This is a genomic window from Knoellia terrae, from assembly GCF_048606435.1.
Taxonomy (GTDB): domain Bacteria; phylum Actinomycetota; class Actinomycetes; order Actinomycetales; family Dermatophilaceae; genus Knoellia; species Knoellia terrae.
This window is the reverse complement of sequence record NZ_JBMBWH010000003.1, coordinates 55,638-113,308: the sequence shown is the minus strand read 5'-3', so window position 1 is coordinate 113,308 and position 57,671 is coordinate 55,638. Positions and strand designations below refer to the sequence as shown.

The window sequence follows — 57,671 nt, the reverse complement described above, 5'->3', positions numbered from 1 at the left end:
AGGTGGTCATGCGCCAACCGGCGGGGGTGCCTGAGTCGGATGAGTCCTCCCTAGGAACTCGCTGACCTTTGTGTCAAGTACCCATGTCCGTCCCGGAGATGTGGGACAGCCCCCCACGACTTCCGCCGGGGCGCGGTCCTTGAGGCCGAGGTGCGATCTAAGTCAGAGCTCGCAGCCGATGCCATCGAAGTTTCCGTCGAAGCCGTGCGGGTCCGGTTGGAAGACAACGAAGTTCCGGTATGGGATGTCGCCGCAGTCAAGGTCCGGCGGGGGCGGTGGAAGGCACACTCCGGGATAGGAGGAGTCGCAGCCACTCGAGGGAGGCGGCGGCGGTGGTGGCGTAGGCGTAGTCGTCGGTACCTCGTACCGCAGATACCAAGTGCCGTTTGAGGGGCGCCAGACGACACGGTCGGCCTTGGCGTTCCCCAGAAAGTCGCCCGCCTGAGGAACGTCACCGTTGCGGCCCCAGGTGACAGTGTCACCGCCACGGACGAACCAAACCCCCGAGCCGGGGCGCCACACGGCGATGCTAGAGGCAGCGCCCCCGGTGTAGGTCGACGGCACCGGGCGGTCACCCGACTGACCCCACGAGTAGGTGCTTCCACCGCGGACGTACCAGGTCCCCATCGAGGGCCGGAACACCGCCAGCTCGACCTTCTTGTCAGCCGTGAGGTAGTTGGCCGGCGTGGGGACGTCACCGGACTGGCCCCAGCGGATGTTGCCCAGGCCGCGGATGTACCAGGTGCCAGTCGAGGGCCGGAACACCGCGATGTCGGCCTTGCCGTCGCCGGTGTAGTCGGCGGCGACCGGGACGTCGCCGGCCTGCCCCCACTTGATGGCGGAGCCGCCACGCAGGTACCAGGTGCCGTTGGAGGGGCGGAAGACGGCGATGTCGGCCTTGCCGTCACCGGTGAAGTCGGCCGCTGCGGGGAGGTCGGTGCTCACACCCCACTGGTAGTTGCCGACGTTGCGCACGTACCAGGTTCCGTTGCCGGGGCGCCAGACGGCCAGCTCGCGCCGGGCGTCACCGCCGTAGTTGGCCGCCACCGGCACATCACCAGACTGCCCCCAAGCGACCGTGCTGGTTTGAATGGCGGTGCCAGCGGTTGCCGGACTCGACGCCGCAACTACTCCGCCCCCTGCCAGAACCGCCGCGCACAGCGCCGCCCACATCGACTTCCGCTTCATCAACGCCCACACCCCAAGTCGTCATCACTACTGCCAAGCCGAATCGAACCATACGGGTCGGCGCGAGGGAGGCGGATGCCAAATCTTCGCCCCAAGTTCTTGGGCCGGCACGGGCAGGAGGAAAATCGAAGCGGCTCCACCCTCCTTCGTGATCGTGGGCTGGCGATATCGGCAATCTGCAGACCCCGCGGGTCACTGGTGGGACACTCGAAACTGCAGTTTGTTGCTCAGGGATAACGGGGTGCGCGATGCGTCGCGATGCGTGGTGGAGTCGGCTGGCACTAGGGCTCGTTGTGGCGCTCGCTTACGCAGGGGCATTGCCCGCCACGGGGATGGCGCAGGAAGGATCCGCATCAGCCGCCACTACGTCACGGATGGTGCCGCTGACCCCGAGCCGGGTGCTGGACACTCGAACCGGGTTAGGTGCCTCCAAGGCTGTGGTCCCGGCAGGGGGGTCAGTGATCCTGAAGGTCGCCGGGCGCGGCGGAGTCCCCGTCACGGGTGCCTCGGCGGTCGTGCTGAACGTAACCGTGACGCAGGCGACCCGGGCGGGATGGATGCAGGTTTACCCCACCGGTCAATCCGCTGTCGGCTCTTCCTCGAACCTGAACGTCGAGTACACAGGCCAGAGCATCGCCAACATGGTCACCGTTCCTGTCGGTGACAACGGCACCGTCACGCTGTACTCCTCCGGCGGCGGGCACTTGCTCGCCGACGCCTTCGGCTACTACACCCCCGCTTCGTCGGTCGCGTCGGGCCGGTTCGAGGCACTCACCCCGGTCCGGGTGCTCGACACCAGGGAGGGACTCGGGAACCACCCGATGTCGCCCGATGACAGCATGAATTGCGGGGATTTCACCAGCTGGACTGCCGCAAACGACTGGTTCTGGTATTACCACCTGTACTTCGGTGACATAGCCCAGCTCGACGGTGACAACGACGGGATTCCCTGCGAGAGCCTAGCCGGCGCTCCCAGCACAATGCAGATACCGCCCCGTCCCAAGGCCGCGTCGGGGTCAACTACGTACTTCGAGGTCGCCGGTAAGGGAGGCGTCCCGCAAGTTGGGGCATCGGCAGTGGTACTCAACGTGACCGCCACGCAGGCCAGCGGCGCCGGCTGGGTGCAGGTCATGCCTTTCACTTACAGCGCGGCAGCGGGCGCGTACTCGAATATCAACCTGACCCGCGTAGGGCAGACCGCCGCCGGCTTGGTTACCGTGCCCCTAAGCGAGACCGGCACCGTGAAGATCTACACGAGCACCGCAACTCACCTCATCGCCGACATTGCCGGTTACTACACTGGCGCCTCTGACGAGACAAGCAGCCGTGGCTTGTTTGTCCCGATCGTCCCCACGCGGATCAGGGACACCCGCTCGGGCGTCAAGCCATCCTCTGGGTCCACGGTGAGCCTGGCCCCCGCTGGCAAGGGCGGCATACCGAGCACCGGTGCCGCCGCGATCGCGATGAACCTCACCGCCACGCAGGCCAGCGGCGTCGGATATCTGCAGGTCTACCCAACGGGGGAGGGCACCCCGGGCTCGTCGTCCAGCGTCAACACAGAGCGTGCTGGCCAGACCATTGCGAACGCTGCCATGGCAAAGCTCGGCACTGATGGCACGGCTAGCGTGTACATCTCCCGCTCCACCCATGTTCTTGGCGACGTCGCTGGATACTTCACCGATGACTCCGGTGCTATTGACCCGAGGTTGAATGGGTTGAACATCGCCCCCCACAACACCACCGTGGCCTACAACCGCGACTCATGGAACCACTGGATCGACGCTGATGGGGACTGCCAGAACACCCGGCACGAAGTGCTCATCAACCAATCCCGGAGTGAGCCAGTCCTGACGGCCGATGGCTGCGCCGTCATCTCCGGGTTCTGGGTTGACCCCTACATCCTAGAAAACTGGACCCAAGCCGCTGATGTCCAGATCGACCACCTCGTTGCCTTGGCCAACGCCCACCGCTCCGGTGGCTGGGCATGGACAGCGCAGCAAAAAGAAGACTTCGCCAACGACTTGCTCGGCCCCGAACTCGTCGCCGTCGAAGGATCCGTCAACCAGGCCAAGGCCGACAGCGGACCCGAGACCTGGAAGCCACCACTGACGTCAACTTGGTGTTCTTACGCGACGAACTGGACGACCGTCAAGCGCAAGTACGCCCTCACCGTGACTCAGGCCGAATACGACGCCTTGGCCCAGATGCTCGCTACTTGCTAGGTCCCGGGAGCAACCCCACGGTTCTCACGTCAGTTAGGACTGCCCGTGCAGCCGTTTGCAGCTTGATTCGATGTCGGAGCGGAAAGGGGCCGATCGTTATGTCTGCAAGGCCTAGGTTAGACCGCCCTATCCCGGCGGCCGAAGTTAGCAGGACGCAACCTGGCCAACGTTTAGAGGTGGGCACCTTCGTCATGGACTTCGAACAGTCGCAAGGGGGGCTACTGGCGCACGCTGCCGTAAGTGCCGGTGAGCGCGACGACGCGTACGTAGATTTCTCCATCTTCTCTGGCGCACCCATGGGATACCTGTGGCAGTCATGGGTGGAGATTCAGTCCAGTGGGCGCAGGCGAAGCGTCACCCTCATCGCAGATGTTGAGGACGACGGGATGAAGCCGTATCGAGCGTGGAGCTTTGACCAGTTGCCCGAAGAGCTGGTCGAAGCGCTCGAGGACCCAACGTCTATCGCGCCTCTGGAACTGTTCAAAGCCTTAGTCCAAGCTGTGACCCCAGTCATCACGGTGTGGCCGATAGACGACGAGTTCATGCTTACTCTCCCGGATCGGGCACCCCCTTGGCCCTCCCCGGAAGCCGAAGCAGAGATCGAAAATCTTCCCAGGTGGCAAGGCGAGAGGATCGGCTGAGCTCCCCTGATCCCAAGGGATCAGGGTCGCCGTGTCGGCGGTAAGTGCTGGCTTTGTGTCACATACACGCGGCACGACAGGTGCCGCCCAAGATCAGCGCGCTGCCTCGTATGCAGCCAACAGGTTCGCGTTGATACGGCCCCGGTCGCTGACCTGATGACCATTGTCTTTCGCCCAAGCGCGGACGGCAGCCAGGTCAGCGCGCGGCTTTCCTCGGGATACGGAGCGAGCGGTCTTGTTCCCTCGACCCTTACTCTGCTCAGTCGCCTTGGCGATGTAGGGGTTGAGCGCCTTCTCGAGTGCTGCACGGTTCTTCGCGCTGAGGTCGATCACCCATGTACGGCCGTCGAGGCTGAACGAGACCTCCGCAGCATTCTTAGATCCGTCGAGGTCATCGGTGATCGTCACTGTCGTCTGCTTGGCCATGAACAAATGATGCTGCCTTAGGACGGGCGATTGCTATAGCCACCAAGCAGCAAATGGCCAAAACATCACTGCGAAGATGAGTGCAACGAGGGTCACACCGCAAGTGGTCCCCGTTTGACGCGAGAGATACGTCGAAGATGAGCCGGACGCTGGGCTGCAGGCGCAGCACTGAACCACTGCCCGGCGAACTGCGGACGGAGCCATCTCGTCAGCATCTCCGAGAGCGAGGTGTCCAGAGAACCCGAGCGTCTCAGCATCGGCCACTACTCGCAGACGATGCCATCGCTGTCGGCGTCCCGGTACCAGTCGTACTCCGCGTCCTTGCCCGAGTAGTAGGGCCCGTATCCGGCTGCCTTGGCTGCCTTGCAGGTGTCGAACTGGAGGTCCACCTTGCTTGACGGCTTCGCCGGCTCCGGCGCCGGTGTTGGCGGGGATGCCTTCTTCGGTGGTGTCACTGTCTCGACGGTCCCGCCACCCAACGGGACGGCTTTTGAGGACGGCAACTTCTGCGTCGGGCACCCTTGCAGGATCCGCACGATCGCGTCTCGCTCACTGGGGGTGACCCACAGGGCGTACCTCGCCTTGACCGCGACCTGGCGAGCCACGTAAGCACAGCGGTAAGTCTTCGTGCGCGGAAGCCAGGTGGCAGCATCACCGGCGCCCTTGGCAGCGTTGGTCGGTCCATCCACCGCCAGCAGGTTCAACGGGTCGTTCGCGAACGCAGTACGCCTTGACGTGCTCAGTTGCTGCGCCCCCTTTTGCCATGCATCCGAGAGGGCCACGACGTGGTCGATCTGCACCGCCGAGCTCGTACTAGAACCGCGAATGAACTTGAGCGTCGCGGCGGTATACGGGTCAGTGAGGGTGCCACGGAGGACGAGGCAGCCATTCGTGCCCGCCTTCAGGGTGAAGTTCTTGAGGTCTCTCCGGAGGATGTCATTGCGCGTATCGCAGCCATTGCGGTCCGCGTCGTACCACGCTTGGCCGAACTGATCCCGTGAGTACCCGGTCTTCGGCGCCCGACCCTTGACTGTCAGGGCGCCGGCAGCGGCCAACGCGGTGCCCTTGGCAGCAGGCACCGGAGCGACCGATGGCTTGCTCGGTGACGGGGTCGGCTTCGGTGCAGGTGTCGGTGGCTGCGACGTCTCCGTGGGGGTCTTGCTGCTAGGCGACGGTGAAGGTGTGGAAGGCGACGGGGACGCGGTCGCGGACGGTTGGACCTCGGAAGGGGGCGTGTCAGATGGTCTGTGTAAGAGGTGGTCTCCGATCTGAAGGAGATTGACTGTGAGCATGACCGATGAGCAAGAGAAGGCCTCGCAGGAGAGCGGGCCGTCCGAGGCGCGGCGGTTGCGGCAGGAGATGTTCGGCGACGACATGCTCGACCGGTTGATGGCCGCCACCGACGAGCGAGGTGTGGCCCTCACGGGCGAGGGCGGGTTCCTTCCCGAAATGATCAGGGCCGTCCTCGAGCGGGGGATGTCCACCGAGCTCACCGATCATCTGGGCTACGAGCGGGGTGACCCCGCCGGTCGCGGCTCTGGGAACTCTCGCAACGGCTCGACGCCGAAGACGGTGGGCACCGAGGTCGGTGACATTCGTCTGGACAGCCCACGCGATCGGCAGGGCACGTTTGCTTCGGCGCTGGTGCCCAAGGGCGTGGGCGGTCTGGAGGACATGATCATCTCCTTGTACGCGGGTGGGATGACGATCCGCGACATCCAGCACCACCTCGCCACGACGTTGGGCACCGAGCTGTCGCACGAGACGATCAGCAACGTCACCGACGCCGTCCTCGAGGAGGTCACCGCCTGGCAGTCCCGCCCGCTCGAGGCGTTCTACCCGGTGATCTATCTCGACGCGCTCGTGGTCAAGGTCCGCGACGGCGCCCACGTCACCAACCGTTCCGCGCACATCGCCGTTGGCGTCGACATGGACGGCGTCAAGCACGTCCTGGGGATCTGGGTCCAAGCCAGCGAGGGAGCGAAGTTCTGGGCCGGCGTGTGCGCCCAGCTGGCCAACCGCGGCGTCAAGGACGTCCTGATCGTCTGCTGCGACGGCCTGACCGGCTTTCCCGAGGCGATCGAGCAGGCCTGGCCGCAGGCGATGGTCCAAACGTGCGTGGTACACCTCATCCGGGCCTCGATGCGGTTCGTGTCCTACTCCGACCGCAAGCCCGTCGCGGCGCTGCTGCGCCCGATCTACACCGCCGCCGACGAGGACGCCGCCATGACCGTGCTGAGCGTGTTCGCGAGCTCGACACTGGGCACGAAGTACCCCGCAGCCGTCGCGGCCTGGCGCAACGCCTGGGACCGGTTCGTCCCCTTCCTGGCGTTCGGGCCGGCGCTGCGCAAGGTCATCTACACCACGAACTCGATCGAGTCGCTGAACTACCAGCTCCGCAAGATCATCAAGAACCGCGGCCACTTCCCCAGCGACGACGCCGTCGTCAAGCTGCTCTGGCTCGCGATCCGCAACATCGAGGACAAACGAGCCCGCGAACGGGCCAAGCAAACCGGCAAGGGCAAGGACCGCCAATCCATCCCCCGACTGGTCGAAGGCGGCGTCGTCAACGGCTGGAAGGCAGCCCTGGGCGAGCTCGCCCTCATCTACCCCGACCGCATCAACCCCTACCTCTAACCAATGACCCTCACTTACACAGAAAAGTTGACAGGCTCGCTTGGCTTCCTTGATCTCCTTGGGCACTACCGCGCCGAACAACAAGGCGAGGAGACCAACCACTACACCGGCCCTATCCCCGTCGACGATGTCGAACGCCGCCTCTTCCACTGGACCGCCGTCTCCAGGCGCATCGCCGTGGAGACCCAGTCCGACATCGACGCGATGACCCACCTCGACCCACAGGACTCGCCCGTGCACTGGGAGACCCTGCCCGACCGGCAGGCCATCACCCGCTCCGACACCAACGCCGTCCTCGGCCTCTTCGGCACCGGCTACGTCATGCACCAATACAGAGAGTGGCTGCTGACCACCGTCGCCAACCTCCTCGACGACGACCTCGTCATCTCATCCGCAGGACTGCTGCGAGGAGGAGCCATCGCCTGGGTCGAGGTCTCCGTGCCTGCGACCATCACGAGCCCCATGGGCTTCGACTTCCGACCCAACCTGCTGGCCACCACCAGCTTCGACCGATCCATCGCCACCACGTTCAAGCGGACGGTCACCGCTACGGTCTGTGACAACACTCGTGACCTGGCTCTCAGCGAACGAGGCCAGGAGTACAAGGTCAAGCACACCCGGTACTCCGCCGCGAAGATCACCCAGGCCCGGGAGGCCCTCGCCGTCGTCCACACCCTCAGCGACGACTTTTCACGCGAACTTGAGATCCTGGCGAACACAGCCGTCACCGACGAGCAGTGGGAGGCGTTCCTTGACCGAAGCGTGCCCCTCTCCGACGGCAAGGGGCGGGCCCTCGAGGGCCGTGCCCGCACCGTCACCCTTCGGAAGCGTGGAGAGCTGGAGACCCTCTACCGAAGCGACCACCGAGCCGCCCCTTGGACCGGGACCGCACTGGGAGTTCTCCAGGCTACGAACACCTGGGCACATCACTACGCCGCCAACCGAAGCGCATCCCGACCGGAGCGGAACATGCTCCACTCCCTCACAGGAGCAACGTCGATGAGTGATCGAGCTACCACGTTCACGCTTCTTGAGCTCATCACTGCCCGATAGTCACAGCCAGGGCGTCCACCGGTTGAAGGCCGTCTGGCACCATGCAAGCCCCCTCCCACACCATGTGGGAGGGGGCTGGTCGTCCTTTTCGGCATTCAGGCTGTTGATCACCGGCAGTCAAAGACACAGGCTGTCCGGACGAACTTGTTCGCGGGCGCCCACCCGTGGCGTGGTGGTACTCGGTAAGGAGTTCGTCGAGGAGAACGCCGAGTTGATGGAGACCAGCTCGTGCCTGTGGCCGGCGAAGTGGTCAGTGGACGGTGATATTGCCCCCCTTGAGCATCTGGCTACCCGTCGAAAAGGCGGGATGGGCAGGATCCCCCGCTCGATAGATGGTGATCGTGATGGTGTCGCCTTTCTTGGCGCCCGAGGATCCGTTGTCCACGACGATGACCGTGTAGCCATAGCCGGTCAAGCCGTTCCATCGGCCGGTACCCGTCCAGCGAACTGAGTTAGCGGAAAGCACGGTCGCCGTCGCTGGCCCAGATCCGTGGAAGGTTGACTTGTCCGACGTGCGGACCTGGAACTGGCTGGTGAAGGCGCCCCCTGCCTGCGGGATGAGGTTGAACCCGAAGGATGTGCGGCCGATGCCGGTGCTGACCCAGCCGCCTCCGGTTACCTTGGCTCCTGCCTGCTCGACTGTAAACACGGTGTCGCTGGCGGTTCGGCAGGGGTTGTAGAGCTCATCTCCGGCGAAGGTGACTCCGACGGCATAGACGTTGGCCGGCAAGGCGACGGTTCGCGATGCGACCCCTTGCGCGTCTGTGACGGCGGTGTAGCGGGTGGTTGTGAGTGTCGAGTCGAGGACGATGAACTCTAGGGAGTGTCCTGCCCAGTCTCCTGGTGTGGTGTCGCTCTCCCCGAACTGGGCGCGCAGCGTCGTCGAGGTAAGCGGGGCTACGAGTAGGCCTCCGGTGTAGGTCAAGGTGCAGTCCTCGCGCAGCACTGTGACGGTGTCCGTGTCAGTCGCCTCCTTGTACGCCGTGTCTCCAGCGAAGGTCGTGATCACGCTTCGCTGGCCGGGTGCGGCGGTCACGGCGATCGGGGTGGTGATAGCGGTCCCATCGGCCGCCGTCGGGCCAGCGGTCGCGGTCGGCATCGGGCCCAGCGTGAAGGACAGGCTTTTCCCTGTGATCGGTGCCGCAGGGACGCCGGCGACCTCCAACCGTCCGCCAAGCGCGACGGGGTCTGAGTAGGTGGCCGTGGTGGGGCCGGTGTAGGTGACCACGGTATTCGCCGGCTGAATGGTCAGCATGGTGTCGGTAGAGGTGGCGCAGGGGAGGTAGTAGTCGTCACCCGCAAAGCTCACATTCACGCTGCGTGCGTCCGGCGGCAGCTGGATGGTAGTGCTGGCCAGGCCAGCGTTGCCGGTCCTCGTCGTGTGGTGCGTGGTAGTTCCGCTCGCGCTGCTGACCGCGAAGTCAAGCAGATGTCCGGACCACTCGCCAGGGTTGTCGTCGCTTTCGCCGAACTGGGCTCTGAGCGTACTTGTGCTGCCGGCTGTCGCGGACGTGTCTCCCGTGTAGGTGAGGGTGCAGCCTTCCTTCTCGACGGTCACGGGCTCGCTGTCGGTCGCGGCGTTGTAGATGTCGTCGCCGACGAACTCGGTGGTTGCCGTGGTGGGGCCGGGCTTCAGTGTGACGGTGACGGGGCCGGCACTAGCGGTTCCTGCGGCACTGGTGGGTCCGGCCGTGACCGTCGACAGGCTCCCCAACGTCAGCGAGAGGGTCCGACCCGCGATTGGGAGGGGGGGTTCTGCCACGGTCTCGAGCCGGCCGCTGAGGGTCGCCGGGTCTGAGTAGGTCACCGTGGTGGGCCCGGTGTAGGACACCTGCGCGCCAGGTGAGGAGGTACCGCACCGGGACAGCTCGGAAGTGCTTGCGTTCGCGTTCGTAGCGGTGGCGGAAAGAGTGTGTCCGACTGGCACCGGCGGTGTCACCGTGAAAGTGAAGGTAGCCATTCCTGGTGTGCTGCTGCTCGACCCAGAGGTGGCGACAGCCTGCGTGGCTACGAACTTCTCTGCCTCGCCGTAGCCGGTCTCGTCACACGTGCGGTTCTCGTAGAGGTCGATGTCGAACTGCTCACCGGGTGCGCTGCGCAGCCGTCCCGTGACCAAGGTCGACGTGGATGTCGTCGTGGCGGAGAGGATCTCCGGAGCGTTCTGGAGGTCATTGGAACCGGTGTCGGCGTCGAGGTCGTCGATGCCGTCCGGCGCACCCAGGGAGGCCCGGCTGGGCAGGTCTATCCCGAGGGCAGGAGCGTCTTGCGTGCCGTTGTCGTGCACCGAGTTGTATCGGATGGTGACACCCTGTGGCAGCGGCAGGCCGGGAATCTCTGCGCGATGCCCCACCGCGATGCCACCCTGGCCGTTGAAGGCGACTGTGTTGCCGTGTTCAGGCGTGCCCCCGACAACGTGGGCACCTCCCTCGAAGTCGTCAGACACCAAGACGCCAAAGCCACCGTTGCCCAAGGCGGTTCCGTCCGCAGCGACACCGATTCGGTTGCCCGAAATTCGATGTCCTGGCCCGGCGAAGGTGTCGATTACCAGTCCGTTGCCGGAGTTGCCGGCAATCAGGTTGTCCTCCACCACGCTGCCGGTGTCGCCCATGGATATTCCGTTGACATTCGGGATGGCGACTGTGCCTGTGCTGTCGGTGCCGACATAGTTGTGGCTCACCACGCTGGAGCCTTCCGCCCCCGTTGCCGGATTCATGCCGACGTGGATTCCGAACCCTCCCGAGACCACGTTCCCGGCACCTGTTCCACCGATCAGGACACCCTCGGACTGGACGTCGATGCCCCCATTGCCCGTGCGTACACGCCCGGATGCGTTAACACCGATCTTGTTGCCTTGAACCCTTGTCCCTGCGGCGTTGAAGAGAACGATTCCCAAGCCCGAGGCGCCGCCCGAGATCACGTTCGGCGCTGCGCTGGTGCCGAGCTGGCTGTCGCTCGCCTGCTGCAGCCTGATACCTTCTGGGGCGCTTCGCGTGGTGGCGCCGTCGGCGAGCACCCCGAGGTAGTTGCCCAGCACTTCGACCCGTGGGGTGGCGACGCCTTCGACCTCCCCCGAGGAGTGCCCGGCGATGACGTTGCCCTGCCCTTGAGCGGGATCGCCTCCCACCCGCACGCCGGCAACGTTGGTCAGGAAAACGCCGTGGTTCGTGGGTGCGAAGGAACGCTGGACGACCGCGCTTCCTTCTGCATTCGTCCCGATGAAGTTTCCCTCGACCACGAGGCCGTCTCCACGTCCGGCGACGTTCCGGATTCCGGCGAAGAACTCGTGCAGGGCCAATCCGCGGATGGTGGTGTCAGAGCCGCCCACCACCAACCCTTCACAAGGGTTTCCTGTGGAGTTGCACTGTGCGCCACTGACTTCCACCCGCCGGGGTGCCCACGCGGCCGGGAGACCGGCGTCGATGGTCACCGGGTCGCCGAGCACGGGCAGAGCGCTCGTAGGAGCTATGACGTGAGGCGCCGCGCCCTCGATGGCGAACACGACGATGTCAGGCTTCCCATCCAGGTTGGCGTGCGCGTTCGCTGCGAGGATGGCTGCCCGCAGGGTGCACTCGCCAGTTCCGGCGGCGCAGTTCTCTACAGTCAGGGCGTCGCCGGCATCTCCCGTGGTTGTCACCACGAAGACGCCATCTGCAGCCGCGCTCCAAGCGGGCGGCGTGAGCGCCAATCCCATACTGCAGCACAGGACTGCGATCGACAGGCGAGCGATGAGCGTAGTAGGAAGTGCCTTGGCCATGATTGGCTTCCATCCATCCATGCCGCAGTGGATCTCTGCTTGGCGTCGCCAAAGAACTCGTGCGCCGCAAGGAGTCAAGGCCACGGATTAGATGACCGGCTCAATGTCCGGCTCAGCTCTGTCACTCGCCCATTGCTAACCGGTTGTCGCTCAGTCTTGGGGCAGGTCAGTGCGGGGTCAATGGCTCGACAAGACCATGCATCTGGCGTGCGGCACCCCCTCCACCACCATCATCAGGCGTTCCGACCACGCCATCAATCGAGTGACGTCGGGGCCCGAGCGAAACCTGCGCCACGCCATCAGCGAAACCACGGCGATTAGCGACCGAGCCACAACGGCAGCCTTGCTCGCCTGATTGCCGCCTGAGCCCACTGTCCACACGTTGTCGGACCACCTACGAAAGTGAGCCTTGCAGTGCACTGTCGCCCCCTCCCACTCCGCGTGGGAGGGGGCAAGTCGTCCTTTTCTGCGTTCTGGCTCGTGATCGTGTATCGAGCGGCCCTCAAAAGCGACCACACCTCGGCACTCAAGCGCTTGCCCCAAGCTCCCCCGTAGCTACGGAACCGTGCCTGGCACCAGCACTGTTCTTGGCCCGGATGGACTATCGCGAGGGCAGCGTTCCGCTCGTACCTTGAACTGAGGGCCGAGCGGAACAGGGGCGTTGGTTATGAGGTTGACGTGGGTCGGAGCCGGACTAGGTGTCACGTTGCTGATCGCTGCTCCGTCGGCGGCGTCAGCCGCACCGCCTAATGAGCCGAGCGGGCGGGCAAGTTGCTTGGGGACACTGAGCGTCTTCAACCAGGCGCATCCCGAAGTGTTTGGCACCCGGTCGGACCTAGCGCATGACCTGATCGCAGGGGCCGCCGCGGAGGGCATCCCTCCGGGTCAGATCTACGCCTTCTTCGCGCACGTGCACGGCACAGTAGAGCAATGCCCTTGAATCTGCGGCTGCTCCCGTAGTCCGCAGCACTGCCATGGGCGCGAGTTCGCCTACCGAGCCTCGACGATCGCGATGGCTGCACCTGATGACGTCTGTGGTCGTTTGGGGCCTTCTCTCTGCATGCACAGGTGGGCCCGAGCCCGTCGAGGGGGCATCGTCCCCGGGATCCACCAGCGCCGTCCCACGGTCGCGGGTCGGTGCACCCGACTACGGCGCGATGAAGCGGGAGCTCCAGCAACGCCTCACGAAGGGTGACCTGAGCCTGAGGGCCGTCCGTGCGTTCTTGGTGAGCGTCGAGGGCGATGTCGTGCTGTCCCATTACCGCGACCGTGAGCCCACCGAGCATGCCCATGTCTGGTCGGTCACGAAGAGCGTGATGAGCATCCTGGTTGGAATCGCCGTTGACGAAGGCCGCCTACGCATAGACCAAACGCTTGCCGAACTCCTTCCGGCCCATGCGGAGGCGATGACGGATGAGATCGCATCAGTGACACTGCGGCAGCTGCTCACCATGACTGCAGGGATCCAAGGTGGGCCCGGCATGGTGGCCCTCTTCGACTTGGTGCGTGGGCAGGATGCCACCGATGCACTGGTCGGCGGGGCCTTAGTGGCCTCGCCGGGTGCGGGTTTTGCTACTCCGACGCAGCAGCCCACCTTGTCGGCGCGGTGCTGCGTAACGCCGTCGGTCGCTCTGTGCTGGACTACACCCGAAAGAAGCTGTTCGACCCGCTCGACATCGACACCCGGCCCGCCTGGGAGGGCTGGGATGTTGGCGTTGGCCTGCATCAGCCTGGATTCGCCTGGGCAGCGGACGGAGAGGGCACTCACACCGGCTGCTGCGCTTTAAAGCTAACCGCACCGGACATGCTCAAGATCGGTCAGCTCTACCTCGATGAGGGCCACTGGCAGGGCCAGCAGATCGTCTCCTCTGACTGGGTCAAGGCGTCCACCACCAACCAGCTCACTCCCGAGCAGGACACAGAAGGTTCGTACGGGTTCTTCTGGTGGGTGGGCACCGTCATGTCCCACCCCTTCTTCGGTGCGTACGGCATCCATGGCCAGCGCATCATTGTCGTGCCAGACCGCGGGCTCGTCGTCGCCATCGCCAGCGACGAAAGCGGACCCGGGTCACCCACCGAGGCTTTCGACACCACCGTCGTGGACGTCATCTTGGAGCCGATCCTGCAACGCTAGGTTCGGTCCGCTCGGTTGCAGTGGGAGAGGGTCGGGTTCCGAATTCTCTGCGTCCAAGGGATTTTCCAGTGAACGGACCATGCGCATCCCAGACTGCAGAAGGTCGTAAGCCCGATGCTTGTGGTCTCGCGGCAACCACACCTGACAGCGCGTTCAGGCAGCGTTCAAATGTCTAAACATCGGGCTGCGTTCAGGGCTTTAAACGCGGAAGTGGTCAGGGGCAGCCGCAGCCACACCTAGTGTCCCTTGTGAGGGGCAGCCGACCAAGTTCTGCCCAGGAAATCGGGAGAGAAACCACATGTCGTCTTCACGGGTTGCCATCGTCGGATCGGGTGTCATGGGCGGGCGCGGCCCCAAGCGCACCCTCGCCGCGCTGGTCGTCTCGGCCGCGTTTGGTGCGATGGCCTTCACCGCTCCGGCCTCGGCGAACACCACCACGGGCGGCGGGATCTGCAACGGCGTGACCAACCAGCTCTCCCACCGCGGGTTCGCGCAGCCGAACCTGCTCAAGGCCGCGGCACGGCAGAACGCCGAGCTGATCGCCAAGCTGCAGGCGGAGCGCGTCACCCTCGTTGCGACCCAGGAGAGCCTCGCGACCCGGATCGCTGCGGCCGAGAAGCAGATCTCCGACCTCGACATTGCGAACGTCAAGCTTGACGGTGAGATCGCCGCCGCCGAGGCGACGCTCTCGCAGCTCACCCAGGACCGTGCGACCGTGGCCGCCGCCATCGACGCCGACGAGAAGCTGCTCGCCACCTACCAGGGTGAGCGCACCGCCCTGCTGAACCAGATGGCGCCGCTCGAGTACCAGTTGGGCGTCGCCGAGGGCGAACTGGCAAGCCTGAAAACTCAGAAGGCCGGTGTGGTCAGCAGCCTTGCCACCAAGGAAGCTGACCTGGCCGCTGCCAACACCCTGCTCAACACCCGGACCGGGGAAGCGACCGCGGCCCAGAACGCCGTCAACGCCCAGGTTGTCGCCATCGAGAAGGCGACCGGGGAGCTCGATGACCTGGTGGCCGCAGGCGACGCGGCGCAAGCGCTCGTGGACGTCGCCACGAAGAAGCTTGCCGACGCACGCGCCGCGCTGCCGGCCCTTGAGGCAACGGCCAAGAGCGCCGACACCAAGGCCGCCGCCGCCACAGCCGCCGTGGTCACCGCCACGGAGAACCAGCGCCTCGCGAAGGAGAACGCGGACGCATTGGCGTTGCAGATCAGCACCATCGAGGCCAAGCTGCCTACCCTCACCACTGACATCGCCGCGCTCAAGGGCGACATCGCCACCAAGGAAGCCCAGATCACGGCCAAGAAGGCAGAGATCGCGGCGGCCACCGCCACCTCGAGCACGAACCCCACCATCGCCGCGCTCGAGGCTGAGATCGCCCGCCTGCGGGCTCTGCGTCAGGCGTCCGACGACAACACCGTCAAGCAGAACCTGCAGGACCAGATCCAGGAGCTGAACCGTCAGCTCAACGTGGCCAAGTCCCAGACCACCGACAACACGGCACTCATCGCCGCCCTGAACGGCGACCTGACCAAGCTCCAGGGCGAGCTGGCCACCCTGAACTCCCAGCTGTCGGCCAAGCAGCAGGAGAGCAGCAACTTGCAGCAGCAGCTCCCCGGTCTGCAGGCCAGCCTCGCAGGGGCCATCACCCAGCTCACCACCGCCACCACCGCGCTGGACGACGCCAAGACCGCGCAGACCGCCGCCAACACTGCCCTCACCGACGCCAACGCCGCGGTCACGGCCAAGCAGAGCGAGATCGCCGCCCTGGAGGCCGCCCTGCCGGGACTGACCGGTGACCTCGAAGCCGCCCAGGGCGACATCACCGCCAAGCGCGGCGAGCTCAAGGGACTGCAGGACGCCCTGCCGGGTCTGCAGGCCGCCCTCGCCGCCGCCAACACCGCCGTCATCAACCAGACCGCCGAGGTGACCAAGCTCGACGGTGAGGTCAACAAGCTCATTTCCACCCTCGGCACCCTCAACACGGCGATCACCACCACGGAGGACGCCATCCTGTCCCTGCAGGATCGCCTCAAGCCCCTGCAGGAATCGCTGAACACCCTCAACAAGCAGATCAGCGACAAGGAAGCGGCCCTGACCGCCGCGAGGGCCGAACTCAACGCGCTCGACAAGCAGATCGTCAGCCAGAACGCGACGCTGCGGACGCTCGAGAGCGCCAAAAAGGTCAACCGCGAGGCCGCTGCAGCCCAGAAGCTGCTACTGAGCGGCTTGCAGGCTCAGTACGCCGCCGTGCTTGACCGGATCAACGCTATCGACGGCCAGATCGCCCTCGGCGGCTGCCTGGCCTGATCACGAGATCTAAGCCCCAACAGTCGCAGTTGACGGGAAAGGGGCATCAGGCGATCAACCTGGGGCCCCTTTCGCGATTCACCGCCACCTCGCAGTCTGGCGTCAGCAGTAGCAATCGGACCCAGCCCTCAGGAGGACCCGATGCCCACAAGGAACCACCGCAGCGTGGCCGAAGAGCCCTCCTCGCGCACCACTGCCTGCCCTCCTTGGTGTGTCACCCGCCATGATGTGCATCTCGGCGAGGAGAACTGCGTGCACACCGGTGAACCGCTGCTGGTGGCGGACGGCATACGGGCAGTGATCGCCATGTCCGTCGATCCCGACACCGGCACCGCCGACGGGCCCTACGTCCTCATCGGCACCCACGAGTACACGCTCACCGAAGCGCGACAGCTCTGGAGCGCGCTTCTTGACGCCCTCGACTCAGCGGGTCAAGCCCAGCCCCACCTCACTGCCGTGACCACGTGGAAATGACGCCCGACCCAACTGCCCCCAATCAGATGCACCCGCTAGCACCGCATTATTTCCAGCGTCCCGCATAGGCTCACGGCATAAGCCGGAAGCCGCACAACCTCCGCTGGTTAGGTGTTGAGGAGATGGACAGCAAACTTCTTGACCTGCTCGACTCTTTCGGCGATCACGCGGGTGGGCAGCGGGCAGCGGTGTGGAGGAGCTCATGCCGGGACTATTGCTCGAACTCGATGAGCGGATCGGCTACACAACGGTCAGGATGTGCGTGCGTTCCATCGGCTACGCAGACGCGGAGCTCGAAGCGCTTGACTCCTGGCATTACCACGTCAGTCAGCGACCGCGCCACAGCGCCAGCCTTGCTCGACCTGATCGCAGCGTGACGCCACCGTCAACACGGGGCGGACTACCTACGGAAGTGGGCTCTTGCACTCCATCGCTGTCCCCTCCCACTCCGCGTGCGAGGGGACTGGTCGTCCTTTCTGCGTTCTGGACCTCTGCGTGGACTTTGACCCTCAGCCTGCGGCTTTTAGATCCGGCCATTCGGCTGAGAGCTCAGCAGTCACCATGGTGCTTCAAGCCGCACCGTGGGCAGGATTCAGTTGGATCTGGCCTACCGACGTGGTGACGCTCTTCGAGCACGCATATCTCGCAGAACCAGTCCATCCGAGGCTGTCGGCTCATGTGTCGCGCCGACTCGGTCGCCACCGCTGACTCGAGCCACTGACGGTCCCGTGTCTCGAGTAAATCAACGGTGCCCTGCATGCAACCCGTCTCTGCGTCATGCCAGAGGGGTAGCTCACCCGCTGTGTTGGCGACCACCGTTCGAACGTAACCCCTAACTCTCCAGAGCCGTTCCCCCCCGAAGCGGTGCACGGTGCTTGGTAGAGGTGACCCATGTTGTGACACGTCTCTTCTCCCTTGTCTCGCGCCCACAGTTGCGGACTCAAGGTGGTTGCACCAGCGGTGAATAGGTCACGCCGGACCGCTCTTGAGGCCGCTGGCCATCCTCATGTGCTGGCCCAAATGATCTCCTTGTGCCCAAGCTTGACGAGCGCCCTGTTGACTGGCCTGAATGTGCGGGCGCTCCGGAACGCCTTCTGTTGCTCCCCCCTAGAGGCCGGATGCGGGGCGTCGACCACCGGGTGGCGCATATCGAGGTGCTCTCTCCACTTCTGCGCCTCGCGGCCCCAGAGGACAAAGACCATGGGCTTGGTCCGCTCGGACAGTCGGAGGAGCACGGTGTCGGTGAACGGCCTCCATAACGCCAAGTGTGATTCCGGCTCTCCCTGACGCACCGTCAGGGCGGTGTTCAGCAGCAGGACGCCCTGTTTCGCCCACGAGGAGAGGTCGTCTGGTGGCGTGATGCCTTCAGCCCGCAGCGCTGCGTGAATGTTGCGGAGCGCAGCCGGGAGCCGACGGCCGGGTGGCACCGCGAACGCCAAACCAGTCGCATCACCTCGGGTTGGGTAGGGGTCTTGTCCGAGGATGACCACGCGAACCTTGTTGAAAGGCGTGTGCTGAAAAGCTGCGAACACCTTATCCAAGGTGGGGTAGACCTCGCCGCGCTCACGGGCGACCGCTCGCAGGATGTTCCGAGGTGAGTGCAGTACTCCCGGCCATGGATCACTGGCGGTGGACGGAGCCACCGGGTCTGTAGCCGCCGAGTGAGGTGTCCAGATCTCTTCACCCCTCCGCTCGGCGGGGTCGATCATCACGACACCCTTCTGAGCCAGATACCAAGGCGAAGAGCCACGCTTGCCTCGGCTCAGCCACTTGCGGATGGCCTCCGCCGGATCCTCGCTGACGTCGCCAGGTAGCCCGCGCATCATCAGATCTACGCGTCGCCCCTCGAACTTGGACCATGTCTGGAAGCGACGTCTCTCGGAGTCACTCCTCGCCTTCTTCGAGTCATGGCGCTGACGTCCAAGTTCAGACTCTCCAAAGTCAACGTGGACATGTCGGACGTCCGCGGGAAACCGTGAGTGTCCGGGTGGCAGGGCAAAGAAACTCCAGACATCGAGGTCTTTGATCCCATTCGTTCCGTTGATCCAGTGCAGTGCAGCGCCTTGCGCAAGCACCGTCGCCATGTGGAAGTCGCGGTACTCCGGCTGGGAGACCAAGAAGCCCTCGCGGTCTTCGCGAGCGAGGTCGGCGAGCTTGGCGAGGTGGTCGACCGTTAGTGGGGCATAGCTGCGAACGGCCGGACGGGCATTCATGTCATTACATCCCTTCCTTTGACGCAGCTCTATTCAGGGTGCCAGTGCGGGTCCAACGACTTCCAGTGGCCTCGGGGGCACCGGCCACTGCCGTCATGGGATCCTTCCCAATGAACGCCGCAGTACGGCACCGCACATTCGCTGCAGAACCCAGCGTCGTCATGAAGATTTGCAAGGGCCACCCGCTCCAACGTCAAGGGAAGCGCGCCGAACGCCTCAGTGAGCTGTTGCGCCTGCTCAAGTGAGACAGCATCCCCTCGATCGCGGTTGCCAGCCATGACTCCCTGATAGATCAAAGACCACGATTCTGCAGGTGCGGATGGGGCCTGTAGGACGACCCGGGAGGTCAAGCTGCCACACGCCCCGCACAGAATCTTTCTATCGAATGCCGCGGGTGCAGCCAAGTCCTTTTTGGGGGCCCCACTGTCGGTCATAGAGCCGGGACTCGCGGTCGTGTCGCCCTGCTCTCCATCGCGACTGGTCCCCGGCTCGGCCGTCGCTACACCCGCGATGTCGTCGAACATCTTCGTCAAGTCCTCGGCGACCACACCCTTGCTCAGCAGCGTGGCGACCGCAACCTCGGGATAGGCCTTCAGGCTGTGGGCTGGCTGTCCGACAGGTTCCAGCGCCGTCTGGTTGGCTTGTGCTCGGTACCGCTCACCTGCCGCCTGTGATGCGTTGGCCACCGAGCCGATGTTCAAGCTCAATGTCGCTCCAGTGGGTCGCAGAAACAACGACCACAGGGATGGGCGTTTGTCCGCGACCTCGTAGTAGAAGCCTGCGCTCGGGGCCTGACCGACGCCCCCGTTGAAGCGCGCCGCGTTGGTGTCGGCGTGTCGTAGCAGCAAGGCCACGAACTCACGCTCGTCCTGCAACGGCAACGCCGCTACCGCCGAATCGATCTCCGATCTGCCCCATCGCTTCCTGGCCGGGCCGCTGATCGGTTGCGGTGGCTCGAACGTCTGCCCGTATGTCTGAATCACCAGCAGCCTCAGTTCTCCCTCCGCGATGAGGCCGACCTCGAGCGCCATGATCTTGACGTCGCCGTCCAAGTGATCTGACAAGTACTCGATGATTGAAGTCAGCTCGTCAGTGAGCTCGTCGACAGCCACCACCAACCGGAAAGACCCCGAGGACAGCGATTCTCCCAGTCCGCTCCGGAACGCACCATCATCGAACCCCGCCGTCGCTGCGTCCGACACGTCATCGAAGAGGCCCTTGCCGCCACCTCGCCCCCGAGCCCAGAGGTCGGCGAAGTCCTCGATGGTCAAGCCGCGCAGACCTGAGGCGTACGCCAAGATCTGGCCGACCACCTCCCGCCGTATCTGCGGATTCGCCCTCAGCTTGCACTCCACGAGTGTGAGGACTCCGAGCTCATCGACAAGGGCGATGTCGAGGGATCCCACGCCCGGCACTGGGAGCTCGTCCACTGCCACCGCGCCTGCGCAGCCAGGCACCAGACCGGGATCGGCGAGGATGAGAGCCTGCAGTTCCCGCTCGTTCCCAAAGGCGGTCAACCGCCGACGCCGCCACCTCCCGTCGACCAACTCCATCACCTGCGCCATCGCCGTCCTCCAGTCACCGATCGAGCACGTCTCCATGAGCATCCCTACGCCAAAGCCCAACGTCTCATCCGAAATGCCGCCACACTGCTCGAATGGACAAATGGCAACGGCGGTTCGATGAAGTGCACGACGCCAGCCTCACCCACGAGTTGCTCGTGCTCGAAGGAGCGATACCGGACGGCCCCTCCTGGGGCGTCCGATACGCCCTGATTAAGAGCCCGGACGGTGGTGTCCGAGCCGTCCAAGGCTGGCCACCCCCTTCTGAACAGCTCAACAACCTCGAAGGCCTCTGGGACTACTGGGCCGACAAGGGAGGCGGCAACGGGTACAACCATGAGGTCGCGTGGTGCTGGACTCGCCCCGAGTACGCGGACGAGGCGGTGCAACACATCGAGCAGACACTTCGCGCCGAAGGCCACCCCTTAGGGGCAAGCACCACGTCTGAACCAACGCAGCAGCCCATCCGTGCGTCAATGGGCAGTGACGCTCCAACGGTCCTTGATCAAGCGGACCTAGACGAAGTTTCGGAGGAGACGGAACCGGGCTGGTCCGTCCCGAAGGACATCGCCGATGTCCTGATATGGCAAGTGGCCTCGCAACTCATCCGCCGCCACCCACATGACCTTTGGGCCATCAACACCTTCCCGCTTGATGGGTTCTACGACTGCCTCAGCGTCGTCGATCAGGCGACCATGGGTCAACGAGTACATGTACAACTGAATCGCCACGGAACCAGCGTGGCGGGCGCGGGGCCGACCCTGCGGCAATGGCCGTTCTACTGGCACGACCAGGACAGGCGCACCTGGCTGAGACACCTCGAACAGCAAGCAGGTCTCGAAGAGCCGCGAGGCGCGCTCCCCCCGAGTACTGCTGCCTCTCTCGCGCTGCGGTGGATCGCGCAGTTCATGGCGCTGCAACTTGCGTCTCGGGTCCCGTGGCGCTCCTTCGGTGGTCTGGGACCTATCGAGGCACGACCTCAGGCTCTTCGCGAGAGCGGCCCTGACGACGATCCACGATTTTGGCGAATCGGGCCCGTCAACACCGCGGCCTTTATCGACCCGTCAATCTGGGTCTCCGTCGCTGGCCAGTTGTTCTTCTCCGACCAACCTTCGGTCGATCTCATGTCCTCACGCCGTCCTGGGACGCCCATCAGCGCGCTCGTCGCACAGACCGTGCCTCGGTTGTTGCCGTGAGAGAAGACGCCGTCGAGGAGGCCGAAGGGATCGGATACCTAAGAGTAGCGTCCTTCGACTGTAGGGACTTAGCTGCACCGGGCCGCGTCCCGCGGCAGTATGGCACCTCCAGAAGCGTGTCGGTGATGGTCCAGACAACGGACGTCGCGGTCCGGACGTGATGGGCTACTGATGCATGATCACCCACGTTTGTCGAGGTTGCGGATGCGAAAAGCGCAACTCGGATTGCTGACTCTTGCCCTCGCCGGTTGTGCCAGCGGGACACCGGCAGGTTCTGCAGCGCCAACCAGTGCGCCGTTATCCTCGACGCGCCCAAGCACGGCAACCCCCCAGGTCGCGTCCTCGCCCCCTGAGACGGAACCTGTCGCGCCTACGTCGTCTGAGATCACGCTCTGCAGTGACTTGGCGGACGGGCTGCGCGAGCTTCGCGACGGCTTCGGGAAGGAGGACGGTCCCGGGCTCGGAGCAGTGTCTGCCGATGGGTCTGGCATCGTCTCGCTAGGCTTCAAGGTGAACATGGTCCGTTTGAGTTTCGTCGCGGCACAGGCTGCCACCGACCCGAACGCCTTGAGCGGCTCGGCGCTCCGATTCTCAAGCAGCATGCCGTCCGATGCGGCACTTGCGGGAACGCAGGCCGCAGAGGTAGGAATGGCGACCTTCGATGTCCTCGCCCGATGTGTTGCGTCTCACGTCGTACCGCCTCCTGATCCGGCTGACTTCGCCACCAACCTCGAGTGGGTGTCCAACGGGGGGGTCGGTGAACGAGCTGAATCCATCGGGATGGAGGTTTGCGCCCTGATGGGCCGGATCGGCCCTGCCGAGGTCGTCGCTCAATTGACAAACATGTCATCTGGCAAACCGGAAATGGCGGCTTCGTGGTTACAAGTAGCCGCCTTGCACAAGTGTCCCAATCAGTTGGAGTCCGCAATTGAGACGACTGATGCACTTCTGGAGTAGAGCGCTCTCTCGGCGGGCGGACAGCGCGTAGCGCGAGCTGATCGCCGCCTGACGCACAACCCGAGCGCTGCGGACTGCGGACTCCTTTCTTTGCCGCCCAGCCCCCACCCCCATCATGTGGGTGGGGGGCTTGGCGGCCTTCTTTGGGTTCTGGACCCTGATCGCACACGTTGGGCGTACCGGACCCGACATTTCTCAATCCCAAGCTGGGGCTCGCTAGAGGTGAAAGACTCTGCCTGTATTCCAGAGTTAGAAGTTGACGGGGTGCGCGATGCGTCGCGATGCGTGGTGGGGTCGGTTGGCCGTGTGCCTGGTGATTGGCTGCTTCAAGCAGGCGCGGTGCCGTCGGTTGCTACCGCTGAGCAAGCGGTCGTGTCAGCGGGGTCGCCGTCGCGGCTAGCAGCCGTTGCGCCGAGCAGGGTGCTGGACACTCGCAGCGGTGTGGGTGCGCCCAAGGCGGTAGTTGGTCCGGGGAAGAGCGTCACCTTGCAGGTCACTGGTCGTGGCGGTGTGCCAGCCAGTGGGACCTCGGCTGTGGTCCTGAACGTGACCATGACGCAAGCCTCCCGGGTCGGGTACGTGCAGGTGTACCCCACCGGTCAGGCCACTGTCGGCTCCTCATCGAACCTCAACATCGAGTACACCGGTCAGAGCATCGCCAACATGGTTACCGTTCCGGTCGGGAACAATGGCACCGTCACGCTCTACTCCTCGGGCGGCGGACACCTCCTCGCTGACGTCTTCGGGTACTACACCCCGGCCGCCGCCGTCGCGTCGGGCCGGTTCGCCGCCCTGACGCCCGCCCGTCTGCTCGACAGCAGGAACGGCACTGGCTTGAGCGCACCGGCCCACCCAGGTGACACGAAAAACTGCGGGGACTTCACCACCTGGACCGCCGCGAACAACTGGTTCTGGATCTACTACCCGCACTACGGCGACGTGGCACAGCTCGACGGTGATGACGACGGAGTCCCCTGCGAGAGCCTGAGCGGAGCCCCTGCTACCGCCCAACAGCCTGCACTAGCCAAGCCCGCGGCCGGGTCGGTGACGAAGTTCCAGGTCACCGGCCGCGGCGGTGTCCCTGCGGGTGCGTCAGCTGTGGTGCTCAATGTGACGGCCACACAGACCGCGGGTGCCGGTTACCTACAGGTGATGCCCACCGACGGCAGCGTGGCCCCGGCCGCCTACTCCAACGTCAACCTTATGCGCGTCGGGCAGACCGCCGCGGGCTTGGCCACCGTCCCCTTGGCGAGCGCAGGCACGGTCCAGATCTACACCAGCACCCCGACCCATCTCATCGCGGACGTTGCCGGGTACTACACCGGCGGCTCGGACGAAGTCACGAGCCGCAGACTGTTCGTGCCCATCACTCCCACGCGCATCAAGGACACTCGCTCTGGCACCAAGCCCGCCTCCGGGTCGACGGTGAGTCTGGCTCCCGCGGGCAAGGGCGGCATACCCACCACTGGGGCAGCCGCCATCGCGCTGAACCTCACGGCCACACAGGCCACCGGAGCAGGGTTCCTGCAGGTCTACCCCACAGAAGAGGGCACCCCAGGCTCCTCCTCCAACCTCAACACCGAGCGCGCCGGGCAGACCATCGCCAACGCCGCGATGTCCAAGCTCGGATCCGGTGGCACCGCCAGCGTGTACATCTCCCGTTCTACCCATGTCATCGGAGACGTCGCGGGCTACTTCACCGGTGACCCCAGCACCAGCGACCCAGGTTTGTCCGGACTGACTGTCGCCCCGCAGAACACCACCGTCAGTTACAACCGCGACTCCTGGAACCACTGGATCGACGTCGACTGGGACTGTCAGAACACCCGGCACGAGGTCCTTATCGCCACGTCCCAAGTCAAGCCAGTCCTGACCGCCGATGGGTGCGCCGCCGTCTTCGGGTCATGGCTCGACCCCTACACCGGCCTCACCTGGGACCAAGCCGCGGAGGTCCAGATCGACCACGTAGTCGCGCTTGCCAACGCTCACCGCTCCGGTGGCTGGGCGTGGACGGCACAGCAGAAGGAAGCCTTCGCCAACGACATGCTTGCGCCCGAACTCGTTGCCGTCGAAGGATCCGTCAACCAAGCCAAGGCCGACAGTGGACCTGAGTCTTGGAAGCCGCCCCTGACATCCGCTTGGTGCGACTACGCGACCGACTGGGCCACCGTCAAGCGCAAGTACGCCCTCACGGTCACACAAGCTGAGTACGACGCTCTCGGGCAGATGCTGGCTACCTGCTGAAGAGTTGCCCAAAGGTCATGCGGCAGAGATGTAGGTATCTCACGAGATGGCCCACCCGCCGCCTCCCTGCCGCACACAGGCGGCACGAGCCTGCCCGCCCAAGATCAACGCGCAGCCTCGTATGCAGCCAAGACCCTCGCATTGATGCGACCCCGGTCACTCACCTGATGACCATTTTCCTTCGCCCAAGCCCGGACGGCTGCCAGGTCCTTGCGGGGTTTTGATCGGGACGAGGAGCGAGCGCTCTTGCTGCGCCGACTCTGCTGGGCCTGTTCAGTCGCTTTGGCGATGTACGGCTTGAGCGCCTTCTCGAGGGCCGTGCGATTCTTCGCGCTGAGGTCGATGACCCAGGTGCGGCCATCAAGGCTGAACGAGACCTCCTTGGCATTCAAAGATCCGTCAAGGTCATCGGTCATGGTCACCGTCGTATGCTTCGCCATGAGACGAATCATGGTGCCTATGGGTTGTGATGGCTATAGCGACCCCGTGGTCCAGCGAACCTGACGCGGAGCGAACCCTTACCGGAGATGTAGCGATGACTGGGCGGTCTACACCGTCAAACGACGACTTCTCACGCGTTCGAGATGCTAAGCAACACACCCGCCCCGACGGACAGTGGTGAGCTTGCTTCGACCGCTGAGTCCCGGGGCATGACGGCAAGGGGGACACTCGTCGGGCCGCAGGTTGCGACCTCGCAAAGCGGAGTCTGGAGCGCCCTACCTAGCAAAGTCAGCGCAGCACCGTACGGCGGGAAGGCGCTAGGAGTCTCTGCAGAGCAGCCTCAACGCGTTCCGGGGCTCATGTGGGCAAGCTCGGCAAGGAGGTTTCAGCACCGACCTAGACACGCACGCTGGCACGCGACCGGGCCACCCGGCCACCCGGCCACCCGGCCACCCGGCCACCCGGCCACCGACGATGAAGCCGCGTGCTCCCCCCGTCGGCAACTCGACGCATTCCCTGACGGCCTCGTGTAGAGATGGGTGCATCACTCTCCTGAGGCAGGACGGAAGAGGCATGACTTGGACGCTCAGAGACTCTCGGAACTTGTTCTTCGACAAGTACGGTGCCCCAACGGCAAGTGGGTGGGGGCCCGAAATAGTCTCCCTGCAAGAGGCTGGGTTCCACGGTCAGGGCTACCGCACTCTCCACGACTGGGATGCCAAGGCTCATAACGCTCATTCGAACTGTCCTGCTCTACACGCCACGGTGCTCGAACTGAAGGCCCTTGTTCACCCAGCCTGGCGTGCACGGATTGATGCAATCTATGCCGGGCGCACCGCCCTGGGAGACAGCCTTGCTGAGTCGAGGCACGGTAAAAAGGGCGGCGTAGTAGCTGTTAGTTTCGTCTTTACCTACACCCTCCTTGGTGCCGCGATAACATGGGGCGACTTCTTACATAGTCTCGACGAAGCCCGCTCCCACTCAGGGAACGACCCGCTAACCGAATCCCATCGACTGGCAGTCATTTCCGCTTTCGACAAGGTTCGGGAAGTTGGGGCACCGGCTCTTAAGAAATCAAAAATATTTGTGGTCTCATCCGAGGCCGAGAGGATGAATGTCGCTCAACTGCAAAATCTTGGTGAGATGTGGGCCGTTGCGCACGAACTCTCGCACCATGTCCTTCGACATGGAACAGCTGCGATAGACCGAAAGGCCCAGCAATTGTTAGGGTCGCTACTCGCCGAATCCAACGTCAGCGCTGAGATGGCTGGCCTTACGCTGGGTCAGCGCCAAGAGATAGAGGCCGACGTGCTGGCCCAACTACTGCTGGCGGGCGAGTTTTCCGGCGACGCTGATCCGCTTACCGAGTTGCAGTCCGCCCAAGGAGCCCTTGTGGGACTGCTTGCCGTCGGCCTCACAGGCGGTGGGTGGATCAACGAGCCGACGGATACGCATCCATCAACACTTACGCGATTAGCATTTGCCGGGAAGGTGGCAGCGCAGAGGATCCTTCGAATGACGGGTCTTCCTCTGGCTCTTCGAGAGGAACAAGTCCGCATGGTTGCTACTGTTCTCGCCTTCGCCGGTTGGCTCGCCGGTGTCTCGATCTCGGCGGGCCAAGGCTCACGAGATGAGCCGTACACATCTCTAGCCGACTTCATGCTCGTGTCGGTCAACCTGCTTCTGGGCGACGACGCCCCGATCTTCTAGCGTGTCGGGTCTGGTGCTCTATTGCAAGGCAATCTGCTCCAGCGATCAAGCGACAGACCCGCGCTCTTGGAGTTGCCCAACGACTGACAGCTCACCTGCCGCACTACCTCTGGCGGTCTGCCTCAAGGCCCAAACTGCACTTATCCCATACCTATTAGTGGAGGCCCCGTTCGATTTGGTGCGTGGAAGCAGTTTTTGGCCCACGTCTATCGAAGCCTGGTAGGAGCTTTTCTTCTTAGTTGCGATAAGCGCAAAGTGGGGAGCATAGATACTAGGGTTCCAATCATGGACCCTAGGACAAGATGTGTTATTGCACTCAATTCGTTGTCCCTTTCAGATCTGCCTTCATGCTCGGTTGCAAAAATGAAGGCGCGATCAACGACATTATTGGTACATGATTGAAAGTCAGCAGCACCCGGGCCGCCTCCGGACTTCAGACTCGGAGCAAAGTGATAGAGGCACAGGTTCCCATTTCTGGGGAGCGGCGTCGCTTCATGGACGCTGAAGCCCGGAGTGAACCATGTCGTCAGCCCACCGTCATATCGCAGGAACGCCTCGGGAGGTAGGAGGCACTTGGGTGCCCCTTCGCTTGGCACTGCCGCGAAATACTGTCGTTTGTAGCCTGAATATAGGAAATCAGTCTCTGCTTTGTAGGTCCAACTCGGAACGCCCGACAGGGGTACAGGTACAAGTCCGTTTCCCGCCTTGCAGCTAACGTTCAAGTTGGGAGCGGTTAGCAGTTCGACGACGAACTCACCACTTCCCGAAAGTTCGATGCCTGTGGACGCACCCCAATTCCAGGTCGCAACTCTAGGAGTCGAGCTGCGATTGACATCGTCGAGCGACGTGACCGATATAATTACGTCACCGGAGCCGACATTACCCTCCGAGGCGTAGGGATAGGGCCGCGCCAGAGGGAAGGGCAGATATGGCAGCGCGCTTATGCATAGAAGCATCAGCCCGTATATTGCGAGCAGCGCCAAGTTCCTCCCCGTCTCGCCCTGACTGGGCACTAAATTACCCGTCGAGCGAGGCGGCGGATGTCGTGCTGCAAGGCTCCGCGGAACCCAAACGTGGGTGTGGCTCGCCCCACGTCGTCGGGGCTTTGTAGCAGCAGCACGGCGCATTCGGCACCTCCTCGGTGAAGGCTACGCAACTTGACCGACGCGAAGCAGGCATCGGGGTCCTAGCACTGAAGCAGTTCCACGGGGAATCAGATCCGGTATCCGATTCGACGCCTCTGACCTGCAGCTTCTCGGGCGATCTCACACGCATCTAACGTGCGGCCGCGAGCGCTCATCGGCTATCGAGGGAACTCCTTGTCCACTTCGACAATTTGGTCGGTGGTTCACCTGAACCCCCTTTCTTGTGGCCATGACGATGTCGAGGCAACCTGCCCGAAGAGGGCAGGAATCTTCCCACGCAACCGTCCCAGCGGCCCGGCCGCCACGCCGATCTCCTGGCGCACAGCTGGCCTCACGCCTCCACCACCTCTCTTGCCACGACGGTGTCGTACAGGCCGAGGTGCCGCAGGTCGTCATGCGAGTCGATGCCTGTGTAGGACAGAGAGGCATCCTCGTAGCGGCGGAAGGCAAAGACGGCTTGGTTCATGTGCCCAGAGTTGAACACGTTGAGCGAGACGAGCAGATTAAAGTCTTCAACTGACAAGCCCGTGACCGTGCGAAAGAGGTCGGGCTCAAGTTTAGTGATGACGTCTTGAAGCGTGTTCTCTCGGAAATCGGTGAGGTACATGAAGGCAGGGATCCGAGTAGCGAACTTGACGAGTTTCTCTTGGATCTGCTTGCGCTTTGATTTGTACTCCTTCTCCTCCTCCGTCAGTTCCTTCTTCTCCTTGGGCGTCATGTCATCGCCCTTGGCCTTCTTGGTGTCTTTTACCTTCTCGCTTTTGTTGATGACAGTTTCGAGCACGTTGTCACCAAGAGCCCGGAAGCCCTCGATGTTCATGACCGCCTTGAGCGCATCTTCGTTAGCGAGGATGCGTTTTAGGGTGTCGTTGTCCACGTTAACCAGCAGGGCCGACTCCCACTTGCGGGCAAGGAGAGTGGCGCTCGTGCCAGCCATCGCGATATCGAGGATGCCGCCAGCGTCCACCTGCGTCATATGTGAGCCGTCGTAGGCCAGCACAGGGAGGAACGAGACAAGGTCTTCCACGGCCTTCTCGGGATTGGGCTCGGTGGGGTTGAGCCCAATCCCGTAGTCAGCCAGCTGGCGAAGGGCACGGGTGGGCGCGAAGTCAAAAACAAACGCGACCGGCTTGTACACCTCTTCCTCATGCGGATTGTCGCCGTTGGGGTTCTTCTGGCTCCACGGGGACTGCACCCGGAACGCTGCTTGGAAGTAGGTCTCAGGCGACTTGAGGTTGCGAAGCATGAGTATCGACGTCCACTGCGGCACCGTGACGCCAGTAGTCAGCTTGCCGCAGGAGAGCGTGATGCTTCCATGGTCGTGACCACTCCCAATCGCCTTGCGCACAGGAGGCAGTGCCTCGAGTCCGATACCTGCCTTGCTTCCAGCAACTGTGAGCACTTTGTACTTATGGAAATACGTGTTCTGCGGCTCGTCAAGCAGGTTCGCCATGGCGTGACAGGCGGCCACATTGGGCAGGAACCAGAAGGAGTGTTGCAAGTGAGGCAGCAACCGCACGTCTGAGTAAGGGAAGGGCGGACGCTCCTTGAGGTGGTCCACCTGGGACGGCGCATAACCCCCGCGAATGATGTCCAGCCACTTCTGCACTTCGCTCTTGTGCTTGAACTCGGCGCTCGTACCTATTCCTGTGGCGGCGAAGAAGGCATTGAGGTCAAACTCATCGAACTCGCCACTGCTCGCAATTGCCAACAGCTCGTCGGGCATCTGGTAAGTCAGCAACCGCATCTGCGGCAGTGCGCCGTACGGGTTCCACTTGTCGGGCTTCGCCTTGCCAAAGGCTTCCTTGGCTGCTTGCTCGTCCGTGTACGTCCAGTTGAAGATCTGCTCCTCGATGAACTCACCGGTGGCGAGAGCCTTGAAGGGCGTGCCGGATAGGTAGAGGTAGGCGCGGGTCGTGATGGGAAGAAACTGGATCTCGTTTTCGGAGAGTTCCCCCAGGTCCTCGTTGACTACCTCGAGGTCGCCCGAGAACTCAGCCGCCATCTCCTTCTTTACGACCGCAGCGTCCTCACCCTCGAAGAGTTCCTTGGCGGTGTCGCGCCATGCACCGAAGTGATACTCGTCGAACACGACGAGGTCCCAGTTGATGGCATGCAGCCACTGGTTCTTGGGCTTGATGTTGCCCGCCTTGTCTCTACCCAAGAGGTCCTGAAAGGAGCCGAAGTAGACGAGCGGCTTGCCCTTCTCGACGGAGAGCGGGTCTGCGCCGGAGTTCTTGCTCATGTACTGCCAACCGTCGAAGTCGGCGTGGTTTTCAAGGTCGGTCTGCCATGCGTCTTCGACTGCAGGCTTGAAGGTCACCACGAGCACTCGGGTAGCACCCAGCTTCTTCGCCAACTGGTAGGAGGTGAAGGTCTTTCCAAAGCGCATCTTCGCGTTCCAAAGGAAGCGGGGCACCGCATGCATGTCTTCACTCCATACGGAGTTGAAATAGCCCTGCGTCTTCTTGACCGCTGCCTTTTGCTCATCCCGCATGGGGAAGGTCTCGTAATGTGTGCCGGTCAACTTTTGTCCGGTGCGCAGCTCAGTGATGGCGGTCATCACGTCAGCAAGGTTGCATCGCATCCACTCCTTGCCCACCTCCGTCACGTTCTCAAAGCTCTTGGCAACGAGTCGCGCACGCAACTGGTGGTCGGTCAGTGGAGTGCCGTCCTCTCGCTCGCCCGGCTCATCCAGCAGGATCGTAACCTTCACACCGGCCGTCTTGGTCTGTTCTTCGATGCGCTTCTTCACGTCACGAGTGGTCTGCCCAACCTTGATGAGCCCCTCATGGTGCGCATCGTCAATGCTGTAACAATAGAGACGAAGGCGGGCATCAGGCTTCGGCGGCAGCAGTTCTTCGATGCTCTTACTCATCGACTACACCACCAAGCAGATCGAGGTCCATGGGGCGCACCATCTTCTCGATGAAGGCGATCTCGTCCTCAGTGATGCCGTACTTCTTATAGAGCGCCTCATCAGTCCAGGTCTGATTCCAGGCCTGAGTCGGGACGAATGTGTAGACGCGCTTGGTCGTATCAGCAGACGGCTTGTGCAGCAGGATGAGCATGCGCGTCAGACGGCAGGACATGTATGACAAGGCACTTTCCGCCGCCTCCTTCGAGTCGAACGGACCGATGCAGAGGTAGGTCTCAGTCGAAATGCTCTTCGGCTCCCCGATGAAGGGAGTGCTAATGATGCGGTGCGGGTAGGTGTCTTTGTTGCCCGTACCGGGCGCTGCTCGCCCGACGTAGATCTTCCATGAGTCGATCAGGTGCTTGTTGGAAGTCACTTCCGTCCGAGCCACGTAGCCCGTGCCGCCGTTCTGGTAGACCAGCACGTCACCTGCGACCTTGTTGGGCCTGCCCTTGAAGAAGGTGCGGAAGCCAAAGGGGCGCAGCGAACTAACGAGCTCGTCGTAGCGCTTACCTGTAGGGAGCGCGAGCGACTTGTCCTGCCCCGTCTCGACCGCCATGACCTTCTGGAGGATGCTCAGTCCCTCGTTGAAGCGGATGAAAACATCTGCCCCCTGCTCAAGGAGCTGCCGTGTGGCAGTCGACGGCGCTTCGTCCTTGAAGTAGGTGTTGACGCGGCACAGACCCTTGTTGTCGCGATCCCAGAGGAAGTAGCAAACACCACCCTTCAAACCGACCCCTGGAAACACGTCCGACGCGCTGAGGTAGTCGTCAATGGTGCGCACGCGGGTGTCAGTGAGCATGGACTCACGGAAGTCATCTAGTCCCTTGCCCCCCGTGAACCAACGCGACGGGATAACCATCGTCAGCAAGCGCGGCTCAAGCTTCTTTGCCTGCTCCACAAACTTCTGGTAGATGGGTGCAGCGCTCGTTCCGTAACCGCCGTCATCCAGTTGGTATGGGGGATTCCCGATAATTACATCGAACTGCATGTCGTCTCCGAACAGCTCTTGCATGAGAGCCTTGGGGTCAGCGGTGTGGATGAAGGCGTAGGCGTGGGTTTCGAGGTCGTCTCCGCGGTCAAGTGCCTTCTGGCTGGCACCGCAGTGCTCGCACTTGCCGTCGGTGAACTTCTTGATGCGGTTGCCCTCGGCGTCGGCAGTGATGACCCACTCCGTGCCGCCCAGCCATGAGTGCTCGGTGCGCTCAAACCAGATGTTGCCTGCCTTGTTGTCGAAGGACCTGGCAATGGAGTGCGAACCGTTCGCGAACTTGGAGCAATAGAGGCTTCGCCGCGCAAGCATGGATGTCAGGTCCGTGATACCCATGCCGAAAACCTGCTTCGTGAGGATGTGATCCACACGCTTGTCGAGCTCAGGAATGGCTTCCTCGAGCCCCTTGGTGAGTCGCGTCGTGATCTCTCGCAGGAACACGCCTGACTTCGTGAACGGGTCAAGGAAGGTGACATCAGGGTTTGCCCACAGAGACTCGCCCTTGTTGGCTGCCGCCCATACGGTCGCCATGTTGTCGAGCATCCGGTTGGCGAACTCGGGCGGCGTAAAGACCTCGTCGTTGGAGAGGTTGGCAATGCAGGTGAGCACGTCAGGGTTACGTCCACCCCGCAAGGAGAACGCTGCCTGCTCTGTCATGCCGTCAGTTCCGCAACACTCATGACCGGGTAGCTCTTCGCGGGCGTGAAGACCTCATGCTTGCCCCTTTCGGCGAAGAGGGTGTCCTCCTCAGCGAAAGTGCTCATCTGGGTCAAGGTGTCGAAGCGAAAGTCTCTCCGCTGGAACTTGCCCTTACCGACGTAGCCCCACTCGGGGAACGTGATGGCTACGCCATCCTCGCCGAGCATCGTAAGAGCGTCGCCATGGACGATGTTCTGGCTCAGGACGTACTCAGCAGCTCGGTGCAGCTCGTCCTCCGCTTCGAGTTCCAAGAACACCTCGAAGACCTCGAGCATGTTCTGGCGGCACTCCACCACGTTGTCCAGCAGGAGTTCGATGCCGTAGATGCACATGAGCCCATGCAGGGAGTAGTTGCGCTTCTCGAAGTCGCTCTTCCCATACCGCTTCTCCGCCGCAGACAGCTTGCGTGCCAGCACGCGCACAAGGAAGTTGCCGGACCCGCATGCAGGCTCAAGGAAGCGGGCATCGATGCGCTCCGACTCGCCCTTCACCTGATCGAGCATCGACTCGACCAACCAGCCAGGGGTGAAGACCTCCCCATGGTCAGCAACCCGCTTCTTCGACTTCATCAATGACACGTCAACCCTCCCGAGCGATCCGCGGCCAACTCACCAGCTGCTCAAGCGACCTGATCCAGCGACCTTGCACACGCTAGTGCAAGGCTCGACAGCTCGAGGTAGGACAGTCTGCAGACGCTCAAGACCGGTCAGCCGTTGATCGAGGTCTTTTGCCCATGCCCCCGATGCGAGGGGCGACCGCGCTCCCATCACTGCCCCCGCAGGTAGTCACCCCCCCCGGCGATGCCGGTGTGTCCATCTAGATTGACCGGCAGTGGTGCAAGGGAAGGTCCGAACGGAGTCGGTGAGTTGGACCCCCGTTCCACCTTGGCAGGTTCATCCTTCGCTACGTCAGAGTCGAGGTCCACAAGGCGACATCGAGGTGGCGCAGCGTGCCGTTAGGGTCACACAGTGACACGCCCTCGTTCGCTGCGGCGTGGTCAACGATGTCCCTCAGGGCTGCCTTGAGCTCGTTGTCGCTCAAAAGGTGACAGAAAACCTCCCAGTCAGCCACGTAGGAGCGCAGTTTCTACGTCCCGAGCAGCTGTCGAACTCGCTAGTCCGGATCGGGAACGGGTCTGGACGCTTGCGCGCACAAAGCTTGGAGGCGGTCACCCAGGCGTCGGAGGGATGCCTTCGTTCTGGGAGACGAACTCCCATCCTTGGCTCTGAAGCTTCGCCACAGTGCTGGCTTCTCTGCCCCGAAGCGTCTTCACGACATGCGTGAGTACTGCACGTCATCTTCAGCCGCTGTTCCTTGACCCCGAACCCGACTCATCGCTCATGGACACAGGCGGAGCATAAGCGACCGGCTACCTACGCAGCGGCCTCGACGTGGTTGCTCCAGTATTTCGCCTAAGAGCAGCCACGAACTCGCCTCAGGTGACACGCTGGCCGTTCGATCAGGAGGCACTATGAATTATCCGCAGGCGCGGTACGACCGTTCGATCAGCGCCCCGTTCCTAGCTGAGTTCAAGCCGGGTGGCTTCGCCGCGTCACTGCTGGACTACGCCCGAGCCCAGTACCCGATCGACCTTCAGTTCCGCAAGAACCCCAAGAACGGCGCGCAGCACGTCACCCTTTACGTCGGGATGACCGCTGTTCTGAATGTTCTCGACAAGGGCGCGGGTGGCTATCGCCTCGAGGCGCACCCCAAGTACAAGGGCATCCGAAAGGTGGGCTGGGAGCTCGCGTGGGAGCAACCGCACGCGCCCGACTGGTGGGGTGAGCACTGGCTTGCGGTTGAGGACTACCTCGAACGCATCATCCCTGAAGTCATGGGTGGTTCCTTGACCTCCAAGGAGGGACCTGTGCAGGCCGCTGTGTCCGTGTTCAAGGGCGACGCCGCACGCGTCATGCTGGACCGCGAAGTGATCCCGAGCTTCATCGATGACCCCACACGCAAGCGAGTGATCCGCGGCTTCTCCGACAGTCTCGCTGCGTCAGTAGCCCAGGCGGGCGTGCCAGGCACAGCGCCAACGAAATTTGGCCCCAAATGCGATGTCCTTGCGATCCATCACGATGGCTACCTCGAAGCGATCGAGGTCAAGCCCCAAAACGTGAGCTCCCTTGCTTGGGTCCCGGCTCAAGCAACTATGTACGCCAAACTCCTCGAGTACTGGATTGGTGTCGACTCGACTTGGGCCGAGACCATCCGGAGGACTTTCCAGCAGCGGCAAGAGCTCGGCCTGGTCTCCACTGATTTCTCGATGCCATCGAGGCTCGAGCCTCGTGTGGTCCCCGCTGTCGCGTTCCAGCGAACTGCCTCCGGGCCCTACGTGGACCGCATGTTCAAGGTGCAGGAGCACCTCGTGGTGGACGGTGTTGGAGACCCGGGTCTGAGGCTCTACCGCGCCTCGATCTCCGGCCGACTCACCCAGGTAGACGGCCCCTAGCGTCCGGCGGCCTGTCAGCGGTCGGTTCTACCGTCAGCCCCATGCGAGGCAACGAGTACGTGGTAGCCGAGAACCAGAAGCTGGTGGCTTGGAAGCGCCGCACTCCCGCTCTGCCGCACGAGGCGCGAGAGCCGGGCGTCTACGTTGCGGGTGAGCGGCCACCTACGCGCCCCCTCGACATCTGCGTCCCTCCCAAGCACGCACCCCTCAACCTCCTCCCCAACGTGCGATCTGAAGCCCTGGCCCTCTTCCGCGAGCTCGACATCCCATGGCACGACGGGGTGGACGAAGGACCGAGCAACCACCTGCGCGACTCTCAAGTCCAATGCGTCAACGCTCTTCACCCCATGGTCCGCGACGCACATCGGATACAAGCGGCCTTCGGACACCTCCTGGACATCGCCGACGTGCTTCCGATCGAGGCGGACCGCTACCTCACGTTCGAGTACATCGGTCACACCGACTACTTCGGTGAGGGCAGAGGCAAAGCCAGACGCCGCGGAACGATGTGCACCAGCGTGGATGCAGCGTTCACCTACCGGACGTCCAGAGACGTTGTAGAACTCGCCTTGGTCGAGTGGAAGTACACCGAGACCTACCCCACTGCACGGCGTGAAAGCAGTCGCAGTGACGCTGCCCGTCGGCGCGCATACGAACCCGATGTCACCGACGAGAATGGACCCCTCAACGGCTCGTGGGTGCCATTCGACGTCTTGCTCAACGAGCCGTTCTACCAACTCGTGCGACAACAACTGCTGGCCCACCGACTGGAACAAGACCCGCACGTCGCCGCTGACGTGGTGCGAGTGGTTCACGTGCTCAGTCCCGACAACACCGCCTACCAGGCGTGCCTCCATGACTTCGCTCGGCTAGAACTCGGAGCCAGCGTTGACGAGGTATGGACCCGTCTCCTGCGCCGACCTGACAGGTTCCTGCACCTCGACCCGGCGGTCTTCTTGAACCCCTCGATCACAAGCGTCGACTACGTCGACCGCTACGGCGACGCACTCCTGACCAAGCCGAATGACGGCAACGTCACCTGATAGGGGGGTAAGGCATGTCGTACGAGGACCGCTCGAGTACCTGCGCCGCACGAAGGACGGGCGTGAGGTGTTCTGCCAGACACTGACCACCGCCTTGCTTGTGGGCGGCACCTACCCAAAGTGGGGCACCGAGAACGTGCTCACCAAGGAGGGCGTCACCTTCTTCGAGGCACTCGACCGCCGCTCGTTCGCCACGCCCCAATGGCAGACGACGCCGATCTTCGTGGACGAGATCACCATGCCTAAGCGCCAAAACGATGAACTCGCCGCCTCACCCGACTGGACCCTCCTGTTCGAGGACCGGGTGTGGATGATCGAGCTGAAGACGGAACGAAGCAGCCACCGCGCCAACCAGCTCCCTCATTACCTCGAGCTTGCCTCACACCACTACCCCGGCCGAACCATCGACGTCACCTATCTCACGGGGCCTCTGGTCAAATCCTCACCACGGCTGGCCGAGGGTCAGCGGTACGTCCTTCTCACCTAAGACGACGTCCTACCGCTCTACGAGCAGGCCTGGGGCGGCGCTGCCGACGGTGCTAGCTGTCTCGGTAGCTGCTGTCCAATAGGCCACCCGTGCGGCGACGTGTGGTTCGGTGCACTTGCCAGACGTGTAATTTGTTCCGATGTGACAATCAGGACTCGTACTGGCTTGATTGGAGTCGCTTCCGACGGTCCATGGGAAGTGTGCGCTCAAACCGGTCCATGAGCGCAACAAAGCGTGAAGGAAAGAGCAGCGCCAAAACGCCGCCAGCACCAAATATAGCGGCGTAGATTGTGAGCGGCCAGTACGCGAGCGCCTGCTCGCCGACATTGCCTGCCAAAAGACGAAGAGCGACCGCAACTCCCAAGAAGATGGGACTCGCAAAGCGAGCAGCGGAGACACCTATCTTCCGCTCGATTTCGCCCTCGGACTCAACTTCGATGTCAATGAGATGGTGGATGAGTGTTGGCTCGGGCTTGCCCGAAACTATGACAGTTAGTTGCAACTCTGCACCCTTGGCCACTCGCTCCGGCGCAAGAGCCACGGCATTCTGATTCTTCGCTAAGCTTATGGAATCGCGGCTCCAAACTCCGCCCGACGGTTCGTCGAGGAGGCTGACGGGAACGGCCGGACCAATCTCTATGAGAATCGGACGATCACGGTCGAAGTCAGCGCTCCGGATGTCACGTGTGCCTCTGTTAGCAAGCCTGACGCTGAGCAGCCAAGGGTCGGCTACATCGACCCCGTCAATACGTACCTCGATCCGCTCGCTCAGCGCTACCGTGAGGGAGCGCTTCGTGAAGCCAAACGCCAGTCTGGCTCGACGCGGTCGGGCCCACCGCCCGACCAAGACTGTCACTGGAATGGCTGCGACGGCGGCGACTGTGCCTACCAGTGTTAGCAGGTCTCTCCCCTCCATTCGCAAAATCATAGCCAGCAGCACGGCATGGGCACAGAGAGGGTGGGCCGGTGAGATTGTCTGGCAGCAGTCGGAACGGTACGGCTACCAGCCCCATGGACGCATCCTGGAACCGGATGAGTCCCCCAATCACTTCCACACAGGCCCAGCCAGATTGTGACAACTGCGTCCCTCACCACCGACGGCGCGCCTGAAGCCGCCGTGCAAGGCCGTCACCGGCTGACTTGACGGTTGTGGGCTTCTGAACCGTGTGCACGTTCATCCGCAACCTCAGGGTGGAGGTCCAGAAGGCAACGTCACGGGCCGCAGCAGCCGTTGAGGTCACCAACTCACACGCCCTCCATAGAGGCTGCTTGGTCATCAACCCGGTGCTCTCGCTGACGGCTGGCTCTGCCGTTGTGTCGACCTCCCCCTAGGATTAGTTAGTGCCTTACCCATCGCGACCCACGCTCAACGTGCTCGCTGAGTTTGTCGGTACTGCCGGAGAGCACCAAACCCCACAGCAACGGGCCGCACTCATCAGGTTCGTCGCCATGGAGTACCAGGCGGGTCGGTCGCTGAGGGAGCTAGGCGAGCTGACCGGGCGTACTCAAACTGCGATACGTCGGGCACTTCACCAGGGCGGAGTGCCTACACGCGGACGGGGAGCACAGGCTCTGTCGGATGACTCCACCGCACATGGAGGCGAAGGACTAGACCGCCAAAAGCACGGCCTTCGGCGGGTGGCAGAGATCGGAGCCAACGCTCTAGACGGCACCTCATCCGACACGTATCCGACACGCGGGACCTAACCATCACCTGCTCTACCGCGTTTTCGCAGTTCAGAAGCTATTTCGGCTGGTGGACGTGAAGGGACTCGAAGCTTGCTTAGGACCATCCTGGTCTACGACGGCGGACCGCATAGATGACGAATTAAGTTGTCCGACAGCGCTACTCATCCCTTGGGTCGGGCGACGTAAAGGGAGATCAGCCCCCGCCTCCTGAAGGGTCCACCAACGCGCTCGAGCCTTGGCAGCGCCATCAGAGCGAGTCGCGTTCCTCGAGGGCGCCCTTCGGTTGCCTGGACTCCGTCGATCTGAACGATAAGCAAACCCCAATGAGTACAAGGCAGGGGTCACACGGACACAAGCGCGGGGTGACCCTTTTGGCCCAGACTTCCCAACGGTGAGTGAAGACCGCTTGGTCAGCGTCGTTGATTCAGTCGGGGGCGTTTCCGTCAACATGCTCGGCCCAAAGCACGGTCACACACAACATCAAGTCCTGTATCTCGTTCGGACTCAGGACGATGTAGATGGCCTCCCCAGCCCCGGGGCCGTTCAGGATCACACTGACCTCGGACTCGGCGTCTTCGGCCATCAGCGGTGCATTGACCACAAAGACGCTTTCGCTACGGAACGACGAAGTGATGGGTTCGAAGCTCCCGCCGTCCCGCTGCACACGCTCCGAAGCGGCCCACTCCCACCATGTCTTCGACACTGCCGCATTCACCGGAACGTGACGACCCCTTGGCCGACCACCACGATGACGGTTCCGAGGAGCCACCGCTTCAAGCAGTTCTTCCACCCGGCTCCATGAGACGAGCACGAGGGCGTGCTGGGTGCTCGGCTCCCCCGGGAGCGTGTCACTGCGGGTGAAGGTGATCAGCAACCCCTCCCCCATGTCGGTGTAGGCCAACGTCTTGGTCACTCCTGCGTCACCACCCCTATCTGTTGCCTTCGCGCATCTGTATACTACGCTGGCAGCGTACTACATGAGAGGCGGCGCAGATGGTGACCGTGAGTGAAGCCCTTCCCGCCGTCCTGGCGGCCGTGCCCCAGCCGAGCAAGCGGACGTACACGAGCGGCATGCGTCAGCTGGTCACCTCGCTCGGCGACCGGGAATTGGACAGCGTCGGCATCGTTGAGTTGCGCGCCCTGCGCGACTCGATCGAGCAGCACACCGGCGCGCACATTGTCGCTCGGGCCGTCGAACGTGGCCGTCGGTTGCGCTCGTACGATCCTCAATCCTTCGGACAGGGCGCCGCATCCAACTTCGTCATGGCGGTGCGGTTCTTCTTCCGGTTCGCGGTCGATGTTGGATGGCTCAGCTCCTCCCCGGCCGAGACGCTCAAGAGCCCGAGGCGGCATCCCGGACTTCGTCGTCCGTTGCTTCCCGAGGAGCTCGCCGAGATCTGGACCGTGGCAACCACGACCGGTCACGACCCGGAGCTGGATGAGCTCATCCTCACGTTCCTGCGCCACACGGCGGCCCGCCGCGAGGGGTCGCTGAACCTCACCGTTGGGCACGTCCAACCTTCCAACGACCGCGTCCTTCTCAGCGAGAAATATGGCCACACCCGTGTGCTGCCGCTGCGCCGTGACGTGGGTGAGCGTCTTCTCACCTTTGCCGCGAGCCGCGGCTCTGCGGCGCCAGCCGACCCCATCTTCCGCTACCGATCCGGTCGGCCACTGACCCGACGGCGCTTCAACTCGCTGTTCGACCGCATCGACCGACACACCGACTTCACCGAAGAACTTGACATCAGCGCTCACTGGATCCGCCACACCACCCTGGCCGACATCGCCGCCGTGTCCGACGTGCGCGTCGCAGAAACGTACGCCGGACACTCCCTGAACGGGCTTGGCGTCATCGGGCGGTACACGGCGGTCACTTTCGACGACCTCCAGGACGCCTACCAAGCGGTCTTCCCGTGACCGCCGACGGTGACGGCAACGTCCCCCTGGGGCAGCCTTGCGCGACCCCCGACCTGCCCCAAGATGGCGATGGCGACCGCCGCCCCGCAAACTCCGCTCCGGGGCCCCTCGCGGCCTGGCTACGCGCGTCACTCCGGTTACCTGACGTCGTGGCCGACCCCGAGCAGGCCCACGATAACCGGGTGTGGACGCGCGCCCAAGATGTCCTGCCCGGTGTCGTCGTGCACGAGGAGACCGCCATGACGGCCGCCTGGGGCGACCAGGTCTGGACTGTGCTGCCAAGGTGGGACGAGGACGACGTCGAGGGCTTGTGGTTGGAAAACCTTGACCAGCCGTCCGGGCCCCCCACCCTCCACGAGGTGTACCCCCGGGCGGAACTCCTCAGACGCATCGGGCAGTCGCATCCCACGGCCGGCGAGGCCATCGTCACATCGGTGCTCGACGACTTCGCGGACTGCCTGACTGTCACCGCACAGGCTCACAGGCGTCTGCGGCACTGGGCTGCTGCCCTGCTTGACGACCTCGAACGGCTCGCGCCGAGCGTGGTCCGGGACCTCGACGAACTCGCCTCGGGACGGGACCTGCGCGCCCTTGCCCGGCGACCGGCACCGTCGCAGCAAGACTGGCACTAACGGCTGCGGCGGATTGGTTACGCTGCCAGCGTGGACTCCGACCCCCGCCTCGATGCCGGCCGACGGCTGCTCGGCCACAGGCTCCGGGACGTCAGGATCCGCACCGGGCTCACGCTGAGCCAGGCCGCCGCGCTGGCTGGGCTGAGCCAGTCCTACATCTCCGACGTCGAACGAGGTCGCACCCTGCCCAGCCTGGCCGCCCTACTGGGGCTGGCCGACGCCTACGGGACGAGGGTCAGCACACTCCTCGCCGGCATCTTCCCGTTCGGATCGGACGCGGCGCCTTCGTACCTTCCGGACCCGCCGGAGGACGCACGCTTTCGGCGTTCCAACTGACCCGAGCCGCCCTCTCGCATACGAATTGTCAACTGGCAGTAGGACGCTCGCTGTGGGAGGATCTCCCTGAGGGCCTGCCCGGGCCTCGAAGGAGTCATCCGATGCCGCGGACGCAGACATGGCCGCACACCCCGACCGGGGTCGTCACGTCGTGGGTCGGGTCGGCTCGGACTGTGCGCCTCACCCTTCCCATCCCGCCAGAGACCGTCGGCGAGATAACGGTCGGTGCGGTCGGAGCGGGGTGGCTTGAGCTCACCGACGATCCGGATGCTCCGCGGATCGAGATCGACACCGAACTGCAGACACGTGGACGGTTGGCGATCAGTGCCAGCGGTGGGATCAGGCGATTCGCCGCCGACGACGGTGACTGGGTGTTCATCACGGTGTGCGGAGCGCCGGGGCAGCGGCTCATTCGCGTGGTCGCGATGGACTGTATGGAGCACATCCTCCGCAAGCCGGTCACACGTCCGTCGGGCGTCTTCAAGGCCGATGGGTGGGACCGTTGGCAAAACGCGGCCCACGCGAGAACGTCTCGAAGGGTGGTGACCTGAGGTGTGGATCCGATCCTCATCGCAGTCGAGGTGCTGCGGACGCTGCGGCTGACCGGTCCCCAGGCGGAAGCCGCCGCGCACCTCGTCGCGCAGACGGAACCAAGCCTGCGTGAGGTGCTCGACTCTCTGCCGGCCGCGGAGGTGGCCGTGATCCGGAAGAGATACCCCCAGGGCTTGAAGAGGCTGTTGGACGGCGACCCGCTCGAGGACGGGCTTGCGGCCATCCCCGGGTTGGGCGATCGCAAGTTCAGCGACTTGACGACGGCCACGGTCCAGCCCTTGATGGCGCTCTGCCAACGGCGGGTAGCCGCTCGGATGGCGGCGAGTCCTAGCGGACCCCAGCCTGGTGCCGGCCCCCGCAGCGGATACGCCGCGGCCCGCCAGGTCAGGTTCGCGGCGCGCGCCGTGGCCTCGCTGCTGCTGCGACATGACTACCTTGCTAAGGACCCCTTGACCGGCCTACCGACGCCGCAAGCACCCGGACCCGTTCGGGATCGGGCGTTCCGCGTGACCGAGCGTCGCGATTTCTGCCGCACCGTCATGCTCAACGCCTCGGACCCCGAACTGGCGGCTGCGTCGTGGATTATCGTCAGCGTGTACGGCGCCCGCGAGGTAGAGGTCGAACGGTTGACGGAGGTCAGCGTCAACCTCGATCGGGGGTCCATCGTCCTCGTCGGCAAAGACGGTCCCGTTCGTGAGCGTCCGATCCACCGTGAGTTCGGTCAGTGGCTCCTGGACACGATGGCTGCACGCCCGCCGGCTCAGGGTGGCCAACTGCTGCGCACGATCAGGGGCACGCCCGTGAACGGGCACCTGTGGGACAACTGGTCCTCCCTGCTGCATCGCTTCCACCCGTGGGTTCACGGCGTCCGCATCGGAGTGCATGGCCTGCGACACTCGACGACACGCATGGTCAAGGCGATGGGCTACGAGGACGCGGAGGCCGGACGCTGGCTCGGACACGCCGCGCCGTCGGCCGCCAGGGTGGACAGCATCTACACCCGCGACAACAGCGCTGCGGGCGAGTGGGCCCAGTGTGTCGACATGGCGCACGACGTATTCGGGCCGCTCGACGGGTGGCCGGCTCTGCCGGAGAACGACATTCTCGGGGCCGCGCTCGGGCTGGACCTGCCATGCCCTCCCAAGACCTCGCACCCTAAGCCGCGCAGGCCTCGCCAACCGGCGGGGAAAAAGAAAGGAAAGAAGCACCATGGCAAGAACTCACGCACCGGCCCTTGATCCCGGGCGCAAACCCGGGCCAAGGGCGGTTTCGCCCGAGAATGGGTGTTCTAGTCCCCCCTCGGACACCAGATGCGCCCCACGCCTGTGCTGGTCACAGTCGTGGGGCGCTTTCTCGTCGTACTCCCCGACGTCCGGTCGCGCTGCGCCTCGATCCGTGCCCCCCCTGACCTCGGGTGGCCAGAGGAGCATCGACCAGTCGGCCGGGCTCGGTTACCGCCCTTCCTCGTCCCGCAGGAACGGCTGAAGCATCTCGCGGGCGACGGCCAGCTGGTCCTGACCAGCCCTGTACGCGGCGTCGGCGATGATGCGGCGCGCCTGTTCCTTGTCGACACCACGTTCCACGACGACGACTCCGGTTGCCTGGTCGAGGACCTGCATGTCCTCGAGAACCCGCGGAGCCCGGCGCGCCGCCGCCGCGGTGGAGAAGGTCAGGTCCGCGTTGTGGATCGCGCCCTCTGCCCACGCACCGACGATGTGCGCCACGGGCTTCTCCTTCCCCGCGAAGGCGTTCGGTGTGGCGGCATAGAGGTTGACCCCACCGACCACGCGGTCTTCGACGTCGTGGATGGCCAGGGACAGCGTGCTCAGCACGCCTCGGGCTGCGCTCGCCCGCGCGAAGTGCGCCCACCGTTGCTCGTCGAGGAGCCCTGCATCGTCGTCTCCGCCCCACACCGTCGAGCCGTCGAGTGCCGCGTCGACGCACGGGCCACCGAGCGCGTACTGGATGCCGTCAAGGAGCGCGATGTGCTCGTGTGTGGCGGCAAGCGTGAAGGTCACTCCGTCGCTCAGGAGCGCCAGGCTCAGACCGACCAGGTTGGGCACGACATCCTCGAGCAGCTCGGCCTGACGACGCAGCTGACCGGTGAGGTCGGTGTCCGACCGACGGTCGATGGCGTTCAGCGCTTCGAGGGTCTCGGGCAAGGGTTCAAGCGGCATGGTCACTCGTTCTTACCCCGAGAAGGCAGCGCACAATCCGCCTCCTCTGCGCTCGTGCTCGATTCAGCCGCGCGTCGGCCTGGTGGGGAGCTCACCGGTGTGGTTCACCACGTCGGCGACGTCATGGACCTTCCTGTTGAGGTCCATGCTCGCCTTCCGGATCAGGGCGAACGCCTCCTCGCCGGAGACTCGTCTGGTCGCCATGACGATGCCGACCGCGGTGGAGATGTGGCGACTGCTCGCCAACGCGTTCTTGAGGTTCTGGTAGTCGTACTGCCGAAGGTGCGCCTCGACGGCAAGCGCGGCAAGGGGGACGATCACCGATGCCACGGGCACGTCGACCTCGCTGAAGGCCGCCACCTCTGTCGAGTAGTAGTTGATCCCGGCGAAGTCGCCGCCGCTGACCGGAAGGCGCAGGCTGAGCATGCTCCGGACCCCGGTCCCCTGTGTGCAGCGAGGACCGAAACGGGGCCAGCGTTCGTCGTGGGAGATGTCGTCGGACTGCAGCAGGGCAGGACCCGTCGCGGCGTCGAGGCACGGGCCCTCGGCGAGGCGGTACTGGAGCTCGTCCACCTCATGGGGCAGGTCGTCCGACGCGGCGATGGTGGTGGGCTGGTGTCCCGGCCGGAGCAGCGTCAGGCCGCAGTGATGCGCATGGGGCATGGCGAACGCGGCAAGCTCGACGACGACCTCGGTGGTGATCGGCTCACCGGAGCCGGTCAACCGCATGATGACCTCGTGGAGCTGCTCCACGATCGCCTGCATGGACTGGCTGTCCGTGGATCGATTCGTGTCCACCATGAGTCTCGGTTCCTCCCATCGACCGTGGGTTCAAGGGCGCTTCACGGCGAGAGTAGCCCGCAGGAACGTCACGCGGGGTGGGACCCCGAGGGCACGGCCGCCCGGCGACCCCCACAACCGCCGCGGAACGCGCACGGCCCTGGCCTCAGCCGAAGGTTCCTCCGACGCCACCGATGAGGTCGAGCGGGTTGATGCCCAGGTGGTGAAGCAGGTCGGCGTGCTTGTCGGTGTCGACGACCTCGGGCAGCTCACGCTCGGCACGGGCGGCCGCCTCGTCCTCACCTCGACCGCGCAGCTCGTCGACGATCTCCTGCCTGTCGATCTCCATCACGACGTCCTTCCGTGGGTCCGCGGGTGCTCCAGCCTGCCCGATCCCCGGCCCGGCGTGAAGCCCCCGCGCTGACACCGGCTGGCGCCGACCCGCCTCGTCACCGCGAACGGCTCAGGCGGAGGCGACGAGGTTCTCCCGGACAGCGTGCATCGCGGCCTCGGTGCGCGACGACACCTGCAGCTTGCTCATGATGTTGCGGACGTGGTTCTTGACGGTGTTCTCGCTGACCGTCATGAGGACCGCGATCTCGCGGTTGGGCTTGCCCCGCGTGATCCAGGTCAGCACCTCGACCTCGCGCTCGCTGAGGGTCCGCGTGCGCTCCTGGGCCACGTCGTCGGTCGTCCTGCTGGCCAGTCGGGCGAACTCGGCCACGAGGTGTCGGGCCATGGGTGGAGGGACCACCACCTCGCCCGAGTGCACCAGACGGACCGCGTCGAGGATCTGGTCGGCAGGCAGGGACTTGAGCAGGTAGCCGGAGGCGCCGACCATGAGCGACTTGAACAGGTCGGCCTCCTCGGCGGAGGCGGTGAGCACGAGGACCTTGGTCTGTGGTGAACCCATCTTGATCGCGGTGCACGCGTCGATACCGCTCTGCCCACCCAGGCGCACCTCGAGCAGCACGACGTCCGGCCGGTGCGTGAGTGCTGCACCGACGGCGTCGGAGGCGGTCGACGCCTCGGCCACGATCTCGAGGTCGTCCTCCGAGTCCATCAGCGCCTCCGTGCCGCGCCGGTACAGCTCGTGGTCGTCGGCGATGACGACGCGGATCGCGTGGCGCCCCTCGACGACCGACGGGACCCACCCGTCCGAGCCGGATGTGTGTGGACTCACCTGCTCATGTTCACACGGAGGTCGGGCGCCATGGTGGCGTTTGGCTGGTTTGCCGGGCGACTCACGTCGACTCGTGCCGCGCAGGGGCGCGGTCGACCCCCTCGTCGGCAGGGCGCAGGTGCTGCGTGCGCCGACGGACCAGCACGCCGAAGAGGGCGGCGATCGGAAACATGATGACGCCGTAGACGGCCGGCGGGATCGAGATCCGCGTGCTCTCGAGCACGGTGATCGCCATGGCGATCGCCAGGGTGCTGTTGTGGATGCCGATCTCGAAGCCGCTCGCGACGGCCTGCGGCTCGGCCAGGCCGAGAAGGCGCGGCACGGCATACCCGATCGACAGCGACAGGACACAGAACAGCGCGGCGAGAACCCCCACGTCAGCGAGGTACCCGGCGATGTTGTCCCGCTCGCCGAGCATCGCGCCGAGGACGACGAGCAGCAGGAGCACGGCGGAGGCGATCCGGACCGGTCGGTCCATCCGCTGCGCGAAGCCCGGCGAACGGTGCCGCACGAGCATCCCGACGAGGACCGGCACGAGCACGATCGCGAAGACCTGGAGCATCTTGTCGAACTGGAGGCCGATCCGGTCGCCCTCGTCGAGGAACCGCGAGATCGCGAGGTTGGCGATGAGCGGGAGCGTGAGGATCGCGAGGACGGAGTTGAGCGCCGTCAGGGTGATGTTGAGGGCGACGTCGCCGCGGAACAGGTGGCTGAAGAGGTTGGCCGTGGTCCCGCCCGGGGACGCCGCGAGCACCATGAAGCCCACGGCGAGCAACGGCTCGAGGTCCCAGAGGCTGACCAGTGCGAAGGCGATGAGGGGCAGCACGAGCACCTGGCAGACCAGCGCGATGGCCACCGCCCGGGGGTGGCGGACGACGCGCCGGAAGTCGTCGGGAGTGAGGTCGAGGCCCAACCCGAACATGATGACGGCGAGGGCGACGGGGAGACCGATGGTCAACAGCGCGGAGTCCATGCGCGGACGCTACCGGCGCACCGGCTCGTCAGGGCTGGAACGCGTCGGCCGCCTGCTTGAGCGTGTCGAGCGGTCCGGCCAGGGCAGCGGCCCCGGGCTGCGTCAGCTCACCCTGCTCGGCCGCCTGCTCCAGCTCACCCTCGATGTCACCGACGAGCGACCGCACGGCCGCAGCGTCCTCGGAACGCACGGCACCGTCGATGTCCTGCAGCTTGCCCTGGATGGTTCCGGCGATGTCGCCGTCGATCTGGTCGTCCTGCCGGGCGTCGCGCAGGGCGGCCTGCATCTCCTTCGTGGCGTCCGTGACGGCGCCACCGGTGTCCGGCGGTGGCGTGGACGGGGTCGGCGTGGGTGTGGGTGCCGGCGGCGTTCGGGTGACCGTCACCGTGGGGTTCGGCGTCGACGTCACGGGCGGGGGCGTGCGGACCGGGGTCAAGGACGGTGACGGGGACTCGCGGGTCTGGCTCACGCTCGGGGAGGCGCTCTGCGTCGCCGGACCCGTGGGCTCGTCGTCACGGTCCTGCAGTGCGTACCAGACGGCGGCAGCGGCGAGCACCGCCGCCAGGAGGAGCAGGACCCAGATCCACGCGCGCGACTCGCGGTCCTCCACGGCACGGGGTGGCTCGTCCCACCGGTCGCGGACCGGGGCCGGCAGGGGCGTGACCGCCGTCGGTGCGACCGCGGCGCCGGCCACGGGCAGCACCTCGGTGAGCTCGGGGGCCCGGCGCTGGCGCAGCAGCTCGGCGACCTCTCGACCGGACTGCGGGCGGTGGGCGGGGTCCTTGGCCAGCAGGCCGGTGACGAGGTCGGCGAGGTCCGGAGGCGTGTCCGGCCGGAGGTCGCGCACGTCCGGGGCGGGGTCGTTGGCATGCTTCATGAGGATCGCCACGGGCGTGGGCGAGGTGAACGGCGGCGACCCGGTCAGCAGGGTGGTGAGGACGCAGCCGAGGGCGTAGAGGTCCGCCCGTGCGTCCACCCGCTTGCCGGTCGCCTGCTCGGGCGCGAGGTACTCCGCCGTGCCGACGATCGTGTCGGTCATCGTCAGCGCGTGGTGTCCGAGCGCCTCGTCGACGAGCTGGGTGATGCCGAAGTCGAGGACCTTGACCGTGCCGTCGGCGGCGTACGCGACGTTGCCCGGCTTGATGTCACGGTGGACGATCCCGGCGTCGTGGGCCGCCTGGAGGGCACCGGCGACCTCGAGGCCGATGGTGCGCACGTCCTCGATGGGCAGTGGACCCTCGTCGCGGACCTGCTCGGCGAGCGTGGGTCCGGGGAGGAGCTCCATGACGAGGTATGCCGTGTGGTCCTCGACGCCGGTGTCGTACACCGTGACGATGTGGGGGTGGTTCAGAGCCGCGGTGGCCCGTGCCTCCCGCCGGAAGCGCTCCCCCGCGTTGTCGCTCTCGGGACCGGTGAGGTCGAGGGTCTTCACGGCGACCTCGCGGCCGAGCATCTCGTCCTCGGCCCGCCACACGACGGCCATGCCGCCCCGCCCCAGGGGGGCACCGAGTCGATAGCGGCCGCCGAGCAGCCGCCCCTGCGTCTGGGTCATACCTCTCCTCGCGTGGGCGCTCCGACGACACTAGTCCCTCCACTAACCTGTGGATGTGCTGCCCCACATCACCGCGACGCGGTTCGTGACGCCCCTGAGAGAGGGCGGCTCCCTGCCCGGGCTCGTCGAGGCCTCGGACGACGGCACCTACGTCGTGAAGTTCCGCGGCGCCGGCCAGGGACTCAAGGTCCTCGTCGCCGAGGTCGTCGTCGGGGAGCTCGCCCGACGCCTCGGCATCCGGGTCCCCGAGCTGGCCGTCATCGACATGCCGGCCGCCATCGCCCGCTACGAGGCGGATGAGGAGGTCCAGGACCTCCTCAACGCCAGTCCCGGCGCCAACCTGGCCGTCGACTTCCTGCCCGGCTCGTTCGGCTACGACGGCTCCCGCGCCCCCTCTGCCGAGGAGGCGGCCGACATCGTCTGGCTCGACGCCTTCACGGCCAACGTCGACCGCACGTGGTCCAACCCCAACCTGCTCGTCTGGCACCGGGAGGTGTGGGCCATCGACCACGGCGCGGCCATCTGGTTCCACCACTCGTGGCCGAGCCGCGGCGCCGACGCCAGCCGCTTCGCCATCCAGCCCTTCGACACCTCCGAGCACGTCCTGGGTGACGTCGTGGGGGACCTCGCGGCAGCCCATCAGCGCTGCTCGGCCCTCCTCACGCCGGAGGTCCTCACCGAGGTCCTCGGCCTGGTGCCCGACGAGTGGCTCGAGCCGGCCCCGGGACTCGACGGTCCGGCCGAGCTGCGCGCGGCCTACGTCGACCACCTCACCCGCCGCCTCGAGCAGGCCGAGTCCTGGTGGGAGGCCGCACGATGAGCGCCCACCCGTACCAGTACGTCGTGCTGAGGTGCGTCCCCCGCGTCGACCGCGGTGAGTGCGTCAACGTCGGCGTGGTGCTGTTCTCGCAGTCGGCCGGGTTCCTCGGTGCGGCCTGCCACGTCGACGAGAACCGGCTCCGAGCCCTGGCCTCGGACCTCGACCTGGAGGCGGTGTCGGCCTCGCTGGCCGTCGTCGACGACGTCTGCGCCGGCACGGACGGCGGTGGGCGGCCACGCCTGGCCACGCCCGGCAAGCGCTTCGGCTGGCTCAGCGCGCCCCGCAGCACCGTCATCCAGCCGTCGGGGGTGCACGGCGGTACCACCGCCGACCCCGCTGCGGAGCTCGAGGCCCTGCTCGACCGGCTCGTCCGCTGAGGCGTCGGACGTCTCAGCCCGAGCGGCTGCTCAGCACCTCGCTCGCGGCGATCTTGAGGATCCCACCCTCGTCGACGAGCCGGTAGCTCGTGCGCTCCACGTCGACGCGCCCGCTCTCGGACGAGTAGGTCAACGTGGCGACGACCCGGTCCGGGGGCGAGGCCCGGACGTCACTGACGCTGACGTCCTCGATGTCGTCCCAGAACGCCTCGTAGGAGCCGCGGCCACCGGCGCGCTCGGACTGGTAGTCGGACGTCATCCGGGGCCACGCGTCGGCCGTCCGATCGGGAAGGAGCGCGTAGTAGTCGGTGATCGCCGCCGCCAGCCGAGCCGCCCGGTTCGGGGAGGTGGAGGCCTGCGGTGACCTGGTCGGCGCCGAGGGTTCGGGCTCCGCGGTCGGGGTCGGAGTCGCGCTCGAGGGGCTGGGTCGTGGCGCCGTCGGTGACGGGGTCGCGGAGGTCGTCGGCGTGGGGGTCGGGCTGCTCACCGCGGCGGTCGGCGTCGACCGGCCGGTGTGCGTCCCGGCCTGCGTCCGGTTCCCACGCTCGTCGTCGGTGAGGGTGGACACCAACCCGACCACGACAGCAAGCACCACCGCAGCGGCCAGCAGCAGGAGCCACCCCGGGCGGCGTCCCCGACGCCGCTCCTCGGGTGGCGGAGCGGGCGCACCGGCGCCGACAGGGACGGGCAGCACCTCGTCGTCGGTGCGGCGGCCCTCCGGGAGCGAGGTGTCCCGTGGCTGCTGCGAGCCCAGTTCGCCCACCGCCGCAGTGCCCGCTGCCGGCCCGGCGCCCGACGCCACGTGGGTCCGCGGCAGCGCGAGAGTGGCGGCGAGGGGGATGGTGCCGTCGTCCCGAAATGAGGCCAGCGAGCGTGAGACCGTCTCCATCGTCGGGCGGGAGTCCGGGTCGGACGAGAGCATCGCGAGCAGGAACCGCGTGAGCGCGCCCGCGTGCGCCGGAGGGTGCACCTCGGCAGCGGCGACCTTGTGGAGCAGGGCGATGGAGTTCCCCTCGGACCCGAACGGCGGCTCGCCCTCCAGGGCGGCATACAGCGTCGAGCCCAGGGAGAAGACGTCGGCCGGGAAGGACGCGTCCTCACCCCGGGCCACCTCCGGCGCGAGGTAGGCCGGGGTGCCGTGGATCATCCCGGTCCGCGTGAGGGTGGCGTCGCCCATGGCGTGCGAGATGCCGAAGTCGCTGATGTGCGCCCCGCCGTCGGCGGTGATGAGGATGTTGCCGGGCTTGACGTCCCGGTGCACGATTCCCAGCTTGTGGGCCGCCGCCAGAGCGGACGCGACCTCGCTCCCCAGGCGGGCGACCTCGGGCAGGGGCAGCGGTCGTCGCTCGCGCAGCACGGTGGAGAGCGGGGTCGAGGGCACCAGCTGCATGACGAGGCAGGGCTGGCCGTCGTGCTCGACCGCGTCGAACACGGGCACCGCGTGGGGGTGGTGGAGCCTGGCGGTGATGCGGGCCTCGCGCATGGCGCGGTGCTTCGCCTCCTCTGCCTCGGCCTCGGGGACGCCCGCGAGCGTGCGCAGCTGCTTGATGGCGACCGACCGCTCGAGACGCTCGTCCCACGCCTCCCAGACGACCCCCATGCCTCCGGTGGCGATCATCGAGACGAGGCGGTAGCGCCCAGCGATCAGCACCTCCGGAACGCTCACTCAGGGTCTCCTCCCATGGCCTGTGACACTCGAGCCTAAGGCCGGACCGGCACTGGATCGGTCGAGAGGTGCCCGGATCTGGCTCACGAGGCTGCTCGTGGGCCCGGTGCCCGGCGTCAGTGCACCCTGAGGGCCCATGCCGCGACGGCGCCCGCAGCGGCGACGTTGAGCGAGTCCACTCCCCCGGCCATCGGGATGGTGACGACCACGTCGGCGCCCTCCACGGTGCGTCGTCCGAGCCCGTCGCCCTCGGTGCCGAGGACGAGGGCCAGACGGTCGGGCGGGCTCGCGGCCAGGGCGTCGAGCCCGACCGCCTCCTCCGAGAGAGCCAGGGCCGCGACGGTGAAGCCGCTGTCGCGCAGCTGGTCCATACCTGCGGGCCAGGGGTCGATCCGGGTCCACGGCACCTGGAAGACCGTGCCCATGGAGACCCGGATGGCCCGGCGGTACAACGGGTCGGCACACCTCGGGGTCACGAGGACCGCGTCCATGCCCAGGGCGGCGGCGCTCCGGAACACGGCTCCGACGTTGGTGTGGTCGACGACGTCCTCGATGACGAGGACCCGCCGGGCCCCGGCGACGACGTCCGCGACCGTCCGCAGGGCAGGGCGCTGCATCGAGGCCAGTGCCCCCCGGTGCAGGTGGAACCCGGTGAAGCTCTCGATGACGTCGTGGTCGGCCACGAGCACGGGTATGCCGTCCTGCTCGGCCTGCGTGACCAGGTCACCGAGGTCGGTCAGCCAGCGCTCGGCCATGAGGTAGGAGCGCGGCCGGTGCCCGGCGTCGAGGGCCCGACGGATGACCTTCTCCGACTCGGCGATGTAGAGGCCGCGCTCCGGCTCGGTCCGCCGTCGCAGCGCGACGTCGGTGAGCCCCACGTAGTCGTGGACACGCGGGTCGCTGGGGTCGGTGATCCGGATCGGCACGAGGGAGAGGCTAGAAGACCAGCGCGCGCAGCAGGATGCTGGCACCCGCGAGGGCGCTGAACGAGAGGACGCCGCGTCGCAGGTGCTCGGTCCGCAGGTGACGACGCAGCGGTGCGGCGACGGCATACCCGATCGCGACGAACGGCAGCCAGACGAGCCCCGCGAGCAGCTGGGCACGCGTGAACTCGCCGGCGACGGACAGCGAGCCGATGGCCATGACGGCGCCGGCGACGAAGAACGCGGCCAGGGTCGAGCGCACCCGCTCGGGGCGCTCGTGCTGGAGGACCAGGGCGAGGAACGGTCCGCCGATGCTCGTCGCGGTCCCCGACACACCGGCGACCGCCCCGGCGATCGCCGCGTTGCGTGAGGTCATCCGGATCTCGACCGTCGTCAGCGAGGCGGCCACGGTGACGAGGATGAGGACGGCGACGGCGACCGAGAGGGACCGCACGGAGAGGAACGCCACGGCCACGACGCCGACCGGGGTGAGGACCAGCCGCGCGACGAGCGCCCACCCCAGCGGTCGCCACGAGATGTCGACCGGTGCGAGGAGGAGCTGGGCCACCGGCAGCGAGAAGCTCGCCACGAGCAGCGCGCCCGGCATGAGCTCCGGCGCGAGGACGACGACGAAGGGCGCGGCCACGACGGCCAGCCCGAAGCCGATCGAGGACTGGACGAAGGCCCCCGCCACCAGCGCCGCACCGAGCCCCAGGACCACCGGCCAGTCCATCACCCGAACCAGACCATGCGCACGATCGCCACCAGACCGATGGTGATGATGACCGCCCGCAGGACCGCCGGCGGGAGCCGGCGGCCGACCCGTGAGCCGAGCAGACCACCCACGAGGGCGCCGAGCGCGATCAGCCCCGCGACGAGCCAGTCGACCTGGTCGGGGGCGACGACGACGAAGGTCAGGGCGGCGACGGCGTTGACGATGGTCGACAGGACGTTCTTGATGCCGTTGAGCCGCTGCAGCCCCTCGCTGGTCAGCGTCGTGAGGAGGCCCATGAGGATGACCCCCTGGGCCGCCCCGAAGTACCCGCCGTAGACGGCGGTGCCGAAGATCCCGGCGAGCAGCACGAGCGCCCGCCGCCGGGAGTGCTCCTCGGTCGCGGGCACCGCGGTCCCCCGCCGGGCCGTGGCCCAGGCCGTGAGGCGGGGACCGACGGCGACGAGCAGGACGCCGAGCCCGATGAGGACCGGCACGACCGTCCGGAAGGCGGCGGGGTCGAGGACGAGCAGCAGCACCGCGCCCACGACGCCACCGAGCAGCGACATCGGGGCCCACCGCCGCAGCGTCGCTCCGGCGCCGCGCAGCTCGTGCCGGTAGCCCCACGAGCCGGTGAGGCCACCGGCCACGAGGCCGACGGTGTTGGAGACGTTGGCCACGACCGGCGGGTACCCGAAGAACAGCAGGGTCGGGAAGGTCACGAGGGTGCCCGAACCCACGACGGTGTTGATCGTGCCGGCGAGGACGCCGGCCACGAAGACGAGCGTCGCCTCGGCTGCGCCCACCTCAGCTCTCGCGGGGAGGGACCGCGTCCGCCGGCGGCGTCAGCGGCGGCTGCTGGCGGGCGGGCGGGGTCGCGTGGTCCTTCGCCTCGCGGGAGGCGTCGCCGGCCTCGCCGCGCGCCTCGGCCAGGGCCTGCGCCGGGTCGGCGAGGACGGTGTCGTCGAACGGGGTGGACAGCTCCTCGGTCGGCTCCCACGCGTCGGAGTCACCGTCGTCGAACCCGCCACCGCCGTCGCCGCGTCCGAGGGCACCACCGATCCCCTTGAGCGCGTCGGTCAGCTCGCTCGGGATGATCCACATCTTGTTGGAGTCACCGCGGGCGATCTGCGGGAGGACCTGGAGGTACTGGTAGGCGAGCAGCTTCTGGGTCGGCTTGCCGCGGTGGATGGCGTCGAAGACCTGCTGGATCGCGCGGGCCTGGCCCTGGGCCTCGAGCACCCGGGCCTGCGCCGAGCCCTCGGCGCGCAGGATCTGGCTCTGCTTCTCGCCCTCGGCGGTGAGGATGCTCGACTGCTTGGCGCCCTCGGCGGTGAGGATGATCGCGCGGCGCTCGCGCTCGGCCTTCATCTGCTTCTCCATGGACTCCTGGATCGACATGGGCGGGTCGATGGCCTTGAGCTCCACGCGGTTGACGCGGATCCCCCACTTGCCGGTCGCCTCGTCGAGGACGCCACGGAGCTGGGCGTTGATCTGGTCGCGGCTGGTCAGTGTCTGCTCGAGGTCGAGCGAGCCGATGACGTTGCGCAGGGTCGTGACGGTGAGCTGCTCGATGCCCTGGATGAAGTTGGCGATCTCGTAGACCGCGGACTTGGCGTCGATGACGGAGTAGTAGATGACGGTGTCGATGTTGACCACGAGGTTGTCGCTCGTGATGACCGGCTGCGGCGGGAACGAGACGACCTGCTCGCGCAGGTCGATGTTGGCGCGGACCTTGTCGACGAACGGCACGAGGAAGTGGATGCCTCCCTCGAGGGTGCGCGAGTAGCGGCCGAGGCGCTCGATGATGAGGGCCGTCTGCTGCGGCACGATCCGCACCGTTCGCATGATGACGATGACGGCGAAGATGAGCAGCAGCGCCAGGATGACGAGCTCGATCATGGTGACTCCCTGTCAGTGACGGTCGGCGGCGACGATGGCCGTCGCACCGTGGATGGCGATGACCCGGACGTCGTCGCCGGGGCGCAGTGAGGCGGAGCCCTCGGCGACCCGGGCCGACCACGTCTCCCCTGCGAGCTTGATGCGCCCGTCGGTGTCAGTGACGGTCTGGAGGACGCGCGCCTCGCGCCCCACAAGGCTCGACGCGCCGATGTGGTGGTCGTGCTCGCCCTCGGTGAACTTGCGCTTGATGATCGGGCGCACGACGAAGACGAGGAGGCCGGCGACGAGGATGGCGACGATGACCTGGACGGCGAGGTTGCCGCCCATCGCCGCGGCGAGCCCACCGGCCAGTGCCCCACCGGCGAGCATGAGGAAGACGAAGTCGACGGTCGCCGCCTCGATGGCGGCGAGGATCAGCGCGACCCCGATCCACGCGACCCACGGGTTGTCGGTCAGCCACTCCATGGCACTCCCCTTTCGTCCCCCACCGTCCACGACGGTGTGTGGGGCAACGATCCCACGAACGCGCGCGAGACCGTGGGCGGGTGGGGTATGCCGGTGCGTCGCGGTGGTCGTGGCCGACCGGTCGAGCGACCGGTCAGCCGGACCAGGCGAGGTAGCGGGACCCCCGCTGCTCGAGGTGCAGGGGCAGGCCGAAGGTGGCGCTGAGGTTCTCGGCGGTGAGCGTGATCTCGATCGGTCCCTGGGCGACGACCGAGCCGTCGCGCAGCAGCAGCACGTCGGTGAAGTGCGGGGGGATCTCCTCGACGTGGTGCGTGACGAGGACGAGGGCGGGGGCCATGACGTCCGCGGCGATCTCGCCGAGCCGGGCGACGAGGTCCTCGCGCCCGCCCAGGTCGAGACCGGCCGCCGGCTCGTCGAGCAGCATGAGCTCGGGGTCGGTCATCAGGGCACGGGCGATCTGGACGCGCTTGCGCTCGCCCTCCGACAGCGTGCCGAAGGTGCGGTCCCGCAGGTGCGCCGCTCCCAAGGCCTCGAGGAGCTCACCGGCGCGGGCGTGGTCGAGCGAGTCGTAGCTCTCGCGCCAGCGTCCGACGACGCCGTACGACGCCGTCACGACGACGTCCCCGACACGCTCACCACCGGGGATGCGCTCGGCGAGCGAGGCGGAGGCGAGCCCGATGCGCGGTCGCAGCTCGAAGACGTCGACGGCACCGAGGACCTCGCCGAGGACCCCCACCACGCCGCTCGTCGGGTGCATCCGGCCCGACGCCAGCTGGAGCAGGGTGGTCTTGCCCGCGCCGTTGGGGCCGAGCACGGCCCACCGCTGCCCCTCCTCGACCTCCCAGTCGATCTCGTCGAGCAGCGTCGCTCCCCCACGGACGACGCTCACGCCCGCCAGCGCCAGCACATCACTCATGGCGCACACCCTAGGCGACCCCTGCGGCTGCCTACGATGACGCCATGCCCGAGCTGCCCGCCTCCGTCCGGATCGCCCTGTGGGTCACCGCGACCTGGCAGGACGGCGGCTCCCTCGAGGAGGCCGTCCAGTCGGCGCTGCCGGACGTCGACGCGGTCGGGCCGGGCATCTCCGCCCTCGACCTGTGGCGCGAGCTCGGCGAGCGCACCGTCCTCGTCGCCCTCCCCTCCAGCGGTGACCCCAGCAGCCTCCCGCGCTGCGGCACCGACGCGATGGACGCCGCGCTCGAGGCAGAGGAGTGCGTCGTCGCCCCCGGCCTCGGGGCGATGCTCGTCCCGTCCTGGTCGACCTTCGGGGCACCGGGAGCGACCGGAGCCGACGCGGGCACGCGACTGGACTGGACGGCATACGACTGCGACCCGGTGCCGACGCACCGCGTGGAGGCACTCGACCCGCGCGAGACGGTCCGGGTGCTCACCGGCCGGGTCCTCGAGGTGACCGACCAGCTCGACGCCCTCGGCGGTCAGCCCTTCGACGCGGCCTCGGCGCGCGATGCGCTGCCCCGGCCCGGTCGGTGGGCGCTGCCCGACGCCGTGTCGCCGCAGGCGCTGCGCGCCATCACCTTCGCCGCCGCCATCGGCAACGCCGCGACCGCCGGCCTCGACGGGCCGCAGGACGCTCTCGTCGGCACCACCCTCCAGCACCGCCTCGACCTCCTGCGCGACCTGCGCCGGCTCGCCGAGCGGGCCCTCGTCGAGGCGACGAACGCCGGGGCAGCCGCGCTGGCTCAGCGCAGGACGTCGCGGTAGACCGCGAGCGTCTCGTCCCCGATGCGGGCCCAGGAGAACGACTCCACCGCGCGAGCGCGGCCGGCCCGACCGAACCGGGCGGCACGCTCGGTGTCGGACACCGCCTCGTTGAGGGCCTTCGCGAGGTCGGCGACGAAGCGGTCCGGGTCGACCGGGATGCCTGAGCCGTCCTGCACCTGCTCGATGGGGACCAGCCAGCCGGTCTCCCCGTCCAGGACGACCTCGGGGATGCCCCCGGTCGCCGTGGCCACGACCGGCAGCTCGCAGGCCATCGCCTCGAGGTTGACGATGCCGAGCGGCTCGTAGACGGAGGGGCACACGAAGACCGTGGCCGCGGACAGCACGGCGACGACCTGGGCCCTCGGGAGCATCTCGGCCACCCACACGACA

Annotated in this window: 48 protein-coding genes and 1 pseudogene (1 of these 49 only partly in view); 23 read left to right on the top strand and 26 right to left on the bottom strand. The window is 65.7% G+C overall.

The genetic code is table 11. The features are described from left to right. Positions 1 to 162: 162 nt before the first annotated feature. The gene (locus ACOJV9_RS05720) at positions 163 to 1,047 is read right to left on the bottom strand and encodes an FG-GAP repeat domain-containing protein (protein ID WP_420184229.1); all 885 of its coding nucleotides are present in this window, start codon (positions 1,045 to 1,047) and stop codon (positions 163 to 165) included. A gap of 599 nt (positions 1,048 to 1,646) precedes the next feature. Between ACOJV9_RS05720 and ACOJV9_RS05715 the strand changes: the two genes are divergently transcribed. Both ACOJV9_RS05715 and ACOJV9_RS05710 read left to right on the top strand, forming a co-directional pair. Then, complete coding sequence (locus ACOJV9_RS05715; RefSeq protein WP_420184228.1) at positions 1,647 to 3,410, top strand: GmrSD restriction endonuclease domain-containing protein; 1,764 nt, start codon at positions 1,647 to 1,649, stop codon at positions 3,408 to 3,410. 176 nt (positions 3,411 to 3,586) lie between these two features. Next, a complete protein-coding gene (locus tag ACOJV9_RS05710) occupies positions 3,587 to 4,051 on the top strand; it encodes a hypothetical protein (protein WP_420184227.1) in 465 nt (154 codons plus the stop codon). Between the two features lie 93 nt (positions 4,052 to 4,144). On the opposite strand, the gene ACOJV9_RS05705 is transcribed toward ACOJV9_RS05710, so the two are convergent. Then, the gene (locus ACOJV9_RS05705) at positions 4,145 to 4,477 is read right to left on the bottom strand and encodes a histone-like nucleoid-structuring protein Lsr2 (protein ID WP_420184226.1); all 333 of its coding nucleotides are present in this window, start codon (positions 4,475 to 4,477) and stop codon (positions 4,145 to 4,147) included. 263 nt (positions 4,478 to 4,740) lie between these two features. After that, the gene (locus tag ACOJV9_RS05700) at positions 4,741 to 5,556 is read right to left on the bottom strand and encodes a GmrSD restriction endonuclease domain-containing protein (RefSeq protein WP_420184225.1); all 816 of its coding nucleotides are present in this window, start codon (positions 5,554 to 5,556) and stop codon (positions 4,741 to 4,743) included. 211 nt (positions 5,557 to 5,767) lie between these two features. Here ACOJV9_RS05700 and ACOJV9_RS05695 point away from each other — a divergent pair, with 211 nt between their 5' ends. Both ACOJV9_RS05695 and ACOJV9_RS05690 read left to right on the top strand, forming a co-directional pair. Then, positions 5,768 to 7,114, top strand: a complete 1,347-nt coding sequence (locus ACOJV9_RS05695) for an IS256 family transposase (protein ID WP_420184224.1) — start codon at positions 5,768 to 5,770, stop codon at positions 7,112 to 7,114. Between the two features lie 3 nt (positions 7,115 to 7,117). Beyond that, positions 7,118 to 8,167, top strand: a complete 1,050-nt coding sequence (locus tag ACOJV9_RS05690) for a DUF932 domain-containing protein (RefSeq protein ID WP_420184223.1) — start codon at positions 7,118 to 7,120, stop codon at positions 8,165 to 8,167. 250 nt (positions 8,168 to 8,417) lie between these two features. Here the strand turns inward: ACOJV9_RS05690 and ACOJV9_RS05685 are convergent, their stop codons facing one another. Continuing rightward, positions 8,418 to 11,921 carry a hypothetical protein gene (locus ACOJV9_RS05685; protein WP_420184222.1) on the bottom strand — a complete coding sequence of 1,168 codons (3,504 nt, stop codon included), beginning with the start codon at positions 11,919 to 11,921 and terminating at the stop codon, positions 8,418 to 8,420. Positions 11,922 to 12,895: 974 nt separating this feature from the next. Between ACOJV9_RS05685 and ACOJV9_RS05680 the strand changes: the two are divergent. The 3 genes and pseudogenes from ACOJV9_RS05680 (at position 12,896) to ACOJV9_RS05670 (ending at position 16,840) form a co-directional block, all read left to right on the top strand. Continuing rightward, positions 12,896 to 14,055: pseudogene (locus tag ACOJV9_RS05680) on the top strand (serine hydrolase domain-containing protein). Positions 14,056 to 14,353: 298 nt separating this feature from the next. Next, the gene (locus tag ACOJV9_RS05675; protein ID WP_420184221.1) at positions 14,354 to 16,366 is read left to right on the top strand and encodes a coiled-coil domain-containing protein; all 2,013 of its coding nucleotides are present in this window, start codon (positions 14,354 to 14,356) and stop codon (positions 16,364 to 16,366) included. A 165-nt stretch (positions 16,367 to 16,531) separates the two neighbouring features. Continuing rightward, positions 16,532 to 16,840 carry a DUF6907 domain-containing protein gene (locus tag ACOJV9_RS05670; protein ID WP_420184220.1) on the top strand — a complete coding sequence of 103 codons (309 nt, stop codon included), beginning with the start codon at positions 16,532 to 16,534 and terminating at the stop codon, positions 16,838 to 16,840. Between the two features lie 1,004 nt (positions 16,841 to 17,844). Here the strand turns inward: ACOJV9_RS05670 and ACOJV9_RS05665 are convergent. Together ACOJV9_RS05665 and ACOJV9_RS05660 are read right to left on the bottom strand one after the other, a co-directional pair. Further along, the gene (locus ACOJV9_RS05665) at positions 17,845 to 19,053 is read right to left on the bottom strand and encodes a uracil-DNA glycosylase (protein ID WP_420184219.1); all 1,209 of its coding nucleotides are present in this window, start codon (positions 19,051 to 19,053) and stop codon (positions 17,845 to 17,847) included. A 29-nt stretch (positions 19,054 to 19,082) separates the two neighbouring features. Then, positions 19,083 to 20,660 carry a PDDEXK family nuclease gene (locus ACOJV9_RS05660; RefSeq protein ID WP_420184218.1) on the bottom strand — a complete coding sequence of 526 codons (1,578 nt, stop codon included), beginning with the start codon at positions 20,658 to 20,660 and terminating at the stop codon, positions 19,083 to 19,085. A 50-nt stretch (positions 20,661 to 20,710) separates the two neighbouring features. Between ACOJV9_RS05660 and ACOJV9_RS05655 the strand changes: the two genes are divergently transcribed. The 3 genes from ACOJV9_RS05655 to ACOJV9_RS05645 all read left to right on the top strand — a co-directional run bounded on the left by ACOJV9_RS05655 (position 20,711) and on the right by ACOJV9_RS05645 (position 25,012). Further along, positions 20,711 to 21,811, top strand: a complete 1,101-nt coding sequence (locus tag ACOJV9_RS05655) for a TY-Chap2 family putative peptide chaperone (protein WP_420184217.1) — start codon at positions 20,711 to 20,713, stop codon at positions 21,809 to 21,811. A 402-nt stretch (positions 21,812 to 22,213) separates the two neighbouring features. Next, positions 22,214 to 22,768 carry a hypothetical protein gene (locus tag ACOJV9_RS05650; protein ID WP_420184216.1) on the top strand — a complete coding sequence of 185 codons (555 nt, stop codon included), beginning with the start codon at positions 22,214 to 22,216 and terminating at the stop codon, positions 22,766 to 22,768. Between the two features lie 552 nt (positions 22,769 to 23,320). Then, the gene (locus ACOJV9_RS05645) at positions 23,321 to 25,012 is read left to right on the top strand and encodes a GmrSD restriction endonuclease domain-containing protein (protein ID WP_420184465.1); all 1,692 of its coding nucleotides are present in this window, start codon (positions 23,321 to 23,323) and stop codon (positions 25,010 to 25,012) included. Positions 25,013 to 25,116: 104 nt separating this feature from the next. Here the strand turns inward: ACOJV9_RS05645 and ACOJV9_RS05640 are convergent, their stop codons facing one another. Next, positions 25,117 to 25,452 carry a histone-like nucleoid-structuring protein Lsr2 gene (locus ACOJV9_RS05640; RefSeq protein WP_420184215.1) on the bottom strand — a complete coding sequence of 112 codons (336 nt, stop codon included), beginning with the start codon at positions 25,450 to 25,452 and terminating at the stop codon, positions 25,117 to 25,119. A 574-nt stretch (positions 25,453 to 26,026) separates the two neighbouring features. Here ACOJV9_RS05640 and ACOJV9_RS05635 point away from each other — a divergent pair. Then, positions 26,027 to 27,163: a M48 family metalloprotease gene (locus tag ACOJV9_RS05635; protein WP_420184214.1), complete on the top strand. Its 1,137-nt coding sequence runs from the start codon at positions 26,027 to 26,029 to the stop codon at positions 27,161 to 27,163. A 1,476-nt stretch (positions 27,164 to 28,639) separates the two neighbouring features. Here the strand turns inward: ACOJV9_RS05635 and ACOJV9_RS05630 are convergent. Genes ACOJV9_RS05630 through ACOJV9_RS05620 form a run of 3 tightly spaced genes read right to left on the bottom strand, consistent with a single transcriptional unit; the run spans position 28,640 to position 33,484 of the window. Then, entirely contained in the window at positions 28,640 to 31,186 is a 2,547-nt protein-coding gene (locus ACOJV9_RS05630; protein ID WP_420184213.1) for a DEAD/DEAH box helicase family protein, read from the bottom strand. Beyond that, positions 31,179 to 32,873 carry an Eco57I restriction-modification methylase domain-containing protein gene (locus ACOJV9_RS05625; RefSeq protein ID WP_420184212.1) on the bottom strand — a complete coding sequence of 565 codons (1,695 nt, stop codon included), beginning with the start codon at positions 32,871 to 32,873 and terminating at the stop codon, positions 31,179 to 31,181. Before ACOJV9_RS05625 ends, ACOJV9_RS05630 begins: the two co-directional genes overlap by 8 nt. Beyond that, positions 32,870 to 33,484: an N-6 DNA methylase gene (locus tag ACOJV9_RS05620; protein ID WP_420184211.1), complete on the bottom strand. Its 615-nt coding sequence runs from the start codon at positions 33,482 to 33,484 to the stop codon at positions 32,870 to 32,872. The genes ACOJV9_RS05625 and ACOJV9_RS05620 overlap by 4 nt, the downstream gene beginning before the upstream one ends. Positions 33,485 to 34,386: 902 nt before the next feature. Between ACOJV9_RS05620 and ACOJV9_RS05615 the strand changes: the two genes are divergently transcribed. The 3 genes from ACOJV9_RS05615 (at position 34,387) to ACOJV9_RS05605 (ending at position 36,897) form a co-directional block, all read left to right on the top strand. Continuing rightward, positions 34,387 to 35,367 carry a hypothetical protein gene (locus ACOJV9_RS05615; protein WP_420184210.1) on the top strand — a complete coding sequence of 327 codons (981 nt, stop codon included), beginning with the start codon at positions 34,387 to 34,389 and terminating at the stop codon, positions 35,365 to 35,367. A 41-nt stretch (positions 35,368 to 35,408) separates the two neighbouring features. Further along, a complete protein-coding gene (locus ACOJV9_RS05610; protein WP_420184209.1) occupies positions 35,409 to 36,410 on the top strand; it encodes a PGN_0703 family putative restriction endonuclease in 1,002 nt (333 codons plus the stop codon). Between the two features lie 67 nt (positions 36,411 to 36,477). Further along, positions 36,478 to 36,897 (top strand): hypothetical protein, encoded by a 420-nt coding sequence (locus ACOJV9_RS05605; protein ID WP_420184208.1) that lies wholly within the window; start codon positions 36,478 to 36,480, stop codon positions 36,895 to 36,897. A gap of 148 nt (positions 36,898 to 37,045) precedes the next feature. On the opposite strand, the gene ACOJV9_RS05600 is transcribed toward ACOJV9_RS05605, so the two are convergent. Continuing rightward, on the bottom strand, positions 37,046 to 37,813 hold the full coding sequence (locus tag ACOJV9_RS05600; RefSeq protein WP_420184207.1) for a hypothetical protein: 768 nt from the start codon (positions 37,811 to 37,813) through the stop codon (positions 37,046 to 37,048). Between the two features lie 425 nt (positions 37,814 to 38,238). On the opposite strand from ACOJV9_RS05600, the gene ACOJV9_RS05595 reads away from it, so the two are divergent. Then, on the top strand, positions 38,239 to 38,604 hold the full coding sequence (locus ACOJV9_RS05595) for a helix-turn-helix domain-containing protein (RefSeq protein ID WP_420184206.1): 366 nt from the start codon (positions 38,239 to 38,241) through the stop codon (positions 38,602 to 38,604). 406 nt (positions 38,605 to 39,010) lie between these two features. On the opposite strand, the gene ACOJV9_RS05590 is transcribed toward ACOJV9_RS05595, so the two are convergent. Continuing rightward, on the bottom strand, positions 39,011 to 39,499 hold the full coding sequence (locus tag ACOJV9_RS05590; RefSeq protein WP_420184205.1) for a hypothetical protein: 489 nt from the start codon (positions 39,497 to 39,499) through the stop codon (positions 39,011 to 39,013). Positions 39,500 to 39,588: 89 nt separating this feature from the next. On the opposite strand from ACOJV9_RS05590, the gene ACOJV9_RS05585 reads away from it, so the two are divergent. The 5 genes from ACOJV9_RS05585 to ACOJV9_RS05565 all read left to right on the top strand — a co-directional run bounded on the left by ACOJV9_RS05585 (position 39,589) and on the right by ACOJV9_RS05565 (position 43,264). Continuing rightward, a complete protein-coding gene (locus ACOJV9_RS05585; RefSeq protein WP_420184204.1) occupies positions 39,589 to 40,506 on the top strand; it encodes a tyrosine-type recombinase/integrase in 918 nt (305 codons plus the stop codon). Between the two features lie 149 nt (positions 40,507 to 40,655). Beyond that, a complete protein-coding gene (locus ACOJV9_RS05580; protein WP_420184203.1) occupies positions 40,656 to 41,138 on the top strand; it encodes a hypothetical protein in 483 nt (160 codons plus the stop codon). A gap of 30 nt (positions 41,139 to 41,168) precedes the next feature. Then, positions 41,169 to 41,474, top strand: a complete 306-nt coding sequence (locus tag ACOJV9_RS05575; protein WP_420184202.1) for a helix-turn-helix domain-containing protein — start codon at positions 41,169 to 41,171, stop codon at positions 41,472 to 41,474. 173 nt (positions 41,475 to 41,647) lie between these two features. Next, on the top strand, positions 41,648 to 42,025 hold the full coding sequence (locus tag ACOJV9_RS05570; RefSeq protein WP_420184201.1) for a hypothetical protein: 378 nt from the start codon (positions 41,648 to 41,650) through the stop codon (positions 42,023 to 42,025). A 3-nt stretch (positions 42,026 to 42,028) separates the two neighbouring features. Beyond that, on the top strand, positions 42,029 to 43,264 hold the full coding sequence (locus tag ACOJV9_RS05565; RefSeq protein WP_420184200.1) for a hypothetical protein: 1,236 nt from the start codon (positions 42,029 to 42,031) through the stop codon (positions 43,262 to 43,264). Between the two features lie 213 nt (positions 43,265 to 43,477). Here ACOJV9_RS05565 and ACOJV9_RS05560 read toward each other — a convergent pair whose 3' ends face one another. The 6 genes from ACOJV9_RS05560 to ACOJV9_RS05535 form a co-directional block, all read right to left on the bottom strand. Continuing rightward, on the bottom strand, positions 43,478 to 44,203 hold the full coding sequence (locus ACOJV9_RS05560; protein WP_420184199.1) for a hypothetical protein: 726 nt from the start codon (positions 44,201 to 44,203) through the stop codon (positions 43,478 to 43,480). Positions 44,204 to 44,266: 63 nt separating this feature from the next. Continuing rightward, positions 44,267 to 44,968 (bottom strand): ANTAR domain-containing protein, encoded by a 702-nt coding sequence (locus tag ACOJV9_RS05555; protein ID WP_420184198.1) that lies wholly within the window; start codon positions 44,966 to 44,968, stop codon positions 44,267 to 44,269. A gap of 181 nt (positions 44,969 to 45,149) precedes the next feature. Further along, the gene (locus ACOJV9_RS05550; RefSeq protein WP_420184197.1) at positions 45,150 to 45,332 is read right to left on the bottom strand and encodes a hypothetical protein; all 183 of its coding nucleotides are present in this window, start codon (positions 45,330 to 45,332) and stop codon (positions 45,150 to 45,152) included. A gap of 114 nt (positions 45,333 to 45,446) precedes the next feature. After that, positions 45,447 to 46,166 (bottom strand): response regulator, encoded by a 720-nt coding sequence (locus ACOJV9_RS05545; RefSeq protein ID WP_420184196.1) that lies wholly within the window; start codon positions 46,164 to 46,166, stop codon positions 45,447 to 45,449. A 61-nt stretch (positions 46,167 to 46,227) separates the two neighbouring features. Next, positions 46,228 to 47,139, bottom strand: coding sequence for a bile acid:sodium symporter family protein (locus ACOJV9_RS05540; protein WP_420184195.1), 912 nt, complete (start codon positions 47,137 to 47,139; stop codon positions 46,228 to 46,230). Between the two features lie 28 nt (positions 47,140 to 47,167). Beyond that, positions 47,168 to 48,691 (bottom strand): protein kinase domain-containing protein, encoded by a 1,524-nt coding sequence (locus tag ACOJV9_RS05535; protein ID WP_420184194.1) that lies wholly within the window; start codon positions 48,689 to 48,691, stop codon positions 47,168 to 47,170. A 55-nt stretch (positions 48,692 to 48,746) separates the two neighbouring features. On the opposite strand from ACOJV9_RS05535, the gene ACOJV9_RS05530 reads away from it, so the two are divergent. After that, positions 48,747 to 49,511, top strand: coding sequence for a HipA family kinase (locus ACOJV9_RS05530; RefSeq protein WP_420184193.1), 765 nt, complete (start codon positions 48,747 to 48,749; stop codon positions 49,509 to 49,511). Continuing rightward, positions 49,508 to 49,888 carry a DUF3037 domain-containing protein gene (locus ACOJV9_RS05525; protein ID WP_420184192.1) on the top strand — a complete coding sequence of 127 codons (381 nt, stop codon included), beginning with the start codon at positions 49,508 to 49,510 and terminating at the stop codon, positions 49,886 to 49,888. The genes ACOJV9_RS05530 and ACOJV9_RS05525 overlap by 4 nt, the downstream gene beginning before the upstream one ends. A gap of 13 nt (positions 49,889 to 49,901) precedes the next feature. On the opposite strand, the gene ACOJV9_RS05520 is transcribed toward ACOJV9_RS05525, so the two are convergent. From ACOJV9_RS05520 to ACOJV9_RS05490, 7 genes are all read right to left on the bottom strand, one after another. After that, positions 49,902 to 51,554 (bottom strand): serine/threonine-protein kinase, encoded by a 1,653-nt coding sequence (locus ACOJV9_RS05520; RefSeq protein ID WP_420184191.1) that lies wholly within the window; start codon positions 51,552 to 51,554, stop codon positions 49,902 to 49,904. A gap of 116 nt (positions 51,555 to 51,670) precedes the next feature. Further along, positions 51,671 to 52,480 (bottom strand): TrmH family RNA methyltransferase, encoded by an 810-nt coding sequence (locus ACOJV9_RS05515; RefSeq protein ID WP_420184190.1) that lies wholly within the window; start codon positions 52,478 to 52,480, stop codon positions 51,671 to 51,673. A gap of 10 nt (positions 52,481 to 52,490) precedes the next feature. Further along, positions 52,491 to 53,210 carry a TSUP family transporter gene (locus tag ACOJV9_RS05510; RefSeq protein WP_420184189.1) on the bottom strand — a complete coding sequence of 240 codons (720 nt, stop codon included), beginning with the start codon at positions 53,208 to 53,210 and terminating at the stop codon, positions 52,491 to 52,493. After that, a complete protein-coding gene (locus ACOJV9_RS05505; RefSeq protein WP_420184188.1) occupies positions 53,210 to 53,995 on the bottom strand; it encodes a sulfite exporter TauE/SafE family protein in 786 nt (261 codons plus the stop codon). Before ACOJV9_RS05505 ends, ACOJV9_RS05510 begins: the two co-directional genes overlap by 1 nt. 1 nt (position 53,996) lies before the next feature. Then, positions 53,997 to 55,091 carry an SPFH domain-containing protein gene (locus tag ACOJV9_RS05500; RefSeq protein WP_420184187.1) on the bottom strand — a complete coding sequence of 365 codons (1,095 nt, stop codon included), beginning with the start codon at positions 55,089 to 55,091 and terminating at the stop codon, positions 53,997 to 53,999. Positions 55,092 to 55,103: 12 nt separating this feature from the next. Beyond that, positions 55,104 to 55,556 carry an NfeD family protein gene (locus tag ACOJV9_RS05495; protein ID WP_420184186.1) on the bottom strand — a complete coding sequence of 151 codons (453 nt, stop codon included), beginning with the start codon at positions 55,554 to 55,556 and terminating at the stop codon, positions 55,104 to 55,106. 133 nt (positions 55,557 to 55,689) lie between these two features. Next, positions 55,690 to 56,472, bottom strand: coding sequence for an ABC transporter ATP-binding protein (locus ACOJV9_RS05490; protein WP_420184185.1), 783 nt, complete (start codon positions 56,470 to 56,472; stop codon positions 55,690 to 55,692). A 44-nt stretch (positions 56,473 to 56,516) separates the two neighbouring features. Between ACOJV9_RS05490 and ACOJV9_RS05485 the strand changes: the two genes are divergently transcribed. Beyond that, on the top strand, positions 56,517 to 57,281 hold the full coding sequence (locus ACOJV9_RS05485) for a hypothetical protein (RefSeq protein ID WP_420184184.1): 765 nt from the start codon (positions 56,517 to 56,519) through the stop codon (positions 57,279 to 57,281). On the opposite strand, the gene glgA is transcribed toward ACOJV9_RS05485, so the two are convergent. Further along, positions 57,260 to 57,671: the final stretch of a glycogen synthase gene (glgA, locus tag ACOJV9_RS05480; RefSeq protein ID WP_420184183.1), read on the bottom strand. The gene runs 779 nt beyond the window's last position; only the last 412 of its 1,191 coding nucleotides appear in the window; the start codon falls outside the window, past its right edge; its stop codon occupies positions 57,260 to 57,262. The two genes, ACOJV9_RS05485 and glgA, sit on opposite strands and share 22 nt — an antisense overlap.

Excerpts from the sequence above, each read along its gene's own strand:
- ACOJV9_RS05525 (WP_420184192.1), top strand. The coding sequence starts at position 49,508 with ATGAGCGCCCACCCGTACCAGTACGTCGTGCTGAGGTGCGTCCCCCGC.
- ACOJV9_RS05655 (WP_420184217.1), top strand. The coding sequence starts at position 20,711 with ATGGACAAATGGCAACGGCGGTTCGATGAAGTGCACGACGCCAGCCTC.
- ACOJV9_RS05600 (WP_420184207.1), bottom strand. The coding sequence starts at position 37,813 with ATGGAGGGGAGAGACCTGCTAACACTGGTAGGCACAGTCGCCGCCGTC.
- ACOJV9_RS05685 (WP_420184222.1), bottom strand. The coding sequence starts at position 11,921 with ATGGCCAAGGCACTTCCTACTACGCTCATCGCTCGCCTGTCGATCGCA.
- ACOJV9_RS05495 (WP_420184186.1), bottom strand. The coding sequence starts at position 55,556 with ATGGAGTGGCTGACCGACAACCCGTGGGTCGCGTGGATCGGGGTCGCG.
- ACOJV9_RS05690 (WP_420184223.1), top strand. The coding sequence starts at position 7,118 with ATGACCCTCACTTACACAGAAAAGTTGACAGGCTCGCTTGGCTTCCTT.
- ACOJV9_RS05660 (WP_420184218.1), bottom strand. The coding sequence starts at position 20,660 with ATGCTCATGGAGACGTGCTCGATCGGTGACTGGAGGACGGCGATGGCG.
- ACOJV9_RS05620 (WP_420184211.1), bottom strand. The coding sequence starts at position 33,484 with ATGAAGTCGAAGAAGCGGGTTGCTGACCATGGGGAGGTCTTCACCCCT.
- ACOJV9_RS05625 (WP_420184212.1), bottom strand. The coding sequence starts at position 32,873 with ATGACAGAGCAGGCAGCGTTCTCCTTGCGGGGTGGACGTAACCCTGAC.
- ACOJV9_RS05630 (WP_420184213.1), bottom strand. The coding sequence starts at position 31,186 with ATGAGTAAGAGCATCGAAGAACTGCTGCCGCCGAAGCCTGATGCCCGC.
- ACOJV9_RS05615 (WP_420184210.1), top strand. The coding sequence starts at position 34,387 with ATGAATTATCCGCAGGCGCGGTACGACCGTTCGATCAGCGCCCCGTTC.
- ACOJV9_RS05635 (WP_420184214.1), top strand. The coding sequence starts at position 26,027 with ATGACTTGGACGCTCAGAGACTCTCGGAACTTGTTCTTCGACAAGTAC.
- ACOJV9_RS05550 (WP_420184197.1), bottom strand. The coding sequence starts at position 45,332 with ATGGAGATCGACAGGCAGGAGATCGTCGACGAGCTGCGCGGTCGAGGT.
- ACOJV9_RS05510 (WP_420184189.1), bottom strand. The coding sequence starts at position 53,210 with ATGGACTGGCCGGTGGTCCTGGGGCTCGGTGCGGCGCTGGTGGCGGGG.
- ACOJV9_RS05535 (WP_420184194.1), bottom strand. The coding sequence starts at position 48,691 with ATGACCCAGACGCAGGGGCGGCTGCTCGGCGGCCGCTATCGACTCGGT.
- ACOJV9_RS05675 (WP_420184221.1), top strand. The coding sequence starts at position 14,354 with ATGTCGTCTTCACGGGTTGCCATCGTCGGATCGGGTGTCATGGGCGGG.
- ACOJV9_RS05640 (WP_420184215.1), bottom strand. The coding sequence starts at position 25,452 with ATGGCGAAGCATACGACGGTGACCATGACCGATGACCTTGACGGATCT.
- ACOJV9_RS05485 (WP_420184184.1), top strand. The coding sequence starts at position 56,517 with ATGCCCGAGCTGCCCGCCTCCGTCCGGATCGCCCTGTGGGTCACCGCG.
- ACOJV9_RS05555 (WP_420184198.1), bottom strand. The coding sequence starts at position 44,968 with ATGCAGGCGATCGTGGAGCAGCTCCACGAGGTCATCATGCGGTTGACC.
- ACOJV9_RS05695 (WP_420184224.1), top strand. The coding sequence starts at position 5,768 with ATGACCGATGAGCAAGAGAAGGCCTCGCAGGAGAGCGGGCCGTCCGAG.
- ACOJV9_RS05560 (WP_420184199.1), bottom strand. The coding sequence starts at position 44,203 with ATGCCGCTTGAACCCTTGCCCGAGACCCTCGAAGCGCTGAACGCCATC.
- ACOJV9_RS05665 (WP_420184219.1), bottom strand. The coding sequence starts at position 19,053 with ATGAATGCCCGTCCGGCCGTTCGCAGCTATGCCCCACTAACGGTCGAC.
- ACOJV9_RS05490 (WP_420184185.1), bottom strand. The coding sequence starts at position 56,472 with ATGAGTGATGTGCTGGCGCTGGCGGGCGTGAGCGTCGTCCGTGGGGGA.
- ACOJV9_RS05645 (WP_420184465.1), top strand. The coding sequence starts at position 23,321 with ATGACGCAAGCCTCCCGGGTCGGGTACGTGCAGGTGTACCCCACCGGT.
- ACOJV9_RS05705 (WP_420184226.1), bottom strand. The coding sequence starts at position 4,477 with ATGGCCAAGCAGACGACAGTGACGATCACCGATGACCTCGACGGATCT.
- ACOJV9_RS05500 (WP_420184187.1), bottom strand. The coding sequence starts at position 55,091 with ATGATCGAGCTCGTCATCCTGGCGCTGCTGCTCATCTTCGCCGTCATC.
- ACOJV9_RS05610 (WP_420184209.1), top strand. The coding sequence starts at position 35,409 with ATGCGAGGCAACGAGTACGTGGTAGCCGAGAACCAGAAGCTGGTGGCT.
- ACOJV9_RS05540 (WP_420184195.1), bottom strand. The coding sequence starts at position 47,139 with ATGGACTCCGCGCTGTTGACCATCGGTCTCCCCGTCGCCCTCGCCGTC.